This is a genomic window from Moraxella atlantae NBRC 14588 (genome assembly GCF_001591265.1).
Classification (GTDB): domain Bacteria; phylum Pseudomonadota; class Gammaproteobacteria; order Pseudomonadales; family Moraxellaceae; genus Faucicola; species Faucicola atlantae.
Map to the genome: position 1 here is coordinate 1 of NZ_BCUL01000013.1, position 46,193 is coordinate 46,193.

The following is a 46,193-nucleotide window of genomic DNA, read 5'->3' on the forward strand; positions in this document are numbered from 1 at the left end:
AGACGGCGTATTGTCAATGCCGTGCCGCGTGGCAGTTTGACTGACTGTTAATTCTGACAGCCAAAAGTTGTTTGATAGTTTAACGTTGTTCATCGTCGTCTCCTCTTGTTTTTTTTACCAATTTTTCAATCGCGCTATCGCCCATGCGATTCACCAATTTATCGGCGAGCCGTGGGCTGGCAAGTCGAAGTGCGTCCATTAGATGCCCACTAAACACACCCACGCTCATGCCGATTGCTGCTGATATAAACAGTGACCGCAAGCCGTGCTCCGTCATCAAGTAATCAACCGTAGCTCCTGCAAATACGATGGACGCCATCACTAACAGCACTGCAAGCCGCGGGCCATAAAGGCTTGCTTTTTCACTGATGCCAATCATGCCACCAACCGTGCCGCCAATGACCGCCATCATAATCTGTGGTGCAAACGCCAAGCCCATCCAAACGTTGCCCATTAGTTACTCCCATGTGCTTTGTCGTCCTCTAGCAGCCTATTGATTGTTAGCAGCTCATAGCCAGCAAGCAAGCCAGTGCAACTAAAACATACGTTGTAACCGCTGTTGTCATGACGTGTGCCGCATTTGCGCTAAAAATCGCGGCGATAATCAACCAAACCGTGCCCGAAAAAAGCAACAACAAGCCGCTTACTTGGTTGCTGCGATTGGAGAGACGACACATTGCAACAAGCTGCGCCACGCCCAAGCCCAGCACAAATAGCCAGTGATAGGCCTTGGTAATATCAAATCGGGCATATGATGGTAGTGACAGCAAGTTAAAATAATTTAACGCCATGATGCTTGAAAAGCTTACAAGCAATAGTGCGTTTAAAAGCTCAACGATACGCGTACCGACTTCAAACAACCAACGGCGAAACCGCCCCATGTGGCTTAGTGTTGTGTGTACTGACATAGACTACATCCCTTGTCCACTATCGCCTGCCTGCCAGTAAGCGTATGATGATGTTTAGCTTCTCATGGTAGGCTTTTTCACTCTCAAACTTATGTTCAAGCACTTGCGTGCGTGTGTGAAACGCTGGCGAATTGCGATACATATTAATTAATGATACGTCTATTGTAAGGGCTTCACGCATCGTCATTTGCCCATGTTCCATCATTGCTATCGTGTCGTTCCATAGCGTATTCAACAAGCTGTCGGATGAGGCTGGGTAAATGACTAAGGGCGCAAAATCGTGTGGCTTTGCCGCCACCCCCCACCAGCGCGATCCCATCGTTGTCAAATTTTGGGGTAACAAAATGCGCCAGTGCGTCGCTGGCTTCAGCATACAGTGCGTACAATTTGGTATACTGACCATCGGTTAGGTTTTGGATTTGTTCAAATCGCGTCAGCAACACATCGCCCAGTGCTTGCGAATCTGTGGTTGCCACCTCATCCCATATCAGCTTATCTGGCAAGCCCAAGGACGCAGTCAAATCGCCATACGCCTGCAAGGCGATTGCACCTGTCAGCCAGTCAAAAACATTCTCACAGTTTTTTTCTAAAATCAGCGCGTGTGCGCCCGTTAGATGCCCAAAACACACGCCCTCACGCTCAAAGACGCTTGGCACGTCGTCTGGCTGTGTGGCGATAAAAAACGCACTGTGGTCGCCTGTTGGGCTATAATCGCTATCTGATATGGCAAGATAATTTAACAGCGTATAGTAACGCTCCTGCACGGTCAGCTGATTGGGTAAATCCGCATCATCCAGCACGAACGCCAAAAAGCTTGATAGCCGTGCTTCATTCATGGTTTCAGGAATTTTGGCAACGCGCATCGTATTGCCGATGGTGTTTTCGCGCAGATTGACTTGACGCTTTAAAAGCGACAACGGCTCAATGTTGAACATAAAAATAGCCCCATCATTGTTTTGATGGGGCTATTTTAGCTTGTCGTATTGGCGGCAGTGTTGGGGCGTTCCTAAATTGGGGCGTTCCTAGACTGGCGAAAAATCGGCAACATGGAAGGCTAGCATACCGACAGCAACCCCTATGGGTGTTGGCTCATTGTCGTAACTGACGGCAATGTCAGGCACAACATGCCACGGCACAAGCCGACTGAGTGTGGGTGCAAGTTCTGCCAATTCCTTTATATCGATCGAGTAATCGAGCATCACACGCACGCGGCTGGTCAAAAAACGCTCATTGGTGGGTTCGGCAAACAGATGGTTTGGATACTCAAGCGCCCTGTCTTTGCTGTGCCATAGTTGCGTGACCTTGTTTTGTTTGGGGTAAAGCATATCTAGCACAAACTGTAAAAACGCCAAGCCGCGCTCACTGGCCATGCCTAGCCATTGTGACAAAATGATTGCCATAATACGGTCAGCCAACTCACCGTTTTCGCGTCGCAATACCGCCAAGCCGTTTAACTTGGTAAAACGCTCAATGACCGTATGACCACCCAAAAACGATGCGCCATATTCGTGCATTTGTGCCAGTTCGCTTAATACTGTATTATCCGCTGGTCTGTGATTGTCCAGCAGCGCGGCAAACACCTGCTGCATGGCGCGCTCAAGGTCATCGTAAGCATGGCTTGCCAGTATAGGCAAGGCAAAATCATGGGCGGTTAAGTCTTGCATGTCAAAATGTCCATAGCGCGTTGCCCATATCGGCGGTGCGCGTGATATTGACGGTAATGCTGTCGCGTGTCAAATAAAGCCAGTGATGCGGCTTGATGCGGTTGTCATCTGTGATGGTTTCGCCCAATACGGTAAAATCGCTAATACGGTCTTGGAATGCTGGAATGTTGGCGCGCATCAGCGTGGCAATTTCTTGGCGGTTAAAACCGTCTAAATTCGGATGACTGGCGGCAATCGTGCCGCGCCCATAGTGCTGAAGCAGCAACTCTAGGATTTGGGTTTTGACGCTGTCAGAATCGTGCACGCCTGCCAAAATTGCATTGATGGTGATATGGTATGGGCGTTCTTGTACTGGTTTTAGACGCACGCGCTCTCTTAGTAGGCTATCAGCCGTTGCCACCAGCTTACAAATATCATCCGTCAGCCGCGCTTGCTCATTGGGGTCTTTGGCAACCACTGTAAGGTTCATGTGGTTAATGTTATCAAGGCTTGCCCCATAAAACTTTTCTTGTGTGGTCTCATTCCAGATTGCCATATAGCTAAAACGGCTCATAAAATGCTGGCGCACCAAGAAATCAAAATTGCCCATAAACACCGCATTTTGGTCGTAGGTAGCAGGAAAGCTTGCCAACAAGCGCATTTGCGACACGCTCAACGGATTTGCCGCGGCACGCTGTAGTCCACCGTATTTAAAGTATAGGTTTAAGCTGGTTTCATCACTAGCCGTGATATTTTGTAGTGACGCTTGTTTAAGCGTGGTTGTATCCACTTCACCGTAGCACTGTGTTAGCGTAACTGTGTAACTCTCGCCTGCCTGCACCGTTTGACCGACACGCGCGGTATCGCCAAACATCAATGTAATTTGCTTTAAATCGTCCGTTAATAGCGTATAGACTGCGCTTCCTGCTGCGGCATTCATGAATTTTGGCGCATAGTCAAACAGCGTGTTGCTGCTGTTGTTTTTGACGCTGATACTGGCTAAATACATGTCGTCTGCCACAGGTAGGCTTGCCCGAAAAAAAGGCTGACTGGCTGCGATACTAAACGTATGGCTGACCTGCGTGCTTTGCTCACACAACACCTGCGCGCGCTCACCTGCACCAATCGTAACAGCGGACAGCAGTCGCCATTCGCGCCCCAAGCCGTCCTCCACCACGCGTCCAGCTGATAGCGTGATTTTGGCTGCACCGTTGTTTTCAATGCTCAGCCAGTATTGACAAGGCGTTGCCACGGGCAAAATACCCTTATTAATAGCATCAGCGATGATGGTGCTATCTTTTGACTTAATAAACGGTTCAATGATATTTACCGCATTATCCTGCGACAAGGCAATCACCAATTCGCGGATGGCGGTTAGCATGGCGGTGACGGTGGGGTCTTGCACCTGCCAGCGTTCGGCAATGTCGGGATAATCGCCCAATGCGTTGGTGATAATATCGTTTAGCTTATTGCGCTGTAACATCTTGATAATCCTCATCCATCACGCTGCCTGTGTCCGCCTGCCCAACCTCAACCAACACACTGCCGATTTGGATAAACACGTTTACTTGCTCAAATCCCACCGTTTCGCTGATGATGTTAAGTTCATCTTGCGCAAGTTCGCCTAAAATCGGGATATCTTGTATCATCTTGGCAATAAATGCATCGGCATTAAACGCGGTCAGATTTTTTAACAGCTGCTCTTTGACGGTGCAACCGTAGTTTTGATAAAAATACCCATTCACGGGGGTTGCCAGCCAATGATTGACCATGGCAGCAATTGTTTTGGCATCAATCATGCGCTGACCTCCTTGGCGTATGGGCTATGCAGCAATAAAAATCCAAACGCCCAACAAAATATTAAGCCTCCGCCAATCACGATGAGTAATATATTCAATCCAATCGCACCGATGCCCCACATATTTGCACGCCATAGCAGATGACTAAACCGCCACAACAAAAAAGCGTAAGCCGCAACCAATGGTGCAGTTAGCCAAATCGCGGTTTTAAGCAAGCGTTCAATGGCCAATGCCAGTCGCGCCCGATCCATGCGCTTGTTGATTTGTTCAAGTTGGGTTGGCACGGCTGAAACCAACCATGATAGCCAAAACCATAGCCAAAATGACAAGAAGGTGTCTATGATATAGTCATTCATGCTTTGCCCCAAAAGTGTTTGCGCTATTATCACCGCCAAACGACTGTCATCTGACCCTATGTTCCAAAAATGTTCCAAAAATGTTCCAAAACAAAAAACCCACCGATTAGGTGGGCTTGTATGTATCAGCTGATTAATACTTTTGAATCATATCAGTCACCGACAAGCGCAGCTCCATATCCTCATCCCACAATCGATACTCTTCAGTGTCCGATAACTGCCAATCCATGTTATCCGCCGTCACCATGCTTGCCATGTCTTCATAGAACATGTCAGCAGCCACGATGGTTTGTGCGTCATCTATGCCGCGATAAATACGCTCAATGTATGAATCGGTTTCATCGCCTACGTTATAATCTTGACGGCGCAGCACGTCCTTTAAAGCCCACCAATACACGCCATATTGGCGGTAATGGCGAATATTTTTTTTAAGGCGTTGATAAATCACGCCAGCAGCAAATTCCACAAAATCCGCGTTTGGCTGATTATCCGCAAGGTTTGCCTGCGCTTCAGCGGTTTTATCCGCTAAAAATTGTGGTTCAAATTGATAGTACATGTTAGCTCACCTTTTTTATGGACAGTTGATTGGCCGCAGCTGGGTAATCTTGCACCAGTTTGGTATAGGCTTGATACGCTATCAACCATCGCTCATTTTCGCCATCCCAATGCGCATAACCCCCAATGTGTTTAAACTCTTTCTTTTTTATGCCGTACTTTTTGGCATAGTCTTTGATTTCCTCTTTCCATTTTCTAGTGTTGCCTGTGATGCCTACAGTATCAGTGGATTGTAAATCGGCTGTTTGGGCTTTGTTTGCCTTATATTTTTTAGCCGTATCGTCTAGGTAAAACCAAAAATGATATTCATTGCCAATCGTTCTGTTTGGTCTGCCAATGTTTAACGCCATATACAGTAATTCATCTTTGTCCTGCTCGCTGATATTGGGTATCAAATCTTGGTCGGCTTTGATATAGTCATTATACAGCTTATTTGACAAAGCGGTAATATCATCGCTTGAATAATCGTCTGGCAACCCATTAATCGCATCACGCACCGTCACCAAAAAATTTTCGGGCTGTTTGGTCAATCGGCGATAAAGTCTAATATTGTTTAGCATGGTGTCTGCTACTTCAATCTTGATTTGCCGACTTTTGATAAACTCTGATAAAGCGTTTAAGATGGAAATATCGTTAGAAATGCCGTTTATGATAAGTAATGGCAAAACATGGTTTGATGTATCGTCTTGCAATTTGTCGAATTGTGTGGTACTCTTTTTACCAAGAGTTGTGGTGGCCTGAGCGTTAGCCAATGTTGTGCTATCCGAATTGCCATTTTGGTGAGAGGGCGTAGCAACTCCAAGAACCATATTGTCAAATATGGTTCTTTTTTTGTCTAATGCTTTGAGGTTTTGACTTCCTCCCCTCCCTAAAGTGAGGGGATTCCTTCTGCAAGACGGTCAAGCCCGACCGCAAACCTAAGACAATGGCAATGCCGCCCGACACACGGTCAAGTTCTACGCTGTCAATAATCGCATTATCGGGTGATGTGGCGGTAAATACGCCCGTTCCTGCTGATGGGTCAAGGACACGCCCACCATTAAAGCCGAGTTCACGGGCTAAATCCCACATACTGCTTGCCAATTCCATTGGCGTGTAGTATTCGTATTGACTGCCTGTTTTGCCCTCATGATTGACGATGCCACCGCCATTGCCCGTGTATTTGGCAAGGGTGGTCAGCTGCTCTGTTGTTAGGTCATCGCGAGTCAAGCCTTCATTTTGGATTTTGTTAAGCAAAGCTATTGCTTCGTCATTAGCTTTTTGGCGCGCTCTCATATCGACATTGCCGTTACGGTTGGTAGGCTTAACGCCTTGACGGTTAAAAATAGGAGTTTGGGTTGCTTGAAGCTCCCATCCCTCAGCTAAATCATCAATGCCTTTTTCAAGGTCATACACAACCTTGCCTGCTTCATCTTTTACCATCAAAATAAGTAATGGCAAAACATCGTTTGTGGTGATATCGTCTTGCAATTTGTCGAATTGTGGGCTATTATTTCCATTAAAGGTTGCCATGAATCCGAGCGATAACCATTTTGTGTTATCCATAACACTATCAAAGTGTGAGGGTGAAGCAACCTTTTTTAATGCCTTGAGATTATAGCCAGCATAAAACAAATCACTTTCATTTTCACGCTCACAAGCCTGTACTTCTGCAAATACCTTATATCCATTTTTTAATTCAACCCATTTTCTATATGGATGAAATGCGATTATTGACTTATCGGCTCTATCATGGTCTGATAATTCACGGCCCATAAATTCGCCTTTGGCGAAAATCTGTGGGATATAAGGCAAGCATTTAACCAAAATATCATTTCTTTTCACATTGTAGGTGATATGACCTATAGTATCCTTGCTATTAAAATGCACAACTTTGCCATCAATGGTTTTAACGGTTTTCCCCAATAAATTGTCTCTTATCCAATCTTTAGCAGTGCGTTTTCGCGCGCCTTGCCCCATATCCTGCGTGTCATCAATATCAATTTTGCTTAACTGCTCAATATCATCATCAGTCAGCACATCGGTTTGCTGTGCCAGCAACAGCCGCTGCAATTCATCCAATGCCAAAAAATAATCGCGGTTATTCAGTGCTGGCAATTTTGCCAAAATATCTTGTACAGTTACAGTCTGCATGATAAAAAAGCCCATCAACGGTTGGTTAATGGGCTTAACTTAGCATAACGACAAGATGGGGTTGTGGGGCTGTTCCGTCAAGCAATGCGTTGTGATTTTAACGTCTCAAGCTGGGTTTGTAGCGTCTGTTTTTCCTGCTCTTTTTGTACAATCTGCTGGTCAAGTTCGACCGCTTGCGTCTGTAGCACCTCAATTTTCTTGGCAATGCTCAAACTGGCGTTGCGCGTGGTATTGACCTGTTTGACCTTGATGGCGGCTTGCTTTTTGTCAAACGCGGCTTGTCCTTGACTGACCGCCGCGGCAACCTCATCAACGGATTTGTTAAACGACGGCTTGTAGGTGTTGTCAAAATCGCCCGTGATTGGTAGCTGCTTGCCGTTTATATCAATACGGTAAATATCAAAATCGCGCTTGCTGTCTTTTAAGTTGCTTTTGTTTTCTTGAGCATTAAGCGGCGCAATGCTGCTGATTTTGGTTTTTTTGGTCAAGGCGATATCTGTGTTGGCATATACGCGCACATACGCGGTTACAACCTGCCCATTTTCAAGGTTAAAATCCACAGGCATGGCAGATACGCCTGCCACGCGCTTAACCTTGTTAAATACGGTCGCGACAACTTTTTGCTTGGTTGATTTGGCAAGCCGTGCGCCAAAGTCTTTAATCAATGAGGTTTTTTCGGTAATATCGGTCAGCTTCATAACATATCCTCAAAAAAATTTGTTAGCAGTTTACGCCAAAATGCGCCAAGTGCGGTAGGGCTGTGCCATTAACCGCCATACAACGCTTGTATGTCGGCTTTATCCCATGCGGTGCGTGAAACAAGCGTGATTTGGCACTTGATGCTAATGCGTGAGCCGTCGCTCGTCATTGGCGCGGTAATGGGCGCAGATAGGCTTTCAATCACCAATGGGCTGTACGTCTTGCCGCCATATTTAAGCGTCACCGCAGGCGGCACAAGTGATGGGAAAAAGCCTTGCAAGCCTGTCGCGTCACTGGTTAAGCCGCTAACCAATGCCGACTTGTCCGCCAGCAGTTCGGGGGCTGTCCATTCTTGTAATTTTTTAACGGCTGCCTCAACCTCGGTTTTGGCGTTCTCCCATGCGGCAAATACCAGTGTACCTGTGATGCGCACGCTATTGGACGATGTGTAGATTTGGTAGCTATTGATTTTGGTGAATGTTGAACGCCCCTTTAGCCCCTCTAGTGTGCCAAGTAAGGTGTTGTTTTGGGCAGCAGTGTCCCAAAATCCGCCTGCCTGCCCGCCACTGCCGCCTGCTTGCGTCTCAGGTGGTTTAACGGGTGCTGCTCCCAAAACATCGGTCAAGGTTTGCACTGTCAAGCCCGATTGCAACATGCCCATTAAGTTTGGCATACGCCCCTCGGGATTGGATGATTCAAAGGGCGTGGAATACTGGTTCTCAAGCGCAAACTCGCCATCCTCCAAGACAGCGATGACTGTGGTTGCGTCTGCTGCTGCTGTAAGCTCGCCTGTCGCGTCGTTTTTACTGGGCGCAAGGCTAATGCTTGCCAGCAGATGGGGATTCAACCCGTTGGCTTGTAGATGGGTTGCACCCAGTGTGCCGCTTTGCGTGGTGCGCGGTGCACGTTTGGTGATAACCAAATCAACCATCACGCCACCTCACTAAGCCAATGCGTATCAAGATAAGCACGAATTTCGTTGGCGGCATCGCGGTCATCATCTACCAAGGTAGCGATGTGGGCAAAATCTAAGCCCATTGGGTCTTGCCTACCTGCCTGTAAATCCGCTAGGATTTGGCTAAGCTCAGTTATCCGCTCTGTCTCACCATCAGCCAGCCAATCATTACCGCGTTCCAACGCCTGATTTAGGTCATTGGTGTACAAATAGTCCTCAATTTCTCCGTTTTCATACAGTGCCAGCTCAAAATCTGTGGAGGCATCTTTAGCTGAATTGCCATCGTTATTGATGAATTTGCCGCCAATTTCGGCGCGGCGATTGCCATTTCCTTTTTCCGCTTGAAACGTGCCTAAGCTTGCGTGTCGGGCTTCAATGTAGGTAGCATAGCCCATACGTTGCGCCATGGCATTCATAGCGGCTAGGCGTTCTTGGGTCAGTGGCTTACGATTTTCCCAATCCTCGGCATTTTGTTTAACCTCGGGGTCATCGTTGGCATATTGCGCAAATGGATTGTCGGTTGAGTAGGTAGGCGCGTCGTTCATGCCTAAATCAAAGCGCAGTTCATTCTGCCGTTTTAGTGCTTTAATCAAGCCAATGCCGCCTAGACTTGCCTTGCTCTTAATAATACCCTTTAGTTCTCTAAGGGCTTTAATTTGTGCCATTCCTGTTAGCATAATTTTTCCTTACGATGTTGCTTTATCAAGTGCCGCGCTGATAATCGCCAACGCTTGCGCCAATAGCGGGTCGTTTTCGTCTTTTTCGCCAATCGCTTCTAGTCGGTCGTAATCCACGCCATCTAAGGGGTCTGTTTTACCGCTTACAATATCATTTAAAAATGCGATATCGTCGGCGGTATACGCTGGATGGGGCTGGGTATTTGGTTTTGGCTCTGCGGTTAATGTTCGATTACTCAGTGGGGTTTTAGCCTCCCATTGCTTGACTTCATCAAGCACTTTTGCTATCTTGTTTTTGAAGTCCGCAATCGGGGTTTTCAGCACTTGAGCTTGCTCATCTGAAACCAACTGCCCTGCGGGCTTTTCTTTTTCTTCAATTTCTACTGCTTCAACAGAATAGATTCTTGTGCCTTCGTTGGAGTGCTTGTACTCAATGACCGTAATCATTACAGGAACATACGCACCCGTTGATTCATCAAGCATGATGCTACCTAGGCGGTGAACGTGCTCTACGTTTATACGATTTTTTTTATCGTCATGGGTGACCTTAATAATCGCTCTTTCAAACAAAATATCAATATTTGCTACCGCTTGTGCGTGTAGGCGTGGTGTTGCGGACTGTTCGGTTGCTTTTTTGCTGCCTAGTTTTCCAATGGTGTTGCCGCTTATCGTTGCCTCCATTGCAAATTTTTGATTTATGAATGATTTACCAACTAACGGCTTTATCAAGGCCTGCGCCTCAGAAACACTATCTGCATGGCGCGGCATGATAGCTTGTTGTAGCAAACTAGCTTGATTAGACGCATCTGAAGTATATCTCTTGCCGCCACCCATATTCAAAACGCTGCCATCTTGCAAGCCATTGGCATCAATGCCCATATCGATTAACGTTTTTTTGAGGTAATCAGCCAGTGTTTCTTTAAATGGGTTAAAATTACCGATTGCCGACCCGATATCAACACGTATCGATTCAGACTTTGGCTCGCCTCCTGCCTCGGTGTAATTTAATGTGATACGGGTTTTGTCATAGCCGTTTTTAGGAAGTTTGCTTTCATCATAGTCATACAATGCTTGCAATTCGCGTTGCAAATCGTCAAGACTGTAGAAATCACGACCTTCTAAGCTGTCACCCTGCGACGCTTCCGTCCACTCAACCGTTACGCTATCTAGCGTACCTTCTATGCTCACCGTCAATGGTTGGCTATTGGTGGTTTTATTTCCGCTCGCCGCCACACGATTAAAATATTCGTAATTGGATAGCTTATCTTTAAACTCGTCAATATTGTTTGACACCCAATCAACGCTGCCTTGATAAGTGTTTGGAATTTTAGGCAAACTAAGTTGTTTGATTGTGGCGGCAAAACGCGTATTTTGGCGAAGCTCCCTTGATATACTTAAGTCGCCTTGCATGACACCATTGATAATCTTAGCAATCTCAATACGGTTTTCGGTGTCTATTTTGGCAAAATCGCCGTCATAGCCCCATGCATGAGACAAGGCTTTATATTGACTTTGATATTGTGGGTAAATTTTTACCGAACCACTACCCCATTCGCTTGTCAGTTCAGTTGGCGTGCTTGCTGCCTGTGACGCTTCACTCACCGCCACCCCCTGTCCGTCTGGTATGATTGGTTGCATTTTTTCAGGCGAATCTGTTATGATATTAATGGCTTGCTCTGAACGATGGAAATTTTCGCCTGCCACGTGAGCTAGATTGAACGCTTTGTTCTTTTCTTGCAAGTGAAGATGAGGGATACCTGATATGTCGGGCTGGCGGCCCTCCAGAGCAAGTTTCTCCGCATATGCCTTGGCTTTCTGAATGGTGCCTTTCTTAACAGGCATAAAATTATAAACGACGACTGTATTATCCTGCACTGATAATCCCAAGGCCATCATGGCATCTTTTGACTGGCGGCTTCGCGGTCTAAAATCATTGAACAATGCCAACGCTCTTGAATGCTCTTGGTGGTTAGGCAAAATTTCATCGGGTAAAATGTTTTCGTTTAATAACTTACCTAGCATTTCGCGCGCCATCGCCTCGCCACGGCTAGCAAAAATGTGTTGCATGGCATCTGCGGTAATATAGACACAATCTAAACCCATATGATAGTTTGGCAAATAAGCCACCAATTGTTGTTTCAAATCTTGTGTTAATGTCAGCAACTTGAACGCTTTTTTTGGCAATGTATCGTGAAAGTTTGGATTGGTAATAAACTGGTTGATAAAATCCCAAATTTCTTGCCGATCATGGTCAGAGAAGTAACCATCACCGCTCACCGCCACTGCTTCATCACTCAAGCGAAAATCGTCAATTTGCTGTTTCAAATCAGCAATATCGGCATCTAACTGGGCAATGGTGGCCATTTTATCATCTACCAGTTTTTGCGCTGTCGCTATTTTCTCTTGGTTTTGCGCCTTTTTCATCTGCGCTGCAACAAAACGTTTGCTGTTTTTGGCGGCAACTTTCATGATGCGGCTGGCTATCACATCATATCTGACCTTGTCGCTTTGTTTGGGCGATACCGCTGCGGTCACATCCTTTTTGTTAAGTAGCCATTTCCAGCTCACCATCGTGTCGTTAGCCGCTAGTTTTTTCGGGTCGGCATCGGGGTTATGAAAGATAATGCTAAACGTTTGACCATCGGACAAATCAAACTGCATGGCAACGTTTGCCACACCTTGTCGCTTAAACGGCTTGGTGGTGGTAACATTCGTTACCGTCAAATCACCAACCGCATGATGACCCAAGGCGGTGAACAGACGGTCGCCCATCGCGTCTAGGCGGCTGTAGGTTTCCATTAAGGCATCAAAACCCAACTCGGTCGCACCCAAATCTGCTAGCAATTCGCGCATATCAAGCTTGGCAGTCAAGCCGCCAAACGCGTCGTGTTTTTGTAGGTCGAGTAATAAGCGGCTATAGTCGCTGCCGTGTGAGACAAGGTTTGCACCGTCCCACATGACGTTATCAGCGGTCACGCGGTTTTGCTCGGCGCGTAACATCTTGCTGTTGATAATGGGCAGGTAGTAGCCTGTGTCTTGGCTGGGATTATTCATCAATCGGGCGATAGTTTCTGAGCTCCAGCCGTTTTGTGGGGCAAAATCTAGGCTCATATCATCAAACTGCGCACTGTCATTGACAACCACGGTGGCATAGTCTGCGCCTAAATAGTCAAATTGGCTTAAAGCAAGGTGTGCGGCATGGTCGTCATCGTCCGCTCCCACCACCGCCACGCTGTCAATGTACTTATGGCTGCCATCAAACAAGTTTAATACCGTGTAGTGGTCATCACCGCTGCCCACGCTTGCATCAAAGCCTAAGCCATCAAAGCCTGCTTTATCAGCAATAAGCACAGGCATAGCGCGATAACGCCCATCAATCACCCCGACTTCATAGCGACTGTAGCGGCGTGTGCCATCGGGGGCGGTAATGTAGCTGTTAGCTTGTTGTAGTGTTTGATAATGCTGCATAACAAATCCTTGCGATACAATATAGATGGCTTATTATTAAACAGAACATCAAGGCAGGTTGTGGGGTGTTCCAACCCTTTAAAAACAAAAAACCCACCAATTAAGGTGGGCTTTTGGCAATCGCAGACAATCAAGCTTGTTTGAGCTGTGCCATTTGCGAACGCATGGCGGCAAGTTCTGCTTCAAGGCGTAACTTTTCTGCCACCACTTGATTGAATTTTTTGCGATGTTCGGCATCGGCAAAACGCTGCAACACCAACTTGGCAAGCGTTTGATAGCCCACACCTTCTGCCTGTCCAATCAGTTTTAGGTCTTCAATTAAGGTGATAGGCAAGCGGATTGATATGAGTTGCGTTTTATCACGCCCCGTGCCATTAAGCGCGGCTCGTCGTGCGCCCGTTTGATTGGTCTTTTTGGCATATGCCATTTCTGCACCGATTTCCCGATTTTCCCAGCGTTCGCTGTCGGCAAATACGATGGCTTCAAAGTCTTGGTCGGTCATAATTTTACCTTTTAAATAGATTACCACATCAGTAATAGTAATCTTTGCCCGTCAAGGCATTAAATAGCGTAATTTCTGCTGTATTTGGCTCATAGGCGGATTTGACATAGAAGGTTTGTTTTTCCTCTTGAAACACAAAACATACCTTTAGCAGCCTGCCTTTATCAGTGTATGCCAAAAACCACAACGTCGGAGGCAAGGTTTGGTGCTGTTCGCGAGTGTCTTCTAGGTCATCGCCATCATCGCTGTTGTAAAAACACTCTATGACCTCCTGTTCGGTCACCGCATGTTTTTCATTCAACTTTGCCAAAATCTTAGGCGAAATCACAAAACGCGGTTCGTTATCTTGAGGCTGCGTCATCAGTATTAAACCTATACATCTTTTGTATATACGTTATTATTATAATAACCCTTGCTGGCTATAAATTCAACTGGTATTATTGTATATACAACTAAATCGGACTGCCCGTGCCTGTTCTCACGCCCCCGTGACGATGACCTTTTAGCGACTTGCCACCGCCAACCACGTCCCCACTGGCGGTGATTTTGCCCGACACATTTTGATCGCCCGATTGCTCAAGGCTGCCTTTGTGGGTAATGTCGCCATTCACCACCAAGTGCGCATTGATAGTAAACGTTGGCGTGTTGGCAGTAATACTGCTATCGGCATTGATTAACCCGAATTCGACATAAGAAAGGATAAAAAAAAGAAGTCCAATATGCTAAAGTAAGTTCACCACAAACAACCTAGCCAAGGACTTCTTACATGGACAATCTCGAAGCACTTTACTGCCACATAGACGACTACTGCAAAACCTACACAGCCGAGCAACAGAAGAAAATGCTAACGCTAAAGCGAAAAAGCAGTAAAAAGACCCGAAACAAACCATGCTGCATCAGTTTAGCAGAAATCATCACCATCTCGGTACTATTTCATCAAATCAGATACCGAGAATTTAAAGCATTTCACTATGGCTATCTGTGTCAATGGCTAAAAAGTGCCTTTCCAAGACTACCAAGCTACAACAGAATGGTAGAACTGATGGAAAAAGCCGTACATCCCATGTGTGACTACTTGAAATTCTTAATGCAAGGCAACTGCACAGGGATAAGCTACATTGACTCAACCAGTCTAGCTGTGTGTGACAACCACCGTATCAAACGCCACAAAGTCTTTGCCGACACTGCCGCACGCGGCAAAAGCAGCATGGGCTGGTTTTATGGCTTTAAACTGCACGTCATCATCAATGACCAAGGAGAGCTTGTCAATCTCACCGTCACAGCAGGCAATGTGGATGACAGAAAACCTGTGAAACAACTGTGCGATATGACCGTATTTGGTAAACTGTTTGGTGATAAAGGCTATATTGATAAATCCCTAACTGCTTGGCTGGATGAGCATTTGGACGTTGAGTTGATTACCAATGTCAAAAAGAACATGAAAGCTAAGGACATTGCTTGGTTAGATAAGCGATTACTCAAACGCCGTTTCTTGATTGAGACGGTGTTTGATGAGTTAAAGCATATTTGCCAAATTGAGCATTCAAGACACCGTAGCCCTGCTGGGTTTATGGCTAATTTATTGGCAGGGCTGATTGCTTATTGCCACCAAACCAAGAAACCTACACTAAAGAATGTGCTGATTGGGCATTCCTTACCGCAGGTTGCTTAGTTTGTGATAGCTTTCAATGAGTTAGGCTATGGCTTATGTCGAACTGGGGTTGATTAGGATATTTTGCCGCGCCAGTAGTTCAATATTAGCTTGGCGTATGCGGCGCACATCCACCATCGCGCCCTCACTATGACTGCGATAAAATGCGATAATCGGGCACGCCATGTCGCCATTCTCAAAAAAAACCCAACAATCCGCACCTGCCAACAGCTCGCGCTCGGTGTCCTTATCATCATCGCCGATTGGATAAGCAAGTAAAGCGGTTAAACCGTCAGACGCGCCATCGGTTAAGCCTGCAATGCTGATCTTGGCGGTGCGTTTGTGCTTGTCATAACTTAGTAGTTTGGCTGGATAAAAATAAGGGGTCATTTTTTGATGCCTGCTATACGTTTTTCTGCTATCTCAAAATCAATCAAGCGTCCACCACCTGCGCTAACCATGCCTTGGTAGCCCCTACACTTGCGCCGCCCAATGCGCCCGTATCAAACCGATGCGCGACGGTCAATAGCGCGTAAACCTCATTGCCCACCTGCACCGTCTTGCCTGCTTGTAATTCATCATCCATTGAGCGCAGCAGCACTCCATGGGTAATTAAAACGCGCTTTAGATTGCCCAGTTCCCGTTGGTCGGTGCGCGGCATGTAGTCCACGTGTTTGCCCTCAAGCGTCTGTCCGACAATCTGCTTGCCATCATCGGCAACCGACAAAAAATTGGTATTCTGTCTTGCCACCTGTGTGGGATTTTCCACCCACTGAATTTGGGCAGGGTCATACTTGCGGATGGGCGTTTGGCTCATCAACGTCTGTATGCGTCGGGCGTTTGCCGTCTTGTTGTCCGCGTCATACACCATCACCGCAGCTTCTTTTTGCAGTGCCAATGCCAAGCGTATCGTTGGCATCTGCCCCTTTAGGCACACAAACTGCCTAAGCTTGATATCCTCACTAAAACGCAAGCGCGCACCTAGACTTTGATAAGCTTGCGCAATGCTGATATCATCATGGATGGTTGCGCGTTTTGTGACCGATAGCAGCGGCACACACCCTGCCAGCACTGCAATGACAGCAATGCCGCCTAAACGTCTGCCATCTTTGACCGCATTGTTATTGACCGCGTGCGCCTTGACGATTTCAAACATCACACCATTGACCAAGTGCAGCGTCTTGCCCACAACCAACTGTGCGCGCAACGCCTTGGTGGCATTGACCGTAAGTTCAAGCGTGACAGGCACGGGCACAAGGTCATAGCGCAAAATTGCCGACAGCAAGTTTGCGCCATCTATCGCTTGACCATCGGATAGGTAAATGACCATAACTGACTTTGACCAACCGTAGTTTTGGTGCGTATCGGCTCACCTGTCACCTCAACGCTAAACGGGGCGTGACAAAACGCCTCTTTTTTCATCTGCTCAAGTGCTATCTGATAAATTTGGTTTGCCTCGCTTGATGACAGCCCAAACGCTTGCACGCCCAACGCCTGCGACCCCTCCATGCGTCGCGCCTGTAGCAGGTCACAATGCGCGCGTATGACAGGATAGACAATAGCCCACTCATCGGCTAGCAGATTGGTATCAAGCGTAAGCGACATAAACAAGGGCAGTGCCACATCCTTTTGGTACTCGGCATCTAGCCGCGCCCAACTTGCATACAATCGCACCGAATCTAGCGCGATTTGCTCGACATCCTCAGGCAGCAGCGAATAGCCGCTTGTCAGCAGCTCATCGTATAGCCAGCTTGCCACATCGCGCAAACTGCCTGCCTCCGCCCGTGGAAACTGCTGAATGTCAGACGGGTGTACTACCTCTAGGCGCATTAAATACGCCCCGTATAGCCGTTAATATTGCGTATGCCCGTTTGATTAAACACACCGCCTTGCGCCAAGCCAATCAAGCCGCCAACCGCCGCATTAATGGCATTGGTCTTGCCGCCACGCGCTTTTAGCGTGTTGTTGATTTGGTCAAAGGCACTTGCACCTGCCGCGCCAAGGTCTGCGTTTTGCCCAAAGTACATATAACGGATACTGCCGTTCACGCTCAGCACCTGTGAGCGTGAAGCCGAATCAATCTCGCCGCCACCATCGCTAAAGGTGATGGTGATATCAAAAATTCGGTAATCGGTCACGGCACTGGCAAAGCCATCACTAATACCAAAAAACACATGTGCGGCATCCAAAAAGCCGCCATTATCCGCCATCGCCTGCGCAAAGTCACCGACGGTGTTTTTCTCGGTTTCAAGGATAGTCAAAGATGATTCAAAACTGGTTTTTGGCACGCCCGAAACGTGAGCCGCCAAGCCGCCAGCATAGTCCACATCAGCCGCGTCATTGTTGGTGGCAATCGGCTTTTGAAAGTTGGTAATCAGCAAGCGCAAATGCTCAAAACCGTCTGGCACAAGCACTGCATTGCACGCCAGTGCGGCTGCACCAAGTTCTTTGGCGGTTTCATATTCGCGGCGATAATGGGCATAAGTGGGGAGTGAGTTTTTCATAAAAAAATAGCCTCAAAGGATGTTTAAGGCTATTGTGCTATGCCGTAAAACCGTGCGATTGGGGGTGTTCCAATTCCGCTAGCGTTTGGCAGGCGACTTGGCAAACAGCCCGTATGGCGCAATCACTTGAAACGTCACTTGGGTTTTGGCAACCTCGCTTCTGCCCGATGATGACAGCGACGTACTAAACGACTTAACCGCCACCAAATAATCTTTGGGTACAGATTTTTGCTTGCCCAACAGCTTGATGGTGAGTTTAAACGTATAGTGTTTGGGCTCGGTCATTGTGCCGTCTGCCCGATACGCCAAGCCTTGGCAAATCCCTGCCGACTTGGCGATATCGCCACCAGCGGTTTCAATAAAAGTAACCTCTATGCTCTCTAAGCTGTGCTGGGTGAAGTGATGCAGCTGCCACGCGCCAGCATAAAAACTTTCGTTCTCACTGCTACCGTTGGTCAGTTCAACATCGGTTGCCAACCACGCCAGCGGAAAATCACCGCCAAACCACGAGGCATTGCTTGCAATGTGATAAATGTTTTGCAATTCAATGGCATATTGGCATTGTAGCAACGTGCCCAGCCCATGCAGCCGTTGGTAGTGCTTGTTTGCCTCAACCGCGCTGATACCAAAATAGGCGTTGTGTTTGGTGGTGCTTAGTGCCTGTCCGCCTTGTTCAAACTGCCCTTGTTTGGCGGAATCAGACAGCGCGCGCACGGTTTTAACCGCGCGTTTAGTGGTCTTAGCCTTCATCGTCGTCTGCCTCGTCGTCCAAATCATCGCCTAGGTCATCGTCCGCTTCATCGTCTAAATCGTCGCTTTCCGCGCGGCTTGCCTCATCATCCAAGCCGCCCATACCCATCGCGCCCTGCCCCATCATCCCACCGTCTGTGCCATCGGGCGGTGCGGCTAGCAGGCTTTCCGCAAGTTTTTTGGCGCTTTCAAAGTCTTCACCTGCGTCATTTTCCAAAATAAGCTGGGTTGCCTCTTTGGGTAAGCCCAATTCGTGCAGCATTTGCAGCATTTGCACTTTAAGCATGGCGGTGTTAATACGCGTCTGCTTGTTGGTCAGTGCCTCGGTGGCGGCAGCGGACTGGTCTGAATAAAAATCAAACTGCCACGGATACTCACCATCATAAAAATAAGCTTGATAGCGCAAAGCAAAATGCAGTGCCATCAAGTCATTAAAGCTGTCAATCAAGGCTTGCCGAATCAGCATAGAGCGTCGCATGATTTGTGCTGACGTGTGAAAACTTGCCCCATCTCCCAAGCCGCCTGCCAACATATCCGCCCAACCCATTAGCGATAAATCCATGCCCAAGCCACCAGCCACGCGACGCAAATTCAACATCAGCGTGCTATCATTGAGTGGGGCAACGCGCTGGGACAAATCGCCCAACGGTGTGATGGTCTGTTTACTGCCCCATGTGGGCAAAACGTGGTAGTTTGTACCAAAGATTTCCTCACCGCCTTCAAACGCGGCTTTAATGCGGTCACGGTAGTTTTGTAGCATTTGCACTAAGCCTGCCTTGTAGCGTTTTTGCTGGTCGGGCGGCATACCTTCCATATCCACCGTTAAAAACGCCTGCTTGACGCTATCGGCAATTTGTTGATTGTTGAGTGCCAGTAGGTTTAACATCGCGTCACGCCACGCGCCCTCAACAGGATACAAAAACGAACCGCCCACCGCGGCAGGCAATACAGGCATATCAGCTTGTACGTCGTATTCCAGCAACCGCGCTTTTAGCCACTGTCCAAGCGGTGCTTGCGGCACATACTCCACGCGCGGCATTTTCACGCGCAGCATTTGTAAAGGGGTGAGTTTTGCCAGCACGTTTGTCCAGTCGTCCATCTCAAGCGCAAAAAAACCCACCGTGCGCCCACCTTGTTCAAACGCCTGTATCAGTGGCGGCTGCGTATATTGGTCGTTGATTAAATCCACCACGCCTTGTTGCTTGTGGCTATAAATCCGTGCATAGCTGTCACCATAGCCAATCGCTTGCCTTGCTAGACTAAATGCCATGCGGTTAATCAACGGGGTCATGCGCCGCGCCTCACGCTCGACTTGTTCGCGCAGTTTTTTGGCACGCACGCCTTTGCCACGGATACGCTCATGGGGCGTGATAAAAATAACCTCGCCCGTTGTCTCATGCCCACCCAATGCCGCGGTCACATGTAGCGACAATGCCTCAGCAATCTGTGGGTCAGCTTGCATAACCTGCCACTGGGTATAAATTTGCTTGCGCGTTCGTGGGGCATTTTCAGACGTGGGGAATGTGCCAAGCTCAAATTGCGTGACTGCGTCAAACCGTTGGTCTAGCTGTTTGATGTTGGGCAAATGCTCACGGTGCGCATTTTCGCGCTGGGTGATAAGCATGTTAGCCATAAAGTTTGCAAGTTTCATAATCGCGCCAAAAAGTTGTTATTTGGGCTATTATGACGCGTGGCTGGTGGGATTTTGGGGAATTGTTCCAAACAAAACCCCTCAATAGGCGAGGGGTTTTGGATTGGGGGCGAAATCAGTCACTAAAACGCATTTTTGTTATGGCGGCGCAGCGACATATTTTGCAAGTTTTTTTGCTGTTTGTCGGATAGGTGCTTATATAGGTTGCGCTTAATACCCTTTGCCAAAGACTTCATTTGTTTGCGAATGGCAGTTGGTGTGGCTGCCTTCTTGCGCGCTTTACGCAAGCTGGCTTTTTGCTTGCCCGATAGCACCACATGACCGCCAATGCGCTTATTTACCACATCCACTTTGCCGTTGCGGATGACCTTAACGGCTTTATACGTCACTTTATGCCCGTTAATTTCTTTGGTGGTCTTTTGTCCTGTGCGCGGCTTTTTCTTTTTTTGCCCGTCAAACATTGCCCCATCGTACATCGCCCCATCATACAATTCCTCGTACGGCTCATCGCTCAAATCATAGCCAAATGCAAAAATTTGGGCAAACTCGTCCAATGGGTCGCCATCATCGGGTAGGTTTTCAACAACCGTTTGGCACGCGCTCTCAATGGCGGTATCAGCGACATCGGCATCCATGCCGAACATGTCATCAATCACGCCATCATCAACGCCAAGGCTAGAAAAAGCATCCGCCACATGCGCAGATAATGCCGCCTTGACCAACGGGTCAATATCATCATCGTCATCATCGCCCAATGTTTCAAGCATTAGCGCGTCCAACAGTTCGCTGGGCAGCATTTCATCCTCAGGTTCAGCGTCCTGCCCTTCTGTGACCAGCAAGGCAAGCTGCAAAACCACGCTCAATGCCGCCAAACGCATGTTACTGGTAGCGGTGATTTCGGCACGCTCACTGATTGGATCGTAAGTGATTTGCTCGGCTGCCTCACGAATGCCGTCCAGCTGTTGGCGTTCATGTGCTTGTTCGCGCAAGCGGCTGGCAAGACGGGTATTCATTCCAAATGACATAGTAGGTTGCTCCTATTTTACAATAGTGGTTTCAAGATAAGCTTGACGCACCGCACCTTCGGGGCGACGTGCCAGTTTGACGTTTACTGCCTCAAAGGGCTTTTCGGCATTTGGGCTGATTTCTAGCGCATAATACCGCCCAGCCAATTCTACCGATTCTTTGAGCAGCCCTGCCGCCACACAGGCGTCCAAAAACCGCTGGCAGTCGCCATACACGCGGCTTAAAAAATCATCCATGGGCGCAAGCATATGCCGCTTGATGATGTCAATTACACCATTGGCGGTAAAGGTTTCAATCTCAGCGGCATTCGCCAAGCGCAACGCACTGGTTGCACTGCTGCGCTGGGTCAAGACATCGCCATAAATCCAGCGTGATTGGTTTTGGTAGCGTTCATTTAGCACCACAATCACATGCGCAGCTGCCAGCGCGTTTTGCGCCTCCTCATCCAAATTAACCTCATCCATCTGCTTCATGCCGCGAAAATCAATCGGGAACTCATAGCCAGCCACAGGGATATGCAAAGGCGGAATGCCATTGACGTTGCGCAAGGCGTTACGCAACAAATGCTTGCCAAGATAATCGCCCACACAAGGTCGCCACTTTTGACGCGACAAAATCCCCGATGTTTCGCCCGGGCGGCATTTATTTGGATTCCATAGCACGCGGATGCGCTGGTCATTGAAGTTTAAGCCCTCAACCAGTGCCGCCACGTTGCGCCAGTCAGTCATCTGCCCCACGTCAATGAACATATGAATGTTAAAATCCGCCATCACGCCTGCCAGCGCGTCAATCATTTCAAGGTCGGACACGTCCGTTACGGCAATGTAGTTGGGGTGTGGCGCAAACTTGGTCAGCATGTTGCGCACCTCAGTGGGGCTGATATCTGGCTGTAGCGGGCTTGCTGGCACATCAAACACCACCTCACGGGTGCGATAAGCATATAGGGTGTTCATCACGCCTGCTTGCTCTAGGGCTTGGCGGATGGTTTGTGCCTGTCCTGCGTCATAATACGTTTCCACCACGTCAAAAAAGTCAAACTCGCTGTCCAATGCGCCATAAAAGTCGAGTTTCTTGGCAATGTAGGCTAGGTTGTGGCTGTGGTTCTCCTCAAGTGCGTCAATACCGCCGCCTGTGTAAAGCCGCCCTGTCAAAGTGGTAATCACGCTGCCGTCAATTTTGTCTTTAAAAATTAGGTTGAATGCCAGTCCGTGAAGTGGGTCTATTGCACTGTGCAAGGGGTCATTGTCTGCCACCTCTTTGGTGTCTGTGACGCGCACCACCAATTCAGCGTTGTTGTCAAACACATAATTGCCCGTTAAGGCAATCTGCGCAAGAGCAGGGGCTGGGGTACGCGTTAGGCTTACGCCACTTTGCGTAACATTGAAATATAAGGTATCCATAAAATAAGCCTATCAAGTGAGATGATAGGCTTATGGTAGATTGGGTTAAAAGACGGGTTTAGGGGGTGTTCCGCGCAATGGTTGCGATGGTTAGGGTCATGGTGTGCCCATGTTTTTTAAAATATACATATCAAGTCGGACAGAGCCGTCAGAATTAAAAGTAACTCTTTCATCTGCATCCGCTACCATCAGCCCTGGCTGATAGTTGCTGTAGGCGTCGGCATATTTAAACTCTAAGACATGTCTTGTCCAGGAGGGCGAAAAAATACTCATATAGCCGCCCGCACCCTCAAATTTGCCAGATCGTCCTTGTACCATTTTAATATCCGTCCCAGCAATAGACCCATTGTTTGCTGCACCCACGATCTGATCGCGCATATCTACGCCATCAACGCGGAAATACTCATAAATACTGGGGTTAGCAACATTTTCGGCAATAAAATAATCATAAGGATTGCTTGGATCAGTGGCTGATAGCATAATAGGTGGAAGAGTAATATAAATGTCAGCCATGCCCCCATCAACGGGGGCTACCACTTTCCCAAAGGCGCACCCACGCGCACAACCCACAATTCATTGATACCCGTGCGAAACGCGTCTTGCACCGCCATAAAATCGGGGTTTGCCGCGTCAAATCCCAAATACGCGGAATAATTGTCTTTATTTACGCGAAACGGCGCACCCATAAAGCCGCGTTTAAATCGCCCCACAATCAAGCCATTGCTAATGCTTGATGGATTGTTGGTTTCTGACTTATCTTGTACACCTTGGTACTGAATACCAACGGCATCGCCTAAAATTTTGGTCTGAATCATGGTTATACCCCTTTGGCTGCATTAGCCCCGTGTTAGTCCTGTATCACCAGTTTATTGCGGTGTAAGTAGTTTAGCTGTCGGATGTTGTTAAGCACACGTTGGCGCGTGGCATAGCCGTTTAGATGAATAGCACTCACCTTGCCCGACACCAGTCGCGTCATGCTGGCAGTTTCTAGTAAATCTGCTGAATGGTTGTTTTTAACAAAAATCACGTTATCAACCTTCGGCAGAGGCTTGGCAGGCTTTGGTGTCACGGGTGTCACGGGCATGACAGGTGTGGGCTTAGCTTCGGGCTTAACTTCGGACTCAGCTTCGGGCTCGGCTTCTACTGTGGCTGCGTTCGTTGCCGCTGCGTCGGTTGCGTCATTCACTACGGATTGGGCGGTTTTGTCAGCCGCGCTGTCGGTAGTACTGTCAGCCGTCGCACTGCTGGTTTCACCGTTTTTTTCATCGCCCTTTTCGTCGCCATCTGTGCCTTGCCCCTCGTTGTCTTTGTTTTCTGTGGTGGTCTTGCGACGGCGCGTGGTTTTGGGTTTAACCTCGTCCACAGGTTCAGCTTGCGCCTCAGCGTCACGGCTTGCTGTGGTGTCTGCCGCTGCATTTTCGGCAGGCGTGGTCATTGCTAAGTCTTTTTCTTGCTGGTCTGTTTGTTGGTCTATTTGCTGAATTGCCATATCAATTCCCCTCATTGAGTATTTAAAAAGCCCATGGCGGTATCGACAACACCGCCACAGGAAAAAGGCTTACAGATTTGGTACGTTGATGATTTGGATAAGCATACCTTGGTTGGCATACATCGGATTGGGGTTGCGTTCTGCTGCCAAACGTGAGTACACGCCCACTTGCTCCTCGAACAACTCGGGATTTGCACTAAGCACGATTGGCGGCACCGCAGTCATACCGACAAAAGGCGACAATGCTGGGTCATTGGGACGCGGCAATGCCAAGATTTCTGCCGTGGTGGCTGAATTGGCGGCATCGTCAAACACGCCCAAACTTGGCGGCACGTAGTATACGTCTGTGCCATCATTGACTGTACCTAAGCGGTAGATGGTTGCGTTATCGCCATAGCTTGCGCCTGTTGGCTTAAACATATCCTCACCCAGCGTGTTAAAGTACACCGCACCCGCGTCTGATACAAAGTACATCATGCCGCCCACACCGCGGTTCATCTGACGGCTAAGTGCAGCCTTGGCTTTATACAAGCTGCCTTTGGCGGCTGCCAGTTTGCCTTCAACACTTGAGAACTCCACGCCTTGCTTGTCAAGGTCGATGATTTGCGTATGGTTGGCTTGCATAAGGCACGCGCGACGCGTTTCACGCAACAAGCGTGCGGTTTGCTCAAGATAGTATTTGTTTTGTACCACCGCCAGCACCGCGGCATTCCAAGTGAGGTTTAACTCATTGCGCATTTGAGTGATAGCGTCAATGGTTGCGCTCACTTTCACGCGTGATGGCGAAGCATAAATGCCGTATGATTCAAAGCCCATATCCACACCGGGCGGCGTCAAAATATAGTTGCCGTCGGCATCTTTGCGCTCATAGTCAAAGACAACTTGCACCTCAACTTCATCTTGCTGTGGCAAGTCAAACGCGCCATCAAACGTGACTTCCACGGTGTGATTGTCTAGGTCAGCCGTGCCTGATTGGACTTTGTATTTTTTGCCGTCAATATCCACCTCTTTGCCGTTCACGCCTTGTAGCACGGATACGCCTGTGGTGGTTGGGTGGCTCTTGTTCGCGTCATTGGCAACCATCACGCCTTTGACAGTAATCACCACACGACCGCCTAAGAAGGGAGCTTTTTTGGTGGTGGTATCTGCCTCAAACACGGTGGCGTTGTTGCTGTCTTGACGGGCGGTGTAGCCGACATGGATTGGTGTCTCAAACGTCGCGCCATTGGCTGTCATCACCAACGTGTGGCGGTTTTCAAGGTAAGGCAAGCCTGCTTTGTCACCGTCAATAAAATCACCGCGGCTAAATACGCCCATGCGGATATTGGCAGTGGTGCGCCCAAAAATCAGCGGCACTTCGTTTGAGCCAATCGGGTTTGGCAGCTGCGCAACAATCGGCAAGCTTGATGAAATCAGCGTCATCAAGGTGACTTGAATGGCCGCTGGTACGACTGACAAGGCTTCATGGTGGTCAAATGACAGCTTGTCAAATTGCTTTTTGGCTTCCACGTCGCTTGAGTGCTCGGTAAAGCCATTTAACGCCATTTGAAAGGCAGCCATAATGGTGCGCTCAGATGGCATGTCGCCACCGTTGCGCGCTTGGTAGTCCTCAATGCCAGCCTCTAAGCCATCAAAAATGCGGTTGATTGCCTCTGGGCGATTGTCCACACCTTTTGAGTTTAAAATAAGCTGCACGGTTTCGGGCAACTGAACGCCAGCGTGGTCTAGGCTGTCAAACGCCTGCATCACGCCCATGTTTTGGCGGCGGTTTTGATACTCACCCAAAAAGCGGCGAAAATTCTCTAGTTCGGGTTGTACCGCGTTTTGGTATGCTTTAACGACTTGCTTATCCATAAAATTTCCTCGGGATTAAACTGGATAAGCACAGTGTAAAGGGGCGAAATAAAGGGCTTTAGGGGGTGTTCCAAGGAAGGATTGGTCATGGCGCAATCGAGCTTGCCATTATATACATAAATGTATATGATAAAAAAATCAAGCAAGGTGACGCTTGCTTGATGGGTTACCGCCGCCGCCCTGTGGAAGTGGCGGCTTCACTGGAGTAAGACGATGAAAACACTGGTTTTAGTCGCTGTTTTCATTGCCCTAATCTTGCTAAGCAGTAATGCTTACTAGATTGGGGTAGCCTAAAGGTGGTAGCACACCCATGGCTGGATTGGTGGAAACGCCAATCCACTCCATTATCCCAAAATCCAACATAAAAGACAACCGCCATGTCGCACCGCAATTATAATCACACCGAATACGCCAAACGCGCTCGTGCCAACTACAATGCCAAAGCTATCGCCAATGTTGGCGTACAGTTTCGTCAAGCCGACCAAGCCGCCCTTGATGCATTAAATGCCTTAACCGAAATTTACGGCTCACGCGCCAACGCCGTCAAACAAGCCTTGTTGGCACACTATGCCACATTACAACACACTATACCACACGACAATCCGTCCATTGACTAATCCAGCGGACTTACATCATCAATCAGGCTTTCATCAAACGCGGGCAAAAAGTTTAAGTCGAACTTTTGGTTAAACACATATTTGACCCCAAAATCCGCCATGATGCTGCTACCTGTGCGCCCCACGCACTCCATATAAATAAAATTGTCCTCTGCCAGCAGCAAACAAAACAAATCGCTAACCTTGGGTATCCAATCGGGGATATTCACCAACCGTTCGCGCCCGTGCAAATTGATGTCGTACGGCTCAACCTGCCCTGCCATCGTGATATCCTCGGGCTGAATGATTAGGTTGTTATCATACACTGCCCCACCAATAAACTGCTCACACGTCAGCATAGCATGACCCAATGGCTCATAGTCAAAAGCATGCTCATCCATCATCACCCCCGACGCCACACCCAATCCGCCCCATGTTTCATCGTCACGGTTAGCAAACGGGCTGTCAGGTACGGGCAAAATCACCTTGCGAAAGGCAAACGCTGGGATAGATTGCAAACTTTGTAGCACAATGGCGCGGCTGGCAAGCCACTCCTCAAACACCGACTTAAAATCCGTGCGAAACTCATACACCTTGCGCCGCGCCTCTTCGGCAAAATGCTGTTTTGGGTCAATATCCTTTGCCAGCAATTCTTGGCAGATGATTTTTTGCTTGCGCGCATCTGCCAAACTCACCGCGGGATAACGCCCCAAATTAACCATATCCTTTTTGCCAGTAAATGGACGCGTGTATTGTAGATACCAAGTGCGCGTGTTTGATGTTGTGATATTGAGAACCAGACCTTCGCCATCGTATAGCCGATAGTTTTTATCTTTCGGCTTGGCTTTTTCAACCTCGGTTGCAGTAAGCGGACGTGTTTGACGTGGCATAACAGTAAACCTTTTTTGATAAAACAGTAAAATACAACTTTTACTGCCAGCTTTACTGTTAAAAACTGTATATTGCTACATACGCAAGCATACGCCAACAGACAACAAAAAAGCCCAAACGCTTGCTGCGTAAGGGCTTTACATACATCTACATACGTCTACAGATTGTTAGATGGTACCAGTGGTCGGACTCGAACCGACACGCTTTTAAGGGCATCGGATTTTGAATCCGACGTGTCTACCAATTTCACCACACTGGCATAAGCGGTGCTTCATATATGGTGGGGACGGAGAGACTCGAACTCTCACACCTCGCGGCGCTGGAACCTAAATCCAGTGCGTCTACCAATTTCGCCACGTCCCCGTTGTCTGTACTTCGACGTTTGTGTCAGCTTAGCGTTGTGTGGCTTGCTGTCCGTCTCAGTGGTTGCTTATTATAGTCATTTCTAAAACCATTGCAAGCACTTTTTTTAAAATTTTGCATTTTTTTTGATATTTTTTTTGTATAGGCAGCAATTAAGCAAAAATCTGTGTAATGCCCAACAAATTTTGACGATTATCGGGGTGTTTTGCCAACAAGCTGCCAATAAATTTACCCAGTAGATCGGCTTGTTGAGCGTTGAATGTCGTGTCATTGGCAAAACGCGTATCAATACGCGCTTTGATATCAGGCAATGGTGAGTTTTGATGGGTGTACGCCCAGTCGCGAATGGTAGCAGCAGTAAATAGGCGTGTATTGGTGAATAATTCAAATAATATCACACCGACACTGTAATTTTCTTGTGCGCGGCTTGGTGTTGCGCCCATAAATTGCTCAGGTGCCATATAAGCAGGCGTGCCTGCGGTGGTGGTTGGTGCTGGCAGTGTTTGACCATGCGCGAGGGGCAAATTTTGCGCCAAGGCGAAGTCTAATACAATAAGCTGTTGATGGTCGGGGGCATAGAGGATATTGCTTGGTTTTACGTCGCCATGCAGTAGATTCAAATCATGTAGCGCATTGAGTGTTCGGCAGAGCTGATGGGCGATATTTAGCGATTGGGCAAAGTTGAGCGACTGCTCGCCAATCAGCTGACGCAAATTTGGTGCAGCATAACACGGCATAGCCAAAAAACCACCGCATGTGGCATTGGGTGTGATGTCATAAAACAGTAATTGCGCCACGCCTGCCTGCTTGGTTGCAAGGTTATGGCTAGCTTCAGGCTTGTTTTCGGCAAGTGCACAGATGGCAAATTGCTGACAGGTTTGCAGCATGCCAATTTCATGGCTCAATTGCGTTTGGCTCAGCGTGCTTGCGGTTGGCAGCAGGGTTTTGATAACCAATGGCAAGTTAAACGCTGTCTGTTGGCGGTGGTTTGCACAAGCAGCTTGCAATGGGCAAAAGCTTGCCGTAACTTGCCACAAAATGACATGATTCAGTACTGATTGGTGCAGAATGTGCCAATTGGCAAATTTAGCTTGATAACGCTTGCCGTAAATAGTCACCTGATCGGGTAACATTGGTGGGTTTGGTAAAACTGGTTGCATGAAAAGACGGTGGTTGTTTTTATAACTTTTTAGGCAAGCGTGCCAGCGTTACTTTTTTCAAGATTTAAAAGCTTAAAGTTTCAAGATTTAAAAGCTTAAAGGTTTGGCAAAATAGGCAAAAAACGTTACAATGTGCGGTTATTTTAGCACAGGACAAGCCTATCATGCCAACCGAACCTCGTTTGTATGTGCCTACTGCCACAGCCACCAGTCAGCCTACGCCAAACCCTAGCGAAACGGGCTATCACCATCAAGCCAACCACAACCAAAACCGTGATGTTGCCGATAGTGCCGCGTTTGCCAATCCAAATCAGGCAACGCTCAAAAAATCTGCGCCAAAGGTCGGTTTTGTGTCACTTGGTTGCCCCAAGGCACTGGTCGATAGCGAGCGCATTATCACCCAGTTGACTCAACAAGGCTATGATGTGGCTGGTGATTATAACGGCGCGGATTTGGTCGTCGTCAATACCTGTGGGTTTATTGAATCGGCGGTGCAAGAGTCGCTTGATGCGATTGGTGAGGCGATTGAGCACAATGGCAAGGTTATCGTGACGGGCTGTTTGGGTAAAGATGCGGCAAAAATTCAAGCCATGCATCCTGCTGTGCTTGCGGTTACAGGTGCGCATGCCTACGACGCGGTGATCGATGCGGTCAATCATCATCTGCCCAAACCTGCGCCCATCAAAGATTATGACCCAAAAATTGACCTCATCAATGTAAGCGGTGTCAAGCTTACGCCCAAGCATTATGCCTATGTCAAAATCAGTGAAGGCTGTAACCATCGCTGCACGTTTTGTATTATTCCAAGTTTGCGCGGTGATTTGGTGTCGCGTCCAATTGACCAAGTGATGCATGAGGTATCGGCGTTGCAACGTGCAGGCGTCAAGGAATTGCTGATTATCTCACAAGACACGTCAGCGTACGGCGTGGATTTGAAGTATAAAACCAGTTTTTGGCAAGGCATGCCGCTGCGCTCGAAGTTTTTTGACTTATGCCAAGCTTTAGGGCAGCTTAATCGCCCTAACGCGCCGTTGTGGGTGCGCCTGCACTATGTATACCCCTACCCCCATGTGGATGATGTGGTGCGCTTGATGGCACAGGGCAAGATTTTGCCGTATCTGGATATTCCGTTTCAGCATGCCAGCCCATCGGTACTTAAGGCAATGAAACGTCCTGCTCACAGTGAAAACACGCTGGCACGCATTCAAGCATGGCGTGAAATTTGTCCTGATATCGCCATTCGCTCAACGTTTGTGGTCGGCTTTCCTGGTGAAACCGAAGACGACTTTGAATATTTGCTTGATTGGCTAGCGCAAGCACAGCTTGACCGTGTGGGTGCGTTTACTTATTCAGACGTTGAAGGTGCGGTAGCAAACGATCTGCCCAATCCCGTGCCTGAAGCCATCAAGCAAGAACGCTATGAGCGTTTGATGGCGTTACAACAGCGCATTTCTGCCGACAAGCTGCAGCAAAAAGTCGGTAAAACCTTAACGGTATTGGTTGATGATATCGACACTGAAGAAAACATTGCCATTTGCCGCAGCTACGCTGACGCGCCCGAGATTGACGGGCATGTGTATGTCGATGACATTGACGCGACAGTAAAAATCGGTGACTTTATCACGGTTAGGATTGATGAAGCCAGCGAATACGATTTATTTGCCCGTTTTGGCTAAAATGCTGTTTAAATTCTAGGTCGCCGCTATGACATCTATGATGAACGCGCTACATGCTCACCCACGAACAGCCTTGCTGCTGGCTTTGGTGCGTGGAATTGGACAGATCATGCTGCAAGGCAACGGCTGGACGGGGCTGCTGTTTTTGCTTGGGCTGTTGGTGGGTAACTGGCAAGTGGCTGTTGGTACGCTGATTGGGGCAGTGGTCGGTACACTAACCGCGTACACGTTGCGCTTTGATGCCCAAGGCATTACAAACGGTTTGTATGGTTTTAGCCCTGCGCTGGTGGGTGCGGCGGCGGTGTTTTTCTTTGGTTTAAATTTGCCTGCGGTTGTGTTGGGTGTGATTGGTGCGGCGGTGGCGGCATGGCTGCAATGTACTTTGGCACAGCGCAAGGTGGCAGCCTATACCTTGCCGTTTGTGGTGGTGGCGTGGGTGGTGCATGTAGTCGGCGTGTATGGCTTGGGCTTGGCAAATGCGGCTGATGTGCAGCCTTTGGTTGATTTGCCAGTCGGTGCATGGGCTGCACTGTTTAACGGTATTGGACAGGTGATTTTTCAGGGTGCGCCTGTTGCAGGTGTGCTATTTGTGATTGGTCTTGCGATGGCAGGGGCAGTGCCTGCAGCGGCAGGTGTGTTAGGCGCGCTGATTGGCATATTGCTCGCTATCTTGACAGCGCAAGCGCAAGCGGATATTGCCTTGGGTTTGTTTGGCTATAACAGTGCTTTGGCGGCGATTACACTGGCAGGTCAGCCTGTGCGCACGACGTGGGCGGCAGTATGTTGGGTGGTGGTGGCTTCAGTGGTGGCGTTTATTTTGCAATTACTCTTTAGCCAGTTTACAGGCATGGATATGCTGGGTGGGGTGCTAACCTTGCCGTTCGTGGTGGCGGTATGGATGGTAGCAGGGCTACGGCGCGTGGTTAATGCTTAGGCAGTTTTGTTCAATAACTTTTTACTACACACTCAATACGGTCAAGACGCTGTTAAATGATGGGTAAATTTGCTAGAATTTGCGCATTTAGCTGATACTTACGCCTATTTTTCATTGATTTTATAAAAATCCATCGAGGTTGCCATGTCTGATAAAGCCCCACGTTATAACCGTATTTTACTCAAACTCTCTGGCGAAGCGCTGGCGGGTAAAAACGACATGGGCATTGACTCAGACGTGCTCGATACCATGAGCCTTGCTATTGCACATCTGGTTGGCCTAGGCGTGCAGGTAGGCATTGTGGTCGGCGGTGGTAATTTGTACCGTGGTAGCCAGTTGCAAAAACAAGGCTTGGTCGGACGCGTGACGGGTGACCAAATGGGTATGCTTGCTACGGTCATGAACGGGCTTGCGCTGCGTGACGCGCTTGAGCGTCGTAACATCAAATGCCGCCTGATGTCTGCGCTACCCATAGGTGAAGTCACCGAAAACTACAGCAGTCGTAATGCCATTCGCCACTTAAAAAACAACGAAGTGTGTATTTTTGTTGCAGGTACGGGTAATCCGTTTTTTACCACCGATACGGCGGCATGCTTGCGCGGCATTGAAATTCAAGCGCACTTGATTTTAAAGGCGACCAAAGTCGATGGGATTTATACCAAAGACCCCAGTCAGTTTGAGGATGCTTTAAAATACGATGAACTGACGTTTGATCAAGTGCTTGATCAAAAATTGGGCGTGATGGATTTAACCGCGATTGCGCTGCTGCGTGAGCACAATGTACCGTTGCAAGTATTTGATATGAGCAAGCCCAATGCACTGCTACGCGTGGTGATGGGCGAGCCTGAAGGTACGCGCGTTTATCAACAGGTCTAGTTTTTACTAATTTTATTTTGACTATTTAGGGAACCTTAAGGAATCAACCATGATTAATGACATCAAAAAGCAAGGCGAAGAAAAAATGCAAAAGGCGGTTGATGCGCTAGAAACTGCATTTAGCAAGCTGCGTACAGGACGCGCCCACCCTGGTATTTTGTCAAGTGTGACCGTGTCTTACTACGGCTCAGATATGCCATTGAACCAAGTGGCAAGTATCAACGTTGAAGATTCACGCACATTGGTGGTGCAGCCGTTTGACCGCAGCATGGTACAAGCCGTTGATAAAGCAATCCGTGAATCGGATTTGGGCCTAAACCCCATCTCTGCCGATGTAATTCGCGTACCGCTGCCAGCTTTGACCGAAGAGACGCGCAAAGATATGCAAAAATTGGCGCGTGCTGAAGCAGAAGAACGCCGTGTATCGGTACGTAACGCGCGCCGTGATATGAACAATCAGCTTAAAACTTTGGTAAAAGATAAAGAAATCTCAGAGGATGACGAGCGTCGTGCCAATGACGACATTCAAAAAATGACGGATAAATACATTGACGCGATTGACAAAAAGTTGGCAGCCAAAGAAGCCGAATTGATGGAAGTTTAAGCCTCAAGCGATATCAGCAATCCGCTTAAACCCCATTGAGAAATATCAAGTAAGAGTAAGCCGCGTTGAACGATCTGCCCACCCCGTCCACATCTTTGGTACTACCGCGCCATATTGCCATCATCATGGATGGCAATAACCGCTATGCCAAGGTGCATCACTTACCGATGGGTGGCGGGCATTTGGCCGGTAAAGACTCGCTAGACCCGATTGTTGAGCACTGCGCACGGCTTGGTGTCGAGGCTTTAACTGTATTTGCCTTTTCTAGTGAAAACTGGCAACGCCCTGCCGATGAGGTCGCCTTACTCATGCAGCTATTGGCACAAAGTATTCATGAGCAGTTGCCACGTATGCAGCGTTATGGCATGCAGCTGCGCTTTATTGGTAATCGTGCATTGCTATCGCCTAAACTACGAGCTTTGATGGCAGACGCTGAACGCCAAACTGCCGCCCACCCTGGCATGGTGCTAAGCATTGCTGTCAGCTACGGTGGACAATGGGATATCACTCAAGCCTGCCAAACACTGGCACAACAAGTGCAAGCAGGTACGTTAAATCCTGACGACATCACACCCGAGCGGCTGGCAGCGCACTTAGAGTTGGCAGATTTGCCTGCCGTGGATATGCTGATCCGCACAGGCGGCGACTATCGCATTTCTAACTTTCTGCTCTGGCAATGCGCCTATGCCGAGCTGTTTTTTAGCGAGACCCTGTGGCCAGATTTTGGTATTCGTGAATTAGACGCGATGTTGGCGGATTTTGGCACACGTGAGCGGCGATTTGGTAAAACCAGTGAACAGATCGCTGCCGATTAGCAGCATTGGTATTTAACTGGCTATTTTTACTTGGTTAAAATTTTTTCATCCAGTCATGACCGATCACATTGGAGCAAACTATGTGGCAACGCATCCGCACAGCCGTCGTACTGCTGATTTTGGTTGGGGTGGCTATGTTCGCTTTGCCCTCACCTGTGCTGATGCTGCCGCTGCTGCTGTTTGCTGCTGCGGTCGCAGGCTATGAGTGGACAAAAATCACCGCACCAAATGCCGAAGCATCACAAGTAACCTTACCCCAAACGACATTGCCGACAGTGACGCGGCAAAACGCTCAGTATGCCTATATTTATGCCACCGCAACCCTATTGGCGACAGCACAAGCCTTGTGGTTTGCTCCTAGTTGGGTGATTTTGTGGGTCGCGGCGTGTGTGGTGTGGCTGTTGGTCATTGGCTGGGTCAAGGCATACCCTGAAAATATTCAACGTTGGTACCATCCGCAGCGTTTGGCAGTGCTCGGCGTGCTACTGATTGCCGCGACAATGACCGCAGTGTTCGCACTGTGGCAACAATCGCCGTGGCTGCTGCTGTATGTGTTCGTGTTGGTGTGGTGCGCTGACAGTGGCGCGTATTTTGTTGGGCGCAAGTTTGGGCGGCGAAAAATGGCACCTGTGGTGTCACCCAATAAAAGTATTGAAGGGCTCTTGGGTGGCTTGGCGGCAGGGTCATTGGTGGTGCTTGCGGTCGCGTTTGGGCGGTTTGGTGCGTGGTCAGGTTTGGCAATTGCGCTGTTTTTGCTGTTGTCGCTTATCACGATTGTGATGTCGGTGTTTGGTGATTTGTTTGAATCGATGCTCAAACGCCATGCAGGCGTCAAGGATTCGGGACGAATTTTGCCAGGGCATGGCGGTATTTTAGACCGTATCGATTCGCAACTGTCTGCTATGCCGATTTTTGCATTCGGTTTTTGGGCATTGCAGCATTTTTTGGGCGTGACGATTTGATTTTTTCTCCAAAATTTTAGCCTCTTGTTGGTTCATATGCTTCAATACAATGATTTTAAACAATATATATCGATGCGTTAACGAGCTAAATTTTCGCCAAATCAACTTGTTAGTAGCAGCAATCAGCCTTCAAAATATCAGCCTTTAAAGTCTAAGCCGTTTAATAAGGAATAACGTACCGTGGAGCAACCGATAAAAAAACAAGTGGCTATTTTGGGCGCGACGGGCTCGATTGGCGACAGTACGCTGGCGGTAATCGCCGCCAACCCTGAGCGTTATGATGTGGTTGGTTTGTCGGGGCATTCGCGGCTTGATAAGCTGCTAGATTTGTGCCGTAAGTTTAGCCCGCGCTATGTTTGTGTGCCTGATACTGCCGCAACCGATTTTGCACAACAGTTGCAAGCGGCTGGCTTACGCGTTGAGGTACTGGCAGGTGATGCAGGACTCATTGAGCTGGCAAGTCATGATACGGTTGATACCGTGGTAGCGGCGATTGTGGGTGCGGCAGGCTTGCCTTCAACGTTGGCAGCAGCAAATCATGGCAAAACAATTTTACTTGCCAACAAAGAAGCCTTGGTGATGGCAGGCGCGTTGATGATTCGTGCAGCGCAGGCATCGGGCGCACGTTTGTTACCGATTGACAGTGAACACAATGCGATCTTTCAATGTCTTCCACCTGCGGTACAAACCGAACGTGCGGCAATTCACGCACCAAATCATGGCATCAAACGCTTGTGGCTGACTGCCTCGGGTGGGCCATTTTTGCAACATAGCTATGCTGATATGCAAGCTGCTAGCGTTGCGCAAGCAGTCAAACATCCCAACTGGTCGATGGGGCAAAAAATCTCAGTCGATAGCGCGACGATGATGAATAAAGGACTTGAGCTGATTGAGGCAAGCTTTTTGTTTGACATGCCTGTGACACAAATTGATGTGGTCATCCATCCGCAAAGTATCATTCATTCGATGGTCGAATACAGCGATAGCAGCGTATTGGCGCAACTTGGCACACCTGATATGCGTACGCCGATTGCCCATGCCCTCGCCTACCCCGATCGCATTGACAGCGGCGTTACGCCACTGGACCTGTTTGCCTTAAGCCAATTGACGTTTTTACGCCCCGATTTAGAAAAATTTCGCTGTTTGGCATTGGCTTATGATGCCATGCAAGCAGGTAGTGCGGCGTGTATCGCGCTCAACGCCAGCAATGAAGTGGCGGTGGCAGCTTTTTTGGCAGAAAAAATCCGCCTAACCGATATTGCAAGAATCAATGAAACCGTGCTACAGCAAACGCCAACCAATGCTGTGGAAGATTTGGCGGCAATTTTGGCAGTTGATGAACAAGCGCGCACGCATGCCAAAACAGCGGTCAAGGCATTGGCGTAAACTGTTATTTCATTTAAATAAAAACCGCCAATCGAGGCGGTTTTTTATTGCAGCGTGCAAACCATGCAGCAAGAAAATTAGTTTTTCTCTTTGTCGATGATTTTGCCAGCAGCGATCCATGGCATCATACCGCGCAACTTTTCGCCCGTTTGCTCAATCAAGTGATCAGCGGTTTGGCGACGGCGTGCGGTCATTGATGGATAACCTGCCATGCCCTCAGTGATGAACATCTTGGCATATTCACCCGATTGGATGCGTTTAAGTGCGTGACGCATCGCTTCGCGTGATTGCTCATTGACCACTTCAACACCTGTCACATACTCACCAAATTCAGCGTTGTTGCTGATTGAGTAGTTCATATCGGCGATACCGCCCTGATAAATCAAATCGACAATCAGTTTAAGCTCATGCAAGCATTCAAAGTAGGCCATTTCAGGGGCGTAACCTGCTTCCACCAAGGTCTCAAAGCCCATTTTGACCAGCTCAACCACACCACCACACAATACAGCTTGCTCACCGAATAGGTCGGTTTCGGTTTCGTCTTTGAACGTGGTTTCGATGATACCCGAACGTCCACCGCCCACGCCTGCGGCATAGGATAGTGCAACTTGCTTGGCTTGTCCTGATGCGTCTTGATACACGGCAATCAGATCAGGAATACCTCCGCCTGCAACAAATTCACTACGCACGGTGTGGCCTGGTGCTTTAGGCGCAACCATGATGACATCTAGATCTTTACGTGGTGCGATTTGGTTGTAGTGGATGGCAAAACCATGGGCAAACGCCAATGTCGCACCCTGTTTGATGTTTGGCTCGATGACATCGTTGTATAGCTGTTTTTGAAATTCATCAGGTGTTAGGATCATCACCACGTCGGCATCTTTGACCGCGTCGGCAACTTCAGCCACGTTTAGTCCTGCATTTTCTGCTTTTTTCCATGAGCTTGAGCCTTGACGCAAGCCGACCGTGACGTCCACGCCGCTGTCTTTTAGGTTAAGCGCGTGTGCGTGACCTTGCGAGCCATAACCGATGATGGCAACTTTTTTGCCTTGAATGATCGACAAGTCACAATCTTTGTCATAAAAAATATTTAACGCCATGGCGTACTCCTTTGTGGTTAATTTTGATCAATCAGTTTTCAAAAATTTGGATTAAAATTTAGCAAGCAGCTTAAATGGCTAATCACCTATACAGCCAAGGTTTTCTCACCGCGCGCGATTCCAATCACGCCTGAGCGTACAACTTCAAGCACTTTATCACGCCCAACGACTTCGATGAAGCCATCGAGTTTGGCAGCATCGCCTGTGATTTGAATGGTATATAGCGACGGGGTAACATCGACGATTTGCGCACGAAAAATATCTGCCGAACGCTTGATTTCCTCGCGGTTGTTACCTGTAGCGCGAACTTTAATCAGCATCAATTCACGCTCAATGTGTACGCTGTCGGTCAAAGTTGTCACCTTCACCACTTCAATAAGCTTGTGGAGCTGCTTGGTGATTTGCTCAACCTTGCTGTCATCGGCAATTGTGGTCAGCGTCAAGCGTGATAACGTTGGGTCATCAGTCGGTGCGACGTTGAGCGTTTCAATATTATAACCGCGCTGTGAGAATAAACCAACCACGCGCGACAATGAGCCCGATTCGTTTTCCATCAAAACAGAAATAAGGTGTTTCATTAGGTGCGATCCCCTTTACCTAGCCACATGTCGCGCATGGATTGTCCTGCGATTTGCATTGGATATACGTGTTCATTGCGATCGACAATCACGTCAATGAATACTAATTTATCCTTCATGGCAAGTGCGCGTTTGAGCGCGTCATCAAGCTGTGCAGGGTCGGTAATTTTCATGCCAACGTGTCCATAGGCTTCGGCAAGTTTGACAAAATCGGGAATCGAATCCATGTAAGAATGCGAATGCCGTCCTTCATAGATCATGTCTTGCCACTGCTTGACCATGCCAAGCTGCGCATTGTTGAGGTTTAAAATTTTAACAGGCAAGTTGTATTGTAAACAGGTAGACAGCTCTTGGATATTCATCTGAATTGAGCCTTCGCCTGTAATACACACGACATCGCGCTCAGGGAATACCAGTTTTGCTGCCATAGCATATGGTAAGCCCACGCCCATCGTACCAAGTCCGCCTGAGTTTAGCCATTGGCGCGGCTCATCGTATTTATAGTACAGCGCGGCAAACATTTGGTGCTGCCCAACATCTGAGGTAATAATCGCTTTACCGTCGGTAAGTTCGTATAGCCGCTCAATCACGTGTTGTGGCTTCATCATATCGCTGTCATCGGTGCGGTAGCGTAAGCCGTGGCGTTTGCGCCATTCGTTGATTTGCGACCACCAGTCATGCAAGGCAGGTTGGTCAAGTTGGGCATCGGTTTCTTTGAGGCTGGCAAGTATCTCACTCAATACCGTTTTGACATCGCCAACGATTGGCACATGGGCATTGACAGTCTTAGAAATCGATGCAGGGTCAATGTCAATGTGAATGATTTTTGCCGATGGTGAAAATTTTTGCGGATTATTGGTCACGCGGTCATCAAAACGCGCTCCCACTGCCAAAATCACATCGGCATTGTGCACGGTCATATTGGCTTCGTAAGTGCCATGCATACCCAGCATGCCCAAAAACTGACGATCAGAACCTGGAAATGCGCCCAAGCCCATCAACGTATTGGTGACTGGTAAGTTTAAGCGATGGGCAAGCTCGGTCAGCTCTTCGCTGGCGTTACTGGCAATCACACCACCGCCTGCGTACAATACGGGGCGTTTGGCGAATAACAACAATTCAATAGCTTTACGAATTTGTCCTGAATGCCCTTTGATCGATGGTTGATACGACCGCATACTGACCGATTCGGGGAATTGGTATAAATAACGCTCATTGGGCGCGGTTTTGTCTTTTGGAATATCAATCACCACAGGTCCTGGACGACCAGAGCGCGCGATATAAAACGCTTTACGCACGATTGCAGGGATATCGCGCGGATCACGTACTTGAAAGCTGTGCTTGACCACAGGGCGCGATACGCCGACCATATCCGTTTCTTGAAACGCATCATCACCAATCAAATTAGATGGTACTTGCCCTGAGATGACGACCATCGGGATAGAGTCCATAAACGCGGTAGCAATCGCGGTGACGGTGTTGGTTGCACCAGGCCCTGAGGTTGCTAACACCACACCGACATCACCTGTCACGCGCGCGTACGCGTCTGCCATGTGCCCTGCTGCTTGTTCGTGACGCACCAAAATATGGTCGATTTGGTCTTGTTTGAATAAAGCGTCATAGATATGCAGCACTGCCCCACCAGGGTAGCCAAAAATGTACTTGACACCTTCATCAATCAAGGATTGCACGAGCATTTCTGCGCCCGACATCATCACAGGTTCGCCTTGTGAGGCACGTTGGGTTTTTTCGTCAAAATTTGGCGCGGCGTCTGCCGAATGGTTTTCCCCCGTCATGCTTGGGGCTTGCGTGGTTTGAGTCACAGTCATCACCTTTTGCTTGCATCGCCGCGTCAGTCATTGAGATCAGCGCAGCAGGTTTGGTGGTTACTGGTGGGTATGTGGATCATCGGTGCGTGTGGATAGCAAAACATTGCCAACATAACCACACTGCATCCCGACAAACTAACCGCAAAACCAAAAGGCTTGAATGGTAACAGCGTGTTTTAGGTGGTGGTATGGGATCATCACACAAACATGCTGTGCTTGAGGTGCTAAGCTTTGCTCAGTGTTGGCTACTTGGTGCTTTGCTAACCGATAAGTCACGTTACGCAGCACGGTAAGTGACCATGAAGCCTCCTGCTTATGGATCTGATACCTTGCTGGGTAACAACAACGATAAACCAACCGAACGCTAGGTGATCAAACGTTACGTTTTTATTACCTAGCACTGGGTGTTTACCAAATAGCCCTGACGGTAATCACAGGCTATCGACCAGTAGTTTGATTATAGTGTGCTTATTTTTGCATGAAGTCAAGCAAAAAAATTCTAGCAAATACATAACTTTTTTTTATATTCGATAATTTTATTAAAAAATAAGTAATTTGATGGGTGCGCTGCTGTTATCTAGCACAGTATAGTCAAGATTTGACCGCTTTTATCGCAAGTTTTTGCCAACTACTTTAAGCTATGTTAATCTTGCATTATTTTATACTGACACTGCGCACTTATATCGCATCTGTCATAACGATTAATCCGCCGATTGTTAGCCAAGTAAAGTGAGAAGACCATGCGTAATGCCATTACCTACACGTTATTGATTGCCGCGTCTTGTATCGGCGCGATGAGCCATGCGGCAACTTATTATAAATGGATTGATCCCAACGGTGTGCCGCATTATAGCCAATATGCGCCAACCCAAGGGGTGGATTTAAAAAAGGTGCAAGTCATCAACACACGCGAGATGGCAATGGCATCTGCAGGCGGTAACAGTAACGCCAATAATGGCATGCCTGCCAGCACAGTAGGTGCGACACAAACCGCCGAACAACGCCGTATCGCTGAGCTTGAGGCACAAAACAAAGCCCAACAAAAAGAGCAAGATAAAGAACGCTGCAAAACCCTACAAGCCAATTTACAAAATATGAATGCAGGCGGGCGCGTGTACGAGATGGCGCAAAACGGCGAGCGTAAGTACCTAGATGGTCGCGAAATTGAGCTACGCCGCCAGCAAATTCAGCAAGCCATTAACCAGTATTGCAAAGGCTAATCGTCAGTAAAGTGTAGTCACGGTTTTACATGGCTGTTGTTGATTCATCTGATTCTATCACGTCACCGTGGCGGCAAGATATGCGCCAGTTGGTGGCATTGACGCTGCCGATTTTGTGCACTCAGATTTGCCAATCAGGGCTTAGTCTTGTCGATACGGTCATGGCAGGGCAAGTGTCGGCGCGTGATTTGGCAGGGGTGGCAATTGGTGCAGGTGTGTGGCTGCCTGTATTTTTGTTATTGGTTGGTATTTTGCTATCCACCACACCGCTGATTGGTGAGGTGATCGGACAAAAACACGCTGATCAAAACCAACAGGTGCGCTTTATCACGCAGCAGTCGCTGTGGTTGGCATTGGTGTTAGGCGTTCTGGGTATATTGACGGTCAATCAGCTGTATCGGCTGTTTGGTGTGATGGGCGTGCCCAGTGAGATTGCACCGATTGCGCGTGAGTTTTTGCGCGGTATTTCGTTTGGCTTGCCTGCGGTGTGCGCTTATACGTCGCTACGCTGCTATACTGAGAGCCTAAAGCAGCCTGTGGTAGTGACGGTAATTAGTCTTATTGGTCTGTTGCTCAATATCCCGCTTAATTATTTGTTTATTCATGGCATCGCTATGGGCGATCGGCAAATTTTACCTGCGTTGGGCGGTGCAGGCTGCGGCTATGCTTCGGCAGCCACGCTATGGCTCAATCTTATCATGTTGGGCGGTTATTTGAGCCTGACACCGCGCCAAGCGTTTAGCCAAACACGGTTTTATCAACAGTTTGCAGCAGTCAAACTTAGCCAGCTTGGCAAGCAGCTGCGCCTTGGTATTCCAATTGGGCTGAGTGTGTTTTTTGAGGTCAGCGCGTTTAGTCTGGCTGCGTTGATTATCAGCCCATTGGGGGAGATTGCGGTGGCTAGCCACCAAGTCGCCATTACGGTGTCAAGCCAGCTGTTTATGTTGCCATTTTCTTTGGCAACGGCTTTGACGATTTTGGTGTCCAATCGCTACGGGGCACAAGATTTTGTGGCACTGCGCCGCATGGCTTGGCTTGGTTTGGCGGTCGCTACTGCTTTGGCATTGGGTGGCATGACGATTATCGCGCTACTGCGTGAGCAAATCCCTGCTTGGTTTAGTCATGACCCTGCAGTGATTGCTAAATCTGCTACACTGCTGTGGTTTGCCATGCTGTATCAGATTGTCGACGCATGGCAGGTCAATTTTGCTGGTATCTTGCGCGGCGTACAAGATACGACAGTGCCGATGGTGATTACGCTGATTAGCTACTGGCTGGTTGCCATTCCGTTGGGTTGGTACTTGACGCGGCATACTGGTTTAGGGGCAAGTGGGTTTTGGTTGGCATTGGTTACAGGATTGTCCGTTGCGGCATTGCTACTCGGCTTGCGGACATGGCAACGCCAACGTCTTTTGCGACATGCATGGGCTTAATTTTTAGCATATCAACGTAAAAAACCATCTGTTTACCAGATGGTTTTTTTGTGTTTTACCAAAATATTAACGCGAATAAACGGTTACGTCCACACTCACGCGGCGATCGGGCTGTAAGCACTGAATAGCCTGCTGGCGTGGCATGCTTTCGGGGCATTGCGTGGTGACTGGCTCCGATTCGCCCACACCTTGCGCAATGATCGCAGATGACGCGATACCTTGTGTCATCAAAAATTGACGCACTGTTTGCGCGCGTAGCTGCGATAGGTTCATGTTGTACTCGGCACTACCAAAGCGGTCGGTATGCCCTGTTACCACCAAACGCATATCGCCTTGCTCTTGGTATTGACGCAATTTATCAGCCAACTGACGTAGCTGCTCTTGCCCACCAGGTAACATGTCTTGGGCTCGCCATTTATCAAACGCAAACAGCGCATCGGCTGACAAATCAATGTGCTCTTTTACCACAGGCTCAGGCGCGATAACAGGTGCAGGGGCTGCAGGTGTGACAATCACTGTTGGCGCGGCAACCACGGTGGTTTGTGGTTCAGCATATGCCGTACAATCCACAGGCAACCAGTAGAATGACTGTGCCTTATAATCTTTATCAAAAATCACTTTGTACTGACAAATCTTAATTGAGTTATCAGGTTGGTAGAATTTAAAAATATAGTCCCACTCATGTGCGCCATGGGTTTCACTAAAGTGTGGACGACCGATCAGTTGATACAAATCATCCTTACCCACACCGGGTTTAATTTTGCTTAAGTTTTCACGATTGGGAAACTGTCCATCTTTTTGCCAAGCTTTGTTGACATCTGGAAAAATCAGGTCAGATGGTTCAACGGTGCCATCACGGGTCACTTGGTGGCTGATCGTATTGGTGCACGCGGTCATTGCTAAACTTGCAATCATCAGCGCGCTGACACGGTAACAGATTTTTTTCAGATTCATCGATTTTGCCTTATTTTATTTATGCATAGGTAAAAGTGTTAAAAGGATAAGAAGTACCCGCCCAACTGACGCTGAGCGGGACTAAATAATTACCAGTGGAAGCCTGCGCCAATCGAGCCACCTGCGTTACCTTGGGTGTCGGCAGTACCGCTAAGTTTGATAACCCAGCGACCGTTATCTGATAGAGTTGAGACACCCACAGCAACCGCCCCTTCACCGTTGTAGCTTGCTAAACCACCTGAAACCATCGACTTGCCTGGCAAGAACGCTTGCGGTAGTGCAGCGGTTGCCATTGCAGCCGAGATACCAGCATTGGCTTGGTCATGAACATCATCGATACGATATCCCAGTTTATTGACCGCATTATTGACTTTGCCCTCAAGCGCTGATAGCTGACCGACGTTCACGGCATCGGTGACAGCGCGACCCGGTGCTACGTTGTGGATGGTGACAGGCTCATTGGCTTTACCGACCAATGTCACGTCATTGCTAACTACGCCGCCGTTTGGTGTGGTTGGTGTATCAGCGCTGCTATAACGCACGACGCCTGCTGCGCCGTTGTTAAGTTTCGCCACGTCGCCTTGTACTTGTGTGACGTTTTGATTGGTGGCATAAAGCTGGCTACCATTGACCGCGTCTTTGCTGTCTGCGTTGATGTCGCCTGCTGCTACGTTGGTGATTTTTTGGTCACCGGCATTGACACCACGTTGCGTCACACTTGGTCCATTGTTGATCGTCAAGCCTGCGTTATTGACTACTGTGTCGCCAGTTGTCAGACTATCAGCTACCAAGTTTGGTGTGGTTGCGACCGTAACGTTATTGCCATCACGTGTAATAGCGATGTTTTGCCCTGCTTGGATATTTTGCACGGCACTGTCTGCTTTAGCCAAACTTGCTTTGGTTGCGTCGCTCAAATCGACCGCATAGTTGGTAACGTTATTGGCTGCATCACTGCTGGTGACTGTCACAGCGTCTGAGCCTGCTGTGGTGCTGGCGCCACGGGCGTTGATGGTATAGATATCTTGAGCATTTTCACCTGTAGTTTTGACCACGTTGGCAATGTTGGTGCCTGCTTTGATCTCGGTGCGCGCACCTGAAGCGGCACTGTTGATAGCGTTATTTAGCTGATCAACATTAACTGCATCGGTGCCATCAACACCTTTTGCAACGTTGGTGATACGATTGCCGCCGTTGTTGAGTCCACTAGCATTTAGCGTGACAGGATTATCACCGTTATTGATGGTTAAACTATCAGCCACCAAGTTTGGTGTGGTGGCAACGGTATAAGTCGTGCTACCGTCTGTATTTGGTGCTGACGTAACGGTAATGTTTTGCCCAGCCGCAACCTTGCTGCTGGCTGCTGTTGCGGCCTGAGAAGCAGCTTGGGCAGCAGCGCGTAGCTGTGCCACATTGACCGCATCGCTATCTAATGAACCTGCTGCTACATTGGTAATCTGACGATTTGCACCTTCTCGACCCACTGACACTGCGGCTACGCTATTGGTTGCTGTGGCAATAATGGCATCTTTATCAGCTTGGCTAGATTGCTGTAAGGCAAATACTTGACTGGTTGTATCGCTGGTAGCTTGCGTGATGGTACCGCTGCTGGTTGTCACATTACTGCCTAGACCTGCACGACTCGCCACTGAATTTTCACCCAATGCAACACCGCCTGCTGCGTTTACCGCAGTATTGTTACCTAAGGCAACAGCGCCGCTAACATTGTTGGTGACATTGCCGTCATTATCTGCCCCCAGTTGAACATTATTACCCAAGATAAAGGCATTTTGGGTAGTGCCACCGATGCGGTTGTTGTTACCGATCGAATAGCTGTTATCGCCATCAATGATGCTTGGGTCACCGATCGCGCCTGAGTTTTTACCCGTTACGATATTTTCTGTACCGATTGAGATAGACTGGCTGCCTACTGCTTGAGCGCGGTCACCGATAGCAATGGCTTGCTGACCGTTTGCCAATACTTGATTACCAATTGCTACTGCTGCGTCGCCATTAGCATCCGTTTTATAGCCGATTGCTGTTGATTTAGAGCCGTTAGCCTGCGATTGTTCATCGTTCGTACCGCGCTGACCACCAACACTACGCTCACCACCGTTAAAGTGAATGTACTTGGTGCCTTGCTCGTTGATGTTTTTAACCGCTGTTAAAACTGAGTTGGTTTCAACAGTACCCGCGCCCACCGCATCATAGGTGCGTAACGCCTCAGCAGCTGTCAAGGTAATAGGGGTTGTAGAATTGTCTGCATTGACAACCGTCAGCATTGAACCATCACCATCGACGACGTTACCATCAATATCTACACCACCAACGATTTGTTGAGTATTGCTAATATTGGTTTGTACTTGTGTCAAATCACCGATAGTAGCTGCATTGCTCCATTGGCTACTGCTGCTACCCTCATCTTTAATTTGGTTAAGCGTTTTACCTTGCAGACCACTGGCAACGTTGGTGATCAGCTTGCCACCGTTGTCGATGCCATCTTGGTTGATGGTGGTATTGCCTGCTTTGACACTATCAAACACCACATTTGGTTTGGTGGCTACGGTAATGTTGTTGCCTTCACGGGTGATGGCGATGTTTTGCCCATCAAGCAGTTGAACGGTGTCGCCATTTTTGACTAGGCTTGCTTCGTCGCCGTTGGTTTGTAGGTTGAAGCCTGCGTTGTTGATGGCGTTGGCTATGTCACCTGCTTTGACAAGGTTGTCTGGGTTGGTGGCATTGGTGTTGCCTTTGCCATCTGAGTTCAATGCGGTGGTGACGGCTGTTAGCTGGTTGTCG

The 46,193-nt window shown here is 48.4% G+C and carries 48 protein-coding genes and 2 tRNA genes; 11 read left to right on the forward strand and 39 right to left on the reverse strand.

What is annotated here, in order from left to right:
- Positions 1–79: 79 nt before the first annotated feature.
- The 18 genes from MA2_RS07850 to MA2_RS11140 all read right to left on the reverse strand — a co-directional run bounded on the left by MA2_RS07850 (position 80) and on the right by MA2_RS11140 (position 14,309).
- Positions 80–454 (reverse strand): hypothetical protein, encoded by a 375-nt coding sequence (locus MA2_RS07850; RefSeq protein ID WP_115254047.1) that lies wholly within the window; start codon positions 452–454, stop codon positions 80–82.
- Positions 455–500: 46 nt separating this feature from the next.
- Entirely contained in the window at positions 501–908 is a 408-nt protein-coding gene (locus MA2_RS07855; RefSeq protein ID WP_143821815.1) for a hypothetical protein, read from the reverse strand.
- A gap of 19 nt (positions 909–927) precedes the next feature.
- Positions 928–1,050 (reverse strand): hypothetical protein, encoded by a 123-nt coding sequence (locus MA2_RS11450; RefSeq protein ID WP_255246913.1) that lies wholly within the window; start codon positions 1,048–1,050, stop codon positions 928–930.
- A gap of 31 nt (positions 1,051–1,081) precedes the next feature.
- The gene (locus MA2_RS07860; protein WP_067058617.1) at positions 1,082–1,843 is read right to left on the reverse strand and encodes a hypothetical protein; all 762 of its coding nucleotides are present in this window, start codon (positions 1,841–1,843) and stop codon (positions 1,082–1,084) included.
- 87 nt (positions 1,844–1,930) lie between these two features.
- Positions 1,931–2,572 carry a hypothetical protein gene (locus MA2_RS07865; RefSeq protein WP_067058619.1) on the reverse strand — a complete coding sequence of 214 codons (642 nt, stop codon included), beginning with the start codon at positions 2,570–2,572 and terminating at the stop codon, positions 1,931–1,933.
- A 1-nt stretch (position 2,573) separates the two neighbouring features.
- Positions 2,574–4,034 carry a hypothetical protein gene (locus MA2_RS07870; protein WP_172459191.1) on the reverse strand — a complete coding sequence of 487 codons (1,461 nt, stop codon included), beginning with the start codon at positions 4,032–4,034 and terminating at the stop codon, positions 2,574–2,576.
- Positions 4,018–4,350: a hypothetical protein gene (locus tag MA2_RS07875; protein WP_067058623.1), complete on the reverse strand. Its 333-nt coding sequence runs from the start codon at positions 4,348–4,350 to the stop codon at positions 4,018–4,020. Before MA2_RS07875 ends, MA2_RS07870 begins: the two co-directional genes overlap by 17 nt.
- Positions 4,347–4,706 (reverse strand): hypothetical protein, encoded by a 360-nt coding sequence (locus tag MA2_RS07880; RefSeq protein WP_079352145.1) that lies wholly within the window; start codon positions 4,704–4,706, stop codon positions 4,347–4,349. The genes MA2_RS07875 and MA2_RS07880 overlap by 4 nt, the downstream gene beginning before the upstream one ends.
- A 133-nt stretch (positions 4,707–4,839) precedes the next feature.
- Complete coding sequence (locus tag MA2_RS07885) at positions 4,840–5,262, reverse strand: hypothetical protein (protein WP_067058627.1); 423 nt, start codon at positions 5,260–5,262, stop codon at positions 4,840–4,842.
- Position 5,263: 1 nt separating this feature from the next.
- A complete protein-coding gene (locus MA2_RS07890; RefSeq protein WP_143821816.1) occupies positions 5,264–6,070 on the reverse strand; it encodes a hypothetical protein in 807 nt (268 codons plus the stop codon).
- Between the two features lie 4 nt (positions 6,071–6,074).
- A complete protein-coding gene (locus tag MA2_RS07895) occupies positions 6,075–7,328 on the reverse strand; it encodes an LPD3 domain-containing protein (RefSeq protein WP_156470940.1) in 1,254 nt (417 codons plus the stop codon).
- A gap of 143 nt (positions 7,329–7,471) precedes the next feature.
- Positions 7,472–8,092, reverse strand: a complete 621-nt coding sequence (locus MA2_RS07900) for a hypothetical protein (RefSeq protein WP_067058633.1) — start codon at positions 8,090–8,092, stop codon at positions 7,472–7,474.
- Between the two features lie 68 nt (positions 8,093–8,160).
- Positions 8,161–9,024: a hypothetical protein gene (locus MA2_RS07905; protein WP_067058635.1), complete on the reverse strand. Its 864-nt coding sequence runs from the start codon at positions 9,022–9,024 to the stop codon at positions 8,161–8,163.
- A complete protein-coding gene (locus MA2_RS07910; protein ID WP_143821818.1) occupies positions 9,024–9,725 on the reverse strand; it encodes a hypothetical protein in 702 nt (233 codons plus the stop codon). Before MA2_RS07910 ends, MA2_RS07905 begins: the two co-directional genes overlap by 1 nt.
- Positions 9,726–9,734: 9 nt before the next feature.
- Positions 9,735–13,193, reverse strand: a complete 3,459-nt coding sequence (locus MA2_RS07915; RefSeq protein WP_067058639.1) for a defense against restriction DarA-related protein — start codon at positions 13,191–13,193, stop codon at positions 9,735–9,737.
- Positions 13,194–13,323: 130 nt separating this feature from the next.
- A complete protein-coding gene (locus MA2_RS07920) occupies positions 13,324–13,695 on the reverse strand; it encodes a hypothetical protein (RefSeq protein WP_143821819.1) in 372 nt (123 codons plus the stop codon).
- Between the two features lie 28 nt (positions 13,696–13,723).
- The gene (locus tag MA2_RS07925) at positions 13,724–14,056 is read right to left on the reverse strand and encodes a hypothetical protein (RefSeq protein WP_067058643.1); all 333 of its coding nucleotides are present in this window, start codon (positions 14,054–14,056) and stop codon (positions 13,724–13,726) included.
- A gap of 91 nt (positions 14,057–14,147) precedes the next feature.
- Positions 14,148–14,309, reverse strand: coding sequence for a hypothetical protein (locus MA2_RS11140; RefSeq protein WP_156470941.1), 162 nt, complete (start codon positions 14,307–14,309; stop codon positions 14,148–14,150).
- A 152-nt stretch (positions 14,310–14,461) separates the two neighbouring features.
- On the opposite strand from MA2_RS11140, the gene MA2_RS07930 reads away from it, so the two are divergent.
- Complete coding sequence (locus tag MA2_RS07930) at positions 14,462–15,367, forward strand: IS982 family transposase (RefSeq protein ID WP_067058646.1); 906 nt, start codon at positions 14,462–14,464, stop codon at positions 15,365–15,367.
- A 33-nt stretch (positions 15,368–15,400) separates the two neighbouring features.
- Here the strand turns inward: MA2_RS07930 and MA2_RS07935 are convergent, their stop codons facing one another.
- The 12 genes from MA2_RS07935 to MA2_RS07990 form a co-directional block, all read right to left on the reverse strand.
- Positions 15,401–15,736 carry a hypothetical protein gene (locus tag MA2_RS07935; RefSeq protein WP_245945318.1) on the reverse strand — a complete coding sequence of 112 codons (336 nt, stop codon included), beginning with the start codon at positions 15,734–15,736 and terminating at the stop codon, positions 15,401–15,403.
- Positions 15,737–15,779: 43 nt separating this feature from the next.
- Positions 15,780–16,676: a hypothetical protein gene (locus tag MA2_RS07940; protein WP_067058648.1), complete on the reverse strand. Its 897-nt coding sequence runs from the start codon at positions 16,674–16,676 to the stop codon at positions 15,780–15,782.
- Positions 16,643–17,176, reverse strand: a complete 534-nt coding sequence (locus MA2_RS07945; protein ID WP_067058650.1) for a hypothetical protein — start codon at positions 17,174–17,176, stop codon at positions 16,643–16,645. The genes MA2_RS07940 and MA2_RS07945 overlap by 34 nt, the downstream gene beginning before the upstream one ends.
- The gene (locus MA2_RS07950) at positions 17,176–17,850 is read right to left on the reverse strand and encodes a hypothetical protein (protein WP_067058652.1); all 675 of its coding nucleotides are present in this window, start codon (positions 17,848–17,850) and stop codon (positions 17,176–17,178) included. Before MA2_RS07950 ends, MA2_RS07945 begins: the two co-directional genes overlap by 1 nt.
- A 78-nt stretch (positions 17,851–17,928) precedes the next feature.
- A complete protein-coding gene (locus MA2_RS07955; protein ID WP_067058653.1) occupies positions 17,929–18,600 on the reverse strand; it encodes a hypothetical protein in 672 nt (223 codons plus the stop codon).
- Entirely contained in the window at positions 18,590–20,251 is a 1,662-nt protein-coding gene (locus MA2_RS07960) for a hypothetical protein (RefSeq protein WP_067058655.1), read from the reverse strand. The genes MA2_RS07955 and MA2_RS07960 overlap by 11 nt, the downstream gene beginning before the upstream one ends.
- 122 nt (positions 20,252–20,373) lie before the next feature.
- Entirely contained in the window at positions 20,374–21,276 is a 903-nt protein-coding gene (locus MA2_RS07965; RefSeq protein ID WP_143821838.1) for a hypothetical protein, read from the reverse strand.
- Between the two features lie 12 nt (positions 21,277–21,288).
- Positions 21,289–22,677: a hypothetical protein gene (locus MA2_RS07970; protein ID WP_067058659.1), complete on the reverse strand. Its 1,389-nt coding sequence runs from the start codon at positions 22,675–22,677 to the stop codon at positions 21,289–21,291.
- Between the two features lie 96 nt (positions 22,678–22,773).
- The gene (locus MA2_RS07975) at positions 22,774–23,190 is read right to left on the reverse strand and encodes a hypothetical protein (protein WP_115254045.1); all 417 of its coding nucleotides are present in this window, start codon (positions 23,188–23,190) and stop codon (positions 22,774–22,776) included.
- 17 nt (positions 23,191–23,207) lie between these two features.
- The gene (locus MA2_RS07980) at positions 23,208–23,492 is read right to left on the reverse strand and encodes a hypothetical protein (RefSeq protein ID WP_067058663.1); all 285 of its coding nucleotides are present in this window, start codon (positions 23,490–23,492) and stop codon (positions 23,208–23,210) included.
- Positions 23,493–23,524: 32 nt separating this feature from the next.
- Positions 23,525–24,166 (reverse strand): hypothetical protein, encoded by a 642-nt coding sequence (locus MA2_RS07985; RefSeq protein ID WP_067058664.1) that lies wholly within the window; start codon positions 24,164–24,166, stop codon positions 23,525–23,527.
- A 69-nt stretch (positions 24,167–24,235) separates the two neighbouring features.
- A complete protein-coding gene (locus MA2_RS07990) occupies positions 24,236–26,020 on the reverse strand; it encodes a hypothetical protein (RefSeq protein WP_067058666.1) in 1,785 nt (594 codons plus the stop codon).
- A 377-nt stretch (positions 26,021–26,397) separates the two neighbouring features.
- On the opposite strand from MA2_RS07990, the gene MA2_RS07995 reads away from it, so the two are divergent.
- Positions 26,398–26,637 (forward strand): hypothetical protein, encoded by a 240-nt coding sequence (locus MA2_RS07995; RefSeq protein ID WP_067058668.1) that lies wholly within the window; start codon positions 26,398–26,400, stop codon positions 26,635–26,637.
- Here the strand turns inward: MA2_RS07995 and MA2_RS08000 are convergent.
- The 4 genes from MA2_RS08000 to MA2_RS08015 all read right to left on the reverse strand — a co-directional run bounded on the left by MA2_RS08000 (position 26,634) and on the right by MA2_RS08015 (position 29,030).
- Entirely contained in the window at positions 26,634–27,506 is an 873-nt protein-coding gene (locus tag MA2_RS08000; RefSeq protein WP_067058670.1) for an integrase arm-type DNA-binding domain-containing protein, read from the reverse strand. The genes MA2_RS07995 and MA2_RS08000 overlap by 4 nt on opposite strands.
- Positions 27,507–27,679: 173 nt before the next feature.
- Positions 27,680–27,766: transfer RNA gene (locus MA2_RS08005), tRNA-Leu, on the reverse strand.
- 19 nt (positions 27,767–27,785) lie between these two features.
- A tRNA-Leu gene (locus tag MA2_RS08010) sits at positions 27,786–27,870 on the reverse strand.
- Positions 27,871–28,022: 152 nt separating this feature from the next.
- Positions 28,023–29,030 (reverse strand): serine/threonine protein kinase, encoded by a 1,008-nt coding sequence (locus tag MA2_RS08015; RefSeq protein WP_079352242.1) that lies wholly within the window; start codon positions 29,028–29,030, stop codon positions 28,023–28,025.
- Positions 29,031–29,194: 164 nt separating this feature from the next.
- On the opposite strand from MA2_RS08015, the gene rimO reads away from it, so the two are divergent.
- From rimO to ispC, 7 genes are all read left to right on the forward strand, one after another.
- Entirely contained in the window at positions 29,195–30,706 is a 1,512-nt protein-coding gene (rimO, locus tag MA2_RS08020) for a 30S ribosomal protein S12 methylthiotransferase RimO (RefSeq protein WP_067058674.1), read from the forward strand.
- A gap of 28 nt (positions 30,707–30,734) precedes the next feature.
- The gene (locus MA2_RS08025) at positions 30,735–31,640 is read left to right on the forward strand and encodes an urea transporter (protein WP_067058676.1); all 906 of its coding nucleotides are present in this window, start codon (positions 30,735–30,737) and stop codon (positions 31,638–31,640) included.
- 144 nt (positions 31,641–31,784) lie between these two features.
- Positions 31,785–32,516, forward strand: coding sequence for a UMP kinase (gene pyrH / locus MA2_RS08030; protein ID WP_067058678.1), 732 nt, complete (start codon positions 31,785–31,787; stop codon positions 32,514–32,516).
- Between the two features lie 49 nt (positions 32,517–32,565).
- Positions 32,566–33,120, forward strand: coding sequence for a ribosome recycling factor (gene frr, locus MA2_RS08035; protein ID WP_067058680.1), 555 nt, complete (start codon positions 32,566–32,568; stop codon positions 33,118–33,120).
- 65 nt (positions 33,121–33,185) lie between these two features.
- A complete protein-coding gene (gene uppS / locus MA2_RS08040) occupies positions 33,186–33,935 on the forward strand; it encodes a polyprenyl diphosphate synthase (RefSeq protein ID WP_373279764.1) in 750 nt (249 codons plus the stop codon).
- An 80-nt stretch (positions 33,936–34,015) separates the two neighbouring features.
- The gene (locus tag MA2_RS08045; protein ID WP_067058694.1) at positions 34,016–34,897 is read left to right on the forward strand and encodes a phosphatidate cytidylyltransferase; all 882 of its coding nucleotides are present in this window, start codon (positions 34,016–34,018) and stop codon (positions 34,895–34,897) included.
- Positions 34,898–35,089: 192 nt separating this feature from the next.
- Positions 35,090–36,283 (forward strand): 1-deoxy-D-xylulose-5-phosphate reductoisomerase, encoded by a 1,194-nt coding sequence (ispC, locus tag MA2_RS08050; RefSeq protein WP_067058696.1) that lies wholly within the window; start codon positions 35,090–35,092, stop codon positions 36,281–36,283.
- Positions 36,284–36,360: 77 nt separating this feature from the next.
- On the opposite strand, the gene ilvC is transcribed toward ispC, so the two are convergent.
- From ilvC to MA2_RS08065, 3 genes are all read right to left on the reverse strand, one after another.
- Positions 36,361–37,383 carry a ketol-acid reductoisomerase gene (gene ilvC, locus MA2_RS08055; protein WP_067058684.1) on the reverse strand — a complete coding sequence of 341 codons (1,023 nt, stop codon included), beginning with the start codon at positions 37,381–37,383 and terminating at the stop codon, positions 36,361–36,363.
- A gap of 86 nt (positions 37,384–37,469) precedes the next feature.
- The gene (ilvN, locus tag MA2_RS08060) at positions 37,470–37,961 is read right to left on the reverse strand and encodes an acetolactate synthase small subunit (RefSeq protein WP_067058686.1); all 492 of its coding nucleotides are present in this window, start codon (positions 37,959–37,961) and stop codon (positions 37,470–37,472) included.
- On the reverse strand, positions 37,961–39,676 hold the full coding sequence (locus MA2_RS08065) for an acetolactate synthase 3 large subunit (protein WP_245945376.1): 1,716 nt from the start codon (positions 39,674–39,676) through the stop codon (positions 37,961–37,963). Before MA2_RS08065 ends, ilvN begins: the two co-directional genes overlap by 1 nt.
- Before the next feature lie 854 nt (positions 39,677–40,530).
- Here MA2_RS08065 and MA2_RS08070 point away from each other — a divergent pair.
- On the forward strand, positions 40,531–41,010 hold the full coding sequence (locus MA2_RS08070) for a DUF4124 domain-containing protein (RefSeq protein ID WP_067058688.1): 480 nt from the start codon (positions 40,531–40,533) through the stop codon (positions 41,008–41,010).
- Between the two features lie 29 nt (positions 41,011–41,039).
- A complete protein-coding gene (locus MA2_RS08075; protein WP_079352243.1) occupies positions 41,040–42,443 on the forward strand; it encodes an MATE family efflux transporter in 1,404 nt (467 codons plus the stop codon).
- A 66-nt stretch (positions 42,444–42,509) separates the two neighbouring features.
- Here the strand turns inward: MA2_RS08075 and MA2_RS08080 are convergent, their stop codons facing one another.
- Together MA2_RS08080 and MA2_RS08085 are read right to left on the reverse strand one after the other, a co-directional pair.
- Positions 42,510–43,397 carry an OmpA family protein gene (locus MA2_RS08080; RefSeq protein ID WP_067058690.1) on the reverse strand — a complete coding sequence of 296 codons (888 nt, stop codon included), beginning with the start codon at positions 43,395–43,397 and terminating at the stop codon, positions 42,510–42,512.
- Positions 43,398–43,486: 89 nt separating this feature from the next.
- On the reverse strand, positions 43,487–46,193 hold a 2,707-nt coding region (locus tag MA2_RS08085; protein ID WP_067058692.1), incomplete at its 5' end, for a YadA family autotransporter adhesin.

Bases quoted from the DNA above. Each gene is read 5' to 3' on its own strand.
- MA2_RS07850 (WP_115254047.1), bottom strand. From the start codon at position 454: ATGGGCAACGTTTGGATGGGCTTGGCGTTTGCACCACAGATTATGATG.
- MA2_RS07855 (WP_143821815.1), bottom strand. From the start codon at position 908: ATGTCAGTACACACAACACTAAGCCACATGGGGCGGTTTCGCCGTTGG.
- MA2_RS11450 (WP_255246913.1), bottom strand. From the start codon at position 1,050: ATGTATCGCAATTCGCCAGCGTTTCACACACGCACGCAAGTGCTTGAA.
- MA2_RS07860 (WP_067058617.1), bottom strand. From the start codon at position 1,843: ATGTTCAACATTGAGCCGTTGTCGCTTTTAAAGCGTCAAGTCAATCTG.
- MA2_RS07865 (WP_067058619.1), bottom strand. From the start codon at position 2,572: ATGCAAGACTTAACCGCCCATGATTTTGCCTTGCCTATACTGGCAAGC.
- MA2_RS07870 (WP_172459191.1), bottom strand. From the start codon at position 4,034: ATGTTACAGCGCAATAAGCTAAACGATATTATCACCAACGCATTGGGC.
- MA2_RS07875 (WP_067058623.1), bottom strand. From the start codon at position 4,350: ATGATTGATGCCAAAACAATTGCTGCCATGGTCAATCATTGGCTGGCA.
- MA2_RS07880 (WP_079352145.1), bottom strand. From the start codon at position 4,706: ATGAATGACTATATCATAGACACCTTCTTGTCATTTTGGCTATGGTTT.
- MA2_RS07885 (WP_067058627.1), bottom strand. From the start codon at position 5,262: ATGTACTATCAATTTGAACCACAATTTTTAGCGGATAAAACCGCTGAA.
- MA2_RS07890 (WP_143821816.1), bottom strand. From the start codon at position 6,070: ATGGTTCTTGGAGTTGCTACGCCCTCTCACCAAAATGGCAATTCGGAT.
- MA2_RS07900 (WP_067058633.1), bottom strand. From the start codon at position 8,092: ATGAAGCTGACCGATATTACCGAAAAAACCTCATTGATTAAAGACTTT.
- MA2_RS07905 (WP_067058635.1), bottom strand. From the start codon at position 9,024: ATGGTTGATTTGGTTATCACCAAACGTGCACCGCGCACCACGCAAAGC.
- MA2_RS07910 (WP_143821818.1), bottom strand. From the start codon at position 9,725: ATGCTAACAGGAATGGCACAAATTAAAGCCCTTAGAGAACTAAAGGGT.
- MA2_RS07915 (WP_067058639.1), bottom strand. From the start codon at position 13,193: ATGCAGCATTATCAAACACTACAACAAGCTAACAGCTACATTACCGCC.
- MA2_RS07920 (WP_143821819.1), bottom strand. From the start codon at position 13,695: ATGACCGACCAAGACTTTGAAGCCATCGTATTTGCCGACAGCGAACGC.
- MA2_RS07925 (WP_067058643.1), bottom strand. From the start codon at position 14,056: ATGACGCAGCCTCAAGATAACGAACCGCGTTTTGTGATTTCGCCTAAG.
- MA2_RS07930 (WP_067058646.1), top strand. From the start codon at position 14,462: ATGGACAATCTCGAAGCACTTTACTGCCACATAGACGACTACTGCAAA.
- MA2_RS07935 (WP_245945318.1), bottom strand. From the start codon at position 15,736: ATGACCCCTTATTTTTATCCAGCCAAACTACTAAGTTATGACAAGCAC.
- MA2_RS07940 (WP_067058648.1), bottom strand. From the start codon at position 16,676: ATGGTCATTTACCTATCCGATGGTCAAGCGATAGATGGCGCAAACTTG.
- MA2_RS07945 (WP_067058650.1), bottom strand. From the start codon at position 17,176: ATGCGCCTAGAGGTAGTACACCCGTCTGACATTCAGCAGTTTCCACGG.
- MA2_RS07950 (WP_067058652.1), bottom strand. From the start codon at position 17,850: ATGAAAAACTCACTCCCCACTTATGCCCATTATCGCCGCGAATATGAA.
- MA2_RS07955 (WP_067058653.1), bottom strand. From the start codon at position 18,600: ATGAAGGCTAAGACCACTAAACGCGCGGTTAAAACCGTGCGCGCGCTG.
- MA2_RS07960 (WP_067058655.1), bottom strand. From the start codon at position 20,251: ATGAAACTTGCAAACTTTATGGCTAACATGCTTATCACCCAGCGCGAA.
- MA2_RS07965 (WP_143821838.1), bottom strand. From the start codon at position 21,276: ATGTCATTTGGAATGAATACCCGTCTTGCCAGCCGCTTGCGCGAACAA.
- MA2_RS07970 (WP_067058659.1), bottom strand. From the start codon at position 22,677: ATGGATACCTTATATTTCAATGTTACGCAAAGTGGCGTAAGCCTAACG.
- MA2_RS07975 (WP_115254045.1), bottom strand. From the start codon at position 23,190: ATGGCTGACATTTATATTACTCTTCCACCTATTATGCTATCAGCCACT.
- MA2_RS07980 (WP_067058663.1), bottom strand. From the start codon at position 23,492: ATGATTCAGACCAAAATTTTAGGCGATGCCGTTGGTATTCAGTACCAA.
- MA2_RS07985 (WP_067058664.1), bottom strand. From the start codon at position 24,166: ATGGCAATTCAGCAAATAGACCAACAAACAGACCAGCAAGAAAAAGAC.
- MA2_RS07990 (WP_067058666.1), bottom strand. From the start codon at position 26,020: ATGGATAAGCAAGTCGTTAAAGCATACCAAAACGCGGTACAACCCGAA.
- MA2_RS07995 (WP_067058668.1), top strand. From the start codon at position 26,398: ATGTCGCACCGCAATTATAATCACACCGAATACGCCAAACGCGCTCGT.
- MA2_RS08000 (WP_067058670.1), bottom strand. From the start codon at position 27,506: ATGCCACGTCAAACACGTCCGCTTACTGCAACCGAGGTTGAAAAAGCC.
- MA2_RS08015 (WP_079352242.1), bottom strand. From the start codon at position 29,030: ATGCAACCAGTTTTACCAAACCCACCAATGTTACCCGATCAGGTGACT.
- rimO (WP_067058674.1), top strand. From the start codon at position 29,195: ATGCCAACCGAACCTCGTTTGTATGTGCCTACTGCCACAGCCACCAGT.
- MA2_RS08025 (WP_067058676.1), top strand. From the start codon at position 30,735: ATGACATCTATGATGAACGCGCTACATGCTCACCCACGAACAGCCTTG.
- pyrH (WP_067058678.1), top strand. From the start codon at position 31,785: ATGTCTGATAAAGCCCCACGTTATAACCGTATTTTACTCAAACTCTCT.
- frr (WP_067058680.1), top strand. From the start codon at position 32,566: ATGATTAATGACATCAAAAAGCAAGGCGAAGAAAAAATGCAAAAGGCG.
- MA2_RS08045 (WP_067058694.1), top strand. From the start codon at position 34,016: ATGTGGCAACGCATCCGCACAGCCGTCGTACTGCTGATTTTGGTTGGG.
- ilvC (WP_067058684.1), bottom strand. From the start codon at position 37,383: ATGGCGTTAAATATTTTTTATGACAAAGATTGTGACTTGTCGATCATT.
- ilvN (WP_067058686.1), bottom strand. From the start codon at position 37,961: ATGAAACACCTTATTTCTGTTTTGATGGAAAACGAATCGGGCTCATTG.
- MA2_RS08065 (WP_245945376.1), bottom strand. From the start codon at position 39,676: ATGATGTCGGGCGCAGAAATGCTCGTGCAATCCTTGATTGATGAAGGT.
- MA2_RS08070 (WP_067058688.1), top strand. From the start codon at position 40,531: ATGCGTAATGCCATTACCTACACGTTATTGATTGCCGCGTCTTGTATC.
- MA2_RS08075 (WP_079352243.1), top strand. From the start codon at position 41,040: ATGGCTGTTGTTGATTCATCTGATTCTATCACGTCACCGTGGCGGCAA.
- MA2_RS08080 (WP_067058690.1), bottom strand. From the start codon at position 43,397: ATGAATCTGAAAAAAATCTGTTACCGTGTCAGCGCGCTGATGATTGCA.